The organism is Micromonospora sp. NPDC048986, from assembly GCF_040649335.1.
In the GTDB taxonomy this organism is placed as follows: domain Bacteria; phylum Actinomycetota; class Actinomycetes; order Mycobacteriales; family Micromonosporaceae; genus Micromonospora; species Micromonospora alfalfae.
Genome location: NZ_JBEZFJ010000018.1, coordinates 1 through 57,671 on the forward strand (window position 1 = coordinate 1; position 57,671 = coordinate 57,671).

Below are 57,671 nucleotides of genomic sequence, written 5' to 3' on the forward strand. Positions count from 1 at the left end.
GGGCCTCCGCGCGGTCCGGGCCTCCGCGCGGTCCGGGCCTCCGCGCGGTCCGGGCCTCCGCGCGGTCCGGGCCTCCGCGCGGTCCGGGCCTCCGCCCGGCCCCGGCCGTGGTGGGCGGTGGGGGCAGGGGACCGGGGGTCGGCTGGGGCGGGGTCAGGGCAGGCGGGTGGCGCCGGGGGAGGGGAGGACCGTCACGGTGCCGGGGGCGGTGAAACCTCGTTGCGCGTACGCGTCGGTCACGGCGGCGGCTACCGCGTCGGCACGGTCGGCCTCGATCAGCGCGAGCACGCAGCCGCCGAAGCCGCCGCCGGTCATCCGGGCGCCCAGCGCGCCGGCCGCCAACGCTGCCTCGACCGCGGTGTCGATCTCCGGAACGGTGATCTCGAAGTCGTCGCGCATCGAGACGTGGGAGGCGGTCAGCAGCGGGCCGATGTCGCGGACCCGGCCGGCGCGGAGCAGCGCCACAGTGTCCAGCACGCGCTGGTCCTCGGTCACCACGTGCCGGACCCGGCGCCGGGTCTCCTCGTCGTCGAGCCGGGCAAGTGCGGCGTCGAGTTGGTCGACGCCCACGTCCCGCAGCGCGCTGACACCGAGCGCGCTGGCCCCGGCCTCGCAGGAGCGGCGGCGGGCCGCGTACTCCCCGTCGGCGTGGCGGTGCGGCGCCCGGCTGTCGATGACCAGCACAGCCAGCCCGTCGGCGTCCAGGTCGAACGGGATGTGCTCGACCGACTCGTCGCGACAGTCCAGGAAGAGGGCGTGCCCTGCGCGGCAACGGATCGCCGCGGACTGGTCCATGATGCCGGTCGGCGCGCCCACGTAGACGTTCTCCGCCCGCTGCGCCAGCCGGGGCTGAAGTTCCGGGGCGAGCTCCAGCCCGCCGAGGTCGAGCAGGGCAGCCAGCACGGCCGACTCCAGCGCGGCCGAGGAGGAGAGCCCGGCGCCCAGCGGCACGTCGGAGGCGATCGCCAGCCGGGCGCCTGGCACCTGGTGGCCGGCCTCGCGCAGCGCCCAGACCACACCCGCTACGTACGCGCCCCAGCCGGTGACCCGACGGGGCTCGGCGACGTCGTCCGCGCCGAAGGTGATCGCCTCGCCGGACAGCTCGGACCAGGCCGTCCAGTGCTCCCCGTCCTGCCGGTCGGCCGCGACGACGGTGCGCATCGGCAGCGCGAACGGCAGCACGAAGCCTTCGTTGTAGTCGGTGTGCTCACCGATCAGGTTGACCCGGCCCGGGGCTGCCCAGCGGCCGGCAGCCTCGGTGCCGAACTGCGCGGAGAAGCCGGCCGCGGCCCGCTCGACGACATCACCGCTCGGGTTGGTCATGACTGCCCCAGGATGTGCGTGCGGTAGAACGCCCAGGCATCGCCGACCATGTCGTGCAGTGTCGGCTTCTGCGGCACCCAGCCCAACTCGTCGCGGGCCAGTGCGGACGATGCCACCAACTCTGCCGGGTCGCCCTCGCGGCGCGGCGCGACCTCGACGGGCAGCTGGTGCCCGGTGACCTCGCGGACCACGTCGACCACCTGCCGGTTGGTGAAGCCGTTGCCGTTGCCCAGGTTGTAGATCCGGTGCTGGCCGCCGGTGGCCGCGTCCAACGCCAGCAGATGCGCGCGGGCCAGGTCGGCGACGTGGATGTAGTCGCGGACGCAGGTGCCGTCCACTGTGGGGTAGTCGTCCCCGAAGAGCTGGAGCTTCTCCCGCCGGCCGGCGGCGACGTCCAGCGCTATCGGGATCAGGTGTGTCTCCGGGTCGTGCCGCTCGCCGAGCGCGATGTCGCCGTCGAGGTGCGCGCCGGCCACGTTGAAGTAGCGCAGCGACACGGCGGCCAGCCCGTGCGCGATCGCCTCGGAGGTGAGTGCCATGTCGACGGCGAGTTTGGTGGCGCCGTACGTGTTGGTGGGTGCCTTGACCGCGTTTTCGGTGATGGGCAGCTCGGTGGGGTTGCCGTAGACGGCGGCGGTGGAGGAGAAGACCATCCGGGGCACCCCGGCGGCCCGGACCGCGTCGATCAGGGCGAGCGTGCCGATGGTGTTGTTCTGCCAGTACAGCTCCGGCTTGACCATCGACTCGCCGGCGGCGATCAGGGCGGCGAAGTGCAGCACCCCGTCGAAACCAGCGTCCGCGGTGATGACCTGGGCGGCGTCGTGGATGGACGCCTCCACGTGGGTGGCATCCGGGGCGAGCGCCTCGCGGTGGCCGGTACGCAGGTCGTCCAGGATGACCACCTGGTGGCCCGCGTCGAGCAGCATCCGGGTCACCACGCTCCCGATGAAGCCGGCGCCCCCGGTGACGAGCAGTTTCACGTCGTTGCCTCCTGCCTGGCCCGCCCGGGACGTGGCCCTTCAATGATCACACTAGGGCGGTGGCCGGCGCTCTCGCCGTCGCCACCGTCAACCCCATTCCATCATAATCTCTCATGATTAAACAGAGCCGAACATCTCTCCGTGGCTCCACCTGATCCCCGGCGTGGTGGGCCCACGGTGTCTACCATCTCTGTCATGCGGGAAGCGGCCCGTACCGGGCTCCGGCGACACGCGCGGGCACATCCCCGCCGCGACAGTGGCCCGCTCGCCCGGGCTGTTGCCCGGGTGGTGGTACGCGCCGCAGATGGAGCGACCCGACTCGTCACCGATCTGCTCGGGACCGGACCGACGGCCGGCCGGGAGCACATCTCCGAGGCCGATCTGCGGGACCTGGTCGCGGCGAACACGGTGCTCGACCCGGACGAGCGGCGGATCATCGACGAGGTCCTGGTGGCCGGCGCCAGTCTGATCCGCGAGGTGATGATGCCGCGCACCGAGGTGGTCTTCCTCCCGGCGCGGCTGACCATCGTCGAAGCCGCCCGACTGGTCCGCGCCGAGACGCACACCCGTTACCCGGTCACCGACGGCACGCACGACGACGTGGTCGGCTTCGTGCACCTGCGTGACGTACTGCTGCGCCCGGACGCCGACCCGTGCGTCACCGTCGGCGAGTTGGCCCGGGAGGTGAAGCGGCTCCCGGGCAGCAAACGGGTGCTCGCCGCGCTGACCGAGATGCGCCGGGAGGGTCAGCACCTCGCGGTGGTCGTCGACGAGTACGGCGGCACCGCCGGGATCGTCACCCTGGAGGACCTCATCGAGGAGTTGATCGGCGAGATCCACGACGAGTACGACGCCACCCCGGACCCGGTGTACGCAGGCCTGCCCGCGGTGGTGGACGGCCGCCTCAACCTCGCTGACTTCGCCGAGCGGACCGGGGTGGCCCTACCCGCCGGACCGTACGAGACGGTGGGCGGGTTCGTCATGGCCGCGCTGGGCCGACTCCCGGTGACCGGCGACGAGGTGCCGGTGCCGGGTGAGCCCGCCGAGGTCGGCGTACCCGATCCGGCCGGGCTGCCGGCCGGCTGGTTGCTGCGGGTGCTCACGTTGGACGGCCGCCGGGTGGCCCGACTCGCCGTCTCCGCCGCCCGCACCGAGCAGCGCCGCGAGCAGAGCACCGAGCAGCACCGCGAGTACGACGTTGCGTCGGCCGCGGCGGGCGACCCCGAGCCGGCCCGGGAGGCGGTGGCGGGGCAGCACCGCCGGGTCACGGTCGGGCCGACGCGCCGGGTCGGCGCGGGCGAAGCGGGCGAGGTCAGCACCCCGGCGCCGGCGGGCCGGAGCCGACCCGCCGGCCCGTCATGACGGACCGGGTTGCTTGCTGACAGAATTATCGCCATGTCCGACGTTCCCGCCCGGCCCCGCGTCTTCTCCGGCATCCAGCCGACAGCCGACTCGTTCCACCTCGGCAACTATCTCGGCGCGGTGCGGCACTGGGTGGCGCTACAGGACACCCACGACGCGTTCTACTGCGTGGTGGACCTGCACGCCATCACCGCGGGCCATGATCCGGCGCTGCTGCGCCAGCGGACCCGGGTGGCGGCGGCGCAGCTCTTCGCGGTCGGGCTCGACCCGGAACGCAGCACCCTGTTCGTTCAGTCGCAGGTGCCCGAGCACCCGCAGCTGGCCTGGGTGCTCGGCTGCATCACCGGCTTCGGCGAGGCCAGCCGGATGACCCAGTTCAAGGACAAGTCGCAGAAGCAGGGTAACGAGCGGGCCAGCGTCGGGCTGTTCACCTATCCGGTCCTCCAGGCCGCCGACATCCTGCTCTACCAGGCCAACGCGGTCCCGGTCGGCGAGGACCAGCGCCAGCACCTGGAACTCTCCCGGGATCTGGCCCAGCGCTTCAACTCGCTGTTCGGCGCGACTTTCACGGTGCCCGCGCCGCACATCGTCAAGGACACTGCCAAGATCACCGACCTGCAGGACCCGACCGCGAAGATGTCGAAGTCGTCGTCCTCGCCGGCCGGCATCATCGACCTGCTCGACGATCCGGCCCGGTCCGCGAAGAAGATCCGTTCGGCGGTGACCGACACCGGTCGGGAGATCGTCTTCGACGCCGAGACCAAGCCGGGTGTGTCCAACCTGTTGACCATCTACTCGGCGCTCAGCGGTCGCAGCATCGACGAGTTGGTGGCCGCTTACGCGGGCCGCGGCTACGGCGATCTGAAGAAGGAGCTGGCCGAGGTGGTGACGGACTTCGTCCGGCCGATCCAGGAGCGTACCCGCGCCTACCTCGACGATCCGGCGCAGTTGGACAAGCTGCTCGCGGCCGGCGCGGAGAAGGCCCGCGCGGTGGCCGCGACGACCCTGCGGTCCGCGTACGAGCGGGTGGGGTTCTTCCCGCCCGTGCGCGGCGAGTAACTCCGCGGTAGAGGTGGACGGCTCGGTGGTCGGAGGGGCGGCGCGAAGCGTGGATCGCAGTGGCGGGGTGCCGCCGACCGGCGACACCATCCAGATCGGCATCGCGGTGGACATCCCCGAGCCGTGGGGCGCCCTGCTCACCCGGCGGCGGGTCGAGGCCGGTGATCCGCTGGCGGTGCCCGCGCACGTGACGTTGCTCGGGCCCACCGAGATCCGGACGGCCAACCTGCCGGCGATCGAGCGGCACCTGGCCGCCGTCGCCGCCGCGCACCTGCCGTTCACGCTGCATTTGAGGGGCACCGGCACGTTTCGTCCGGTCACCCAGGTGGTGTTCGTCGCGGTGGCCGCGGGGATCAGCGAGTGCGAGCTGCTGGCCGCGGCCATCGCCGCCGCGCCGGGCCTGCACCGCGAGCTTCGCTTCCCGTACCATCCGCACGTCACGGTGGCTCAGGAAGTGGCACCGGAGGCCCTGGACAAGGTGTACGAGGATCTGGCCGACTTCTCCGCGATGTTCGAGGTCGACGGGTTCACCCTCTTCTCGCACAGCGGGCAGGCCAGGTGGCAGCCGCGTCGGGACTTCTGCCTCGGCACCCGAAGCGCCAGCAACTGAAACGCCGGCAATCGAGCCGTCGGCACCTGAATCATCGGCGACGCGCCGGCCGGCGAGCATCGGGAGCCGGTTGCCACCACAGCGCTGGGAGATCGGCGAGGATGATCGCGTGAACGTGATCGGCCGGATCGAGGCGGGCATCGACCGCTGGGTGAGCGCCGCGCGCCACCGGTCGGGGCTCTTCGATCATGTGTGGCGGGCCGGTGTGCTGTACGGCGAGGTGCTGGCCGGCCGACTGGCCGCAGCCATCGCCTACTACGGCTTCTTCGCCGTGTTCGCCCTTGCCCTTGTCGCGTTCTCGATCTTCGGGGCGATCCTGGAGGACAACGACGAGGTCAGCGCGGCGGCGGCCGACTTCCTCAAGGAAAATCTGCCGTTCCTGGACGCCGAGCAGATCGCCAACTCCAGCGGCACTGTCGGTGTGGTCGGCCTTGTCATCCTTGTCTTCACCGGGATCGGTTGGGTCGAGGCCATCCGGTCCTCGCAACGGCTGATGTACCAGCTCAACCAGCAGCCGGGCAATCTGGTGGTGCGGCGGCTCGTCGACCTGGGCGTGATGATCGGCGTCTTCGTGCTGCTCGGCGTCTCGGTCGCGGCGGTGGACGCGTTGGAGTCGCTGCTGCGTTTCCTGCTGCGCAGCACCGGGTCGGTGGGTCTGACCACCATCAGTGCGGTGCTCAGCGTGCTGGTCAACACGGTGCTCGCCACCGCGTTGCTGCTGGCCGTGCCCCGGCTGCGGATGAGCCGGTCGCGGCTGCGCCCGGTGGTGGTGCTGGTGGCTGTCGGCATCACGTTGCTGAACACCGTCGGGCGGTACTACGTGGTGCGGACCGAGCGGAACCCGGCGTACACGGTGGTGGCCGGCGCCGTCGGTCTGCTGCTGTACCTCTACCTGCTCAACCAGTTGGTGCTGTTCGGCGCGGCGCTCCTGGCGACCAGCACCAACGGTCGAGTGGTGGATCTGGCGGAGACCCCCGCCCCACCGAAGGTTGCCGACGAGGGCATCGACCCGGGTACGCCGGGCGGTGCGGGCTGATGACGGAAGGCGCGCAGGTGCTGATCTCGGTCGACCCGGATTCGTCGGTGCCCCCGTACGAGCAGGTGCGTGTGCAACTCGCCGAGCTGATCGGCGATGGCCGGTTGCCGGTGGGCAGCCGACTGCCCACGGTGCGGCAGCTCGCCGCCGACCTGCGGTTGGCAGCGAACACCGTGGCCCGCGCCTACCGGGAGTTGGAGGCGGCCGGGCTGCTGGAGACGCGGGGGCGCAACGGCACCTTCGTCGCCCCCGGGCGGGACGACGCCGTCGACCGGTTGCAGCGGGCGGCGGCCGGCTACGCGGCGGAGGCGGCCCGGCTCGGCGTGCCGCCGGCCACCGCGCTCGCTCTGGTTCGCGCCGCCCTGGACGCGGTCCGCCCCGGCTGACCGGCCGCCGATCGACAGTCGGACGGGCGATAACTGAGAAGAACGGCGTCGGCGCTCGCGTTCGCGGACCATGATGAGCCGGTGGGCGCACTCATGACACTGGACCTGCCGGCGGACTCACCGCTCCTCGGCCTGCCGTGGATCATCACTTTCGGTCCGCTCGGTGATCTTGACGAGTGGGAGCCGGTGGTCTGCGGGCCGTACGAGCGACCGCACGCGTTGGCCCTGGCTGAGGCGGTGGTGGCCGAGGAGCAGTTGATGGCAGTGGTCGAGCCGCTGCTGCCGGCGCTGTCCGCTGACGAGATCCGCAGCGAGATCGCCGCCGCGCAGGTCGCCGCCGAGGACGAGGCCCGGCAGGTGGAGGGGGCCGACCTGTACGGGGACTTCGAGGACGTGATCGACGAGGAGTTGGACGCGGCAGCCGACGAGGCCGGCCACGGTGAGCCCGCCGAAGCGCCGGACGAGGCCGAGGTACGCGCCGGCTTCACCCGGATCGCGGCGTTGCTCACCGCGAAGTGAGACGTCAGCGAGTCGGCGCGCGGTCCAGCACGCAGAACTCGTTGCCCTCGGGGTCGGCGAGCACGGTGAACTGTTCGGCCCCGGTCTGCCCGACGTCGACCTGCCGCGCGCCGAGGCTCAGCAGCCGCCGCACCTCGGACCGGGGGTCCGTGTCCGCGACCAGGTCGAGGTGCAGCCGGTTCTTGCCCCGCTTGGCGGTGCCCGAGCCCTGCAACCAGACGGTTGGCGCGGCGGCGGACGGTTGCCCCGGCGGCCAGAGCTTGGCGCTGCCGTCGTCACCCTGCTCGACCTGATAGCCGAGCGCAGCGGACCAGAACGCGACCATCAGGTCCAGGTCCTCGACGTCGAGCGTGCACTGGGCGATCCGTACCGCCATGGGGGTCACCTCCGTCGTGATGGTGCCCCATTCGGTACCCCCGCCAGCCGCGGATTCAACCACCGGCGGCATACGGACACCGGCGCCACACGGAGCGGACTCCGCGCGGCGCCGGTGGCACCTCACCCCCCACCACAAGGGGCCGGTAGCCCAGTCGCCCGCCGGCGCGGGGCACGACGAACGACCAGGTCGAGAACGGGTTACCCGTTCAGCGGCGTTCCAACCAGACTGCCGCGTCAATTGGCAGCAGCTGACCGGTGCCCTGCTCGGTGAGCTGGTCGCTGGCGACGAGGGGCTGACCGTACCCGTCGATCAGGACCGGCGCGCCGCTGAAGTTGACCACGCAGGTCAGCACTGTCGCGCCGGCGGAGCGGGAGAAGGCCAGCACGCCCGGTTCGCTCTCCCGCCAGGTGACCCCGTCGGCGTCGAGGGCGAGCGCGGGATGGACGTGGCGGATCCGCAGCGCGGTCCGGTACAGCTCCAGTGTCGAGCCGGGCACGTCGGTCTGCGCCGTGACGGACAGCGCCTGCCAGAGCGCCGGGGCGGGTAGCCAGCTCAGCTCACTGCCGGCCGGCCCGAAGCCGTACGGGGCCAGCTCGCCGCTCCACGGGATGGGCACCCGGCAGCCGTCGCGGCTCTCGCCGGTGCGCAGGAACGCCGGATCCTGGCGCAGCTCGTCGGGGAGGTCGAGGACCTCCGGCAGGCCCAGTTCCTCACCCTGGTAGAGGTAGGCGCAGCCGGGCAGGGCGAGCATCAGCAGGCTGCCGGCCCGGGCTCGGCGCAACCCTTCGACGCCGTCGCCGTACCGGGTGACGTGCCGCTGCTTGTCGTGGTTGGACAGCACCCAGGTGGTGGGCGCTCCGACGACGGTAGCCTCTGCCAGCGCGGTGTCGATCACCTTGCGGAACGAGTCGGCCGACCAGGTGGCGTCGAGGAAGTCGAAGCTGAACGCCTGGTGCAGCTCGTCCGGGCCGATGTAGCGGGCCAGGCGCTGTGGGGTCTCGGCCCACGCCTCGGCGACAGCCATCCGACCGCCCGGGTAGCTGTCCAGGATGGGCCGCCAGGCCCGGTAGATCTCGTGCACCTCGTCCTGGTCGAAGTACGGCAGCCGGCCCTTGCCGAGCAGTTCGACCTGGCGCTGGCCGGTGGTCGCCGAGCTGAAGCCGACGTCCGGCAGCCCTTCCGCCTTGATCATGCCGTGCGCCACGTCGACGCGGAATCCGTCGACGCCCCGGTCCAGCCAGAACCGCAGCACGTCCTCGAACTCGGCGCGGACCTCCGGGTGCCGCCAGTTCAGGTCCGGCTGGGAACTGTCGAACAGGTGCAGATACCACTGTCCGTCAGGGGTGCGGGTCCAGGCGGGGCCGCCGAAGATGCTCTCCCAGTCGTTCGGGGGCAACTCGCCGTGCGTGCCCTGACCGTCGGCGAAGAGGTAGCGGGCCCGCTCCGGTGAGCCGGGGCCGGCGGCGAGCGCCGCGGTGAACCAGTGGTGCGCGCTGGAGGTGTGGTTGGGCACCAGGTCGACGATGATCCGCAGGCCGTGGGCGTGCGCGTCGGTGATCATCGCGTCGAAGTCGGCGAGGGTGCCGAACATCGGGTCGACGTTCCGGTAGTCCGCCACGTCGTACCCGCCGTCGATCATCGGCGAGGTGTAGAAGGGGGTCAGCCACAGCGCGTCCACCCCGAGGTCGCGCAGGTACGGCAGGCGCTGCCTGATGCCCTGGAGGTCGCCGGTGCCGTCGCCGTCGCTGTCGGCGAAGCTGCGGACGTACACCTGGTAGACGACCGCGGAGCGCCACCAGTCGTCGTCGGTGGCGTGCGGCGGGGTGGCGGTGCTGATCATTCGAGCAATATGCCGGCCCGTTGCTGCAAGAGTCAAGCAGATCTTGCGTAAGAAAGGCGCGCGGACGTCGGCGCGACAGCTGTGGAGCCGCGCACCACCAGCTCCGGGCGGAACAGGTACTCCGAGTTCGGGGCCCCGTGCCCGTTGATCTCGTCCACCAGCGCGCGGACGGCGGCCACCGCCATCGCGGTGACTGGTTGCCGCATCGTGGTCAGCGGCGGATCGGTGAAGGCCATCAGCGGGGAGTCGTCGTAGCCGACCACTGATAGGCCCTCGGGGACGTTGAGGCCGCGTTGGCGGGCGGCCCGGACCGCGCCGAGCGCCATCAGGTCCGAGCCGCAGACCACGCCTGTGACGCCGCGGTCCAACAGGCGGCCGGCCGCCGCCTCGCCACCCTCCACTCCGAACAGTGACAGCTCAGCGAGGGGGCCCAGGTCGGCTTCGGCGACGCCGGCCAGCCGGGTCATCGCGGAACGCCAGCCGGCCACCTTGCGCTGCACCGGCACGAACCGGTCCGGGCCGGTGATCAGGCCGATCCGTCGGTGTCCGAGGGCGACCAGGTGGGCGACCGCCAGCTCGGCCGCCTCCCGGTCGTCGCAGGAGACGAAGGGCGCGCCGATGCCGGGCACGTATCCGTTGATCATGACGACCGGCAGCGGCCGGGCGAGCAGGGCCCGGTAGCGGTCGTGGTTGGCGGCCGTGTCGGCGTGCAGACCGGAAACGAAGACGATCCCGGAGACCTGCCGGTCCAGCAGCATCTCCACGTACTCGTCCTCGGTCACGCCGCCGGCGGTCTGGGTGCAGAGCACCGGGGTGAAACCGCTCTGCGCCAGGGTGGACTCGATGACCTGGGCGAAGGCGGGGAAGATCGGGTTGTCCAGCTCCGGCACCACCAGGCCGACCAGGCCGGCGCTGCGCTTGCGCAGCCGGGCCGGACGCTCGTAGCCGAGCACGTCGAGGGCGGTGAGGACGGCCTGCCGGGTCTCCGGGGCCACGCCGGGGCGGTCGTTGAGCACCCGCGACACCGTGGCCTCGCTGACTTCGGCCTGCTGGGCGATGTCGGACAGTCGAGCGCGCATGGCGGCACTTTAGCCCACCGGCAAGTTCTTGCGGGGCGCTCTGCAAGCCCTTCCATTACTTGCAACGTCTTGCTAACGTCCCCGCAACATGCGAGAGCAGCGGCGCAGGATCAATGCGCCGGATGGCAAGAACTTCCAGAGGTTCCCACTGGCGGGCCGCCCTTCCCCCGGCGACCCGCCACGACGACAGGAGCACCGATGCGCATCCGTACCGCGGGTGTGGTCGCCCTCTTCGCCCTGGCGCTCGCCGCCTCAGGCTGCGGTGGCGACAGCGACGAGCCGGCCGCGAAGGACACCCCCAAGGCCGCCGGCGGCAAACTGGTGATCTGGGCGGACGACAAGCGGACCGCCGCCCTCAAGCCGTTCGCCGAGAAGTTCGGCCAGGAGAACGGCGTCAGCGTCGAGGTCCAGGCCGTCCCGAACGAGGACCTCCAGAACAACTTCGTGACCGTATCGAGCCAGGGCGGCGGCCCGGACGTGGTGATCGGCGCGCACGACTGGATCGGCAACCTGGTCCAGAACGGTGCCATCGACCCGGTGCAGCTGTCCGACGAGCAGAAGGCCGCCTTCAACGAGACCGCCGTCAAGGCCGTCACGTTCAACGGCCAGCTCTACGGCGTGCCCTACGCCCAGGAGAACCTGGCGCTGATCCGCAACACCGAACTGGCCCCCGAGGCACCGAAGACGATCGAGGACCTGATCGCCACCGGCAAGCAGCTCAAGGCGCAGAAGAAGGTCACCGAGACGCTCTGCCTCCAGGTCGGCCAGAAGGGCGACGCCTACCACATCTACCCGCTGTACACCTCGGCCGGCGGCTACCTCTTCGGCACCACAGCGAACGGCGACTACGACCCGAAGGACCTGGGCGTGGGCAAGCCGGAGTCGATCGCCGCGTTCAAGAAGATCGCCGCGCTCGGCGAGAAGGGCGAGGGCGTGCTGAAGCGCTCGATCGCCGACACCAACTCGACAGCCACCTTCACCGGCAAGAAGTGCGCCTTCCTGGTCTCCGGGCCATGGGCCACCGCCGACGTGAAGAAGGCCGGCATCAAGTACGACGTCTCCGCCGTTCCCGGCTTCGCCGGCGGCAAGGCGGCCGCGCCATTCGTTGGCGTCCAGTCCTTCTACGTGGCGGCCAAGGGCAAGAACAAGGCTCTCGCCCAGGAGTTCGTCGCCAACCACGTCACCACGCCGGACCTGGCTGTGGCGCTCTACCAGGCCGACCCGCGTCCGCCGGCGCTGACCGCGGCGCTGGACCAGGTCAAGAGCACCGACCCGGACCTGGCCAAGTTCATCGAGGCCGGCAAGAACGGCCAGGTGCTCCCGGCCATCCCGGCGATGGCCGCGATCTGGGACCCGTTCGGCAAGGCCGAGGCGGCCGTCATCGGCGGCGCCGACCCGACCAGCACGGTTACCGCGGCCGGCAAGACGATCGCCGGTTCGATCAAGTAATGAGCACACCGCTGTCCGGCCCGGGGTCTGCCCAGCAGGCCCCGGGCCGGGGGCCCGTCCGCACCGGGTCCCCGCGCACCTCCCGTACCGCGCGGAACCACGCGCCGATCACCGCGGCCGGCCTCGCCGCGAAGGTGATCCTGCTCGGCCTGGTGGCCGGGATCGCGATCTGGGCGGCCTTCCCGCTCGTGGCGGCCGAGAAGTGGGTCGGGCTGGCGGTGCTGGCACTGACCACCGCCGCACTGTTCTATCTGTACCTGGGCCGCCGGCACGTCCCGGCGAAGTACCTCATCCCCGGCACGCTCTTCCTGATCGCCTTCCAGGTCGTACCGGTGCTCTACACCGCGAGCACGGCCTTCACCAACTTCGGCGACGGCCACCGCGGCAGCAAGGACGACGCGATCGTCGCGATCCAGAGCTCCTCGGTCAAGCAGGTCCCGGGGTCCACCCAGTACCCGTTGTCGGTCGCCACCACTGGCGACCCGGCCACCGGCGCCCTGGTCTTCCTGATCACCAAGCCAGGAACCGGCACGGTCTCCGTCGGCGACGCCGAAGGCCTGCGTCCGCTCGATCCCGGCGCGGCCACCGTCGGCCGCGGCGGAAAGGTCACCGCGGCCGACGGCTACACCGTGCTGAACTTCGGCCAGGCCAGCGCCCGCAGCAAGGACATCACGGACCTGGTGGTGCCGACCGCCGGAGGCGCGCTGCGCTCGTCCGGCCTGTCCCGGGCGTACGAGGGCAAGGCCGTCCGGGCGTACGACGCCGCTTGCGACTGCGTCAAGGACAGCGACAGTGGCAAGACCTGGACCGCGGACGGCGAGGTCGGCGCGTTCGTCGCCGCCGACGGCGAGCGGCTGGCCCAGGGTTGGAAGGTGAACGTCGGGCTGTCCAACTTCACCCGGGTGCTCACCGACGAGCGGATCTCCGGGCCGTTCCTCGGCACGCTGATCTGGAACTTCGCCTTCGCCATCGGCTCCACCGGCGGCACGTTCATCCTCGGCATGTTGATCGCCCTGGCGCTGCACTCGCCCCGGGTGCGGGGCACCAACCTCTACCGGATGTTGCTGATCCTGCCGTACGCGATGCCGTCCTTCGCGATGCTGTTGGTCTGGCGGGACATGTTCAACACCGACTTCGGGCTGATCAACAATCTGTTCGGGCTCGACGTCGACTGGTTCGGGCAGGACTGGTCTGCCCGCGCCGCGGTGATCCTGGTGCAGCTCTGGCTCGGCTACCCGTACATGTTCCTGGTGGCCACCGGCGCGCTACAGGCCATCCCACGGGAGTTGACGGAGGCCACCTCGGTCGACGGGGCGTCGCGCTGGCAGTCGTTCCGGGCGGTCACCCTGCCGCTGCTGCTGGTCGCGCTCTCGCCGCTACTGATCTCGTCCTTCGCGTTCAACTTCAACAACTTCAACGCGATCTACCTGACCACCGAGGGCGCGCCGTTCCCGGCGGACAACCCCAGCAACGGTGCCACCGACCTGCTGATCACCTACACCTACCGGCTGGCGTTCGGTGGCCAGGCCGCACAGTTCGGCTTCGCCGCTGCCATCTCGCTGTTCATCTTCGCCATCGTCGCGGTGGTGTCGGCGGTCAGCTTCCGGCGGACCCGCCAACAGGAGGAGGTGTACGCATGACCATGCTCACCGGCACCGCCGTCACGGGCGGCGCGAACGGCCCGGCGGCGGTCAACCGTAACGCGGGCGAGCGGAGGAAGCGATGGTTCGCCGAGGTCGGCTGGCGGCACCTGGTCGGCCTGCTCGGCGTGCTGTTCAGTCTCTTTCCGCTCGTGTTCGTCGTCTCGGCGGCGCTCAATCCGCTCGGCACCCTGTCGTCGACCGAGTTGGTGCCGACCGGCGGGGTGTCGGTGGAGAACTTCGGGAATCTGTTCGCGCGCACCGAGTTCGCTGACTGGTTCCTTAACTCGCTGCTCATCGCCGGCGGGGCCGCGTTCGCCTCGGTCTTTCTCTCCGCGCTCGCGGCGTACGCCTTCTCCCGGATGCGGTTCCAGGGGCGACGGGTGGGGTTGCTGTCACTGCTGTTGATCCAGATGTTCCCGCAGTTCCTGGCGATCGTTGCGATCTTCCTGATCTTCGGCACGATCACCGACCTGTGGCCGGCCATCGGCTTCAACACCCCGTGGGGTCTGTTGCTGCTCTACCTGGGTGGCGCGCTGGGCGTGAACACCTGGCTGATGAAGGGCTTCTTCGACACCCTGCCCCGCGAGCTGGACGAGTCGGCCACCGTGGACGGCGCCTCACACGCCCAGGTCTTCTTCCGGATCATGCTGCCGTTGGTGGCGCCGATCCTCGCGGTGACCGGGCTGCTCGCCTTCATCAACACCATCAACGAGTTCCTGATGGCGAGCGTGTTCCTCACCGACACGGACGCCAAGACCCTCGCGGTCGGCATGCGGGGCATGTTGCAGGGCGGCGAGCGGAACACCAACTTCGGCATCTTCGCGGCCGGCACCCTGTTGACAGCGATCCCGACGGTGCTGGTGTTCCAGTTCCTCCAGCGGTACATCGTCTCCGGGCTGACCTCGGGAGCCGTCAAGGGTTGAGGCGAATCGGCCGGTCAGCGGCCGAGTGATCGACTGATCCCGGTTCGTCGGCGGTTCCCTCTACTACGATCCGTCGTTCATAGGGAAGTATGGCGAGCGTGGAAGCTCTCAGACTCATCCTTCTCTACGTCCATCTGATCGGGTTCGCCCTGCTGCTCGGTGGCTCGATCGCCCAGTACGCCAGCGGTCGGCTGCGGATCAACCCGGCCATGCTGTGGGGCGCGGTCATCCAGCTGCTGACCGGGCTGGGCCTCTCCGCGCCGCTGCGCGACGGCGACGAGCCGGCACCGGCGAAACTTGTGACGAAGTTGGTGATCGCGCTGCTGATCTTCGTCATGGTCTTCTTCTCCCGGAAGCGGGACGTGGTCAACCGCGGTCATTTCCTCGCGATCGTCGGTCTGACCCTGGTCAACGCGGCGGTCGCGGTCTTTTGGCGGTAACGTCCGAGGAGGAAAACGCCTCCAGAAAACGGACGTTGCGGACGCCATGGCGCTCGGTTACCAGCACGAAGAGTGACTTGCCCCACGCAAGGGTTACACCCGGGTAACAGGCGCTCAACAGTCGTGCACGATTGTCGGCCGGTGGGTGGACGCGGGCGTACGCTCCCGTCCGTAACGTGGGACAGCCGGCGGCACACCCGCAGGTCGGCTGATGGGCTGCCACCGCACAAGGCGCGGTGTGCAATGGGAAGGAGACGTCTTGCGCTCGGTGCGTGGGATGCGGATCGCCTCGATCTTCGCGGTGGGTGGGCTCGCGCTCACCGCCGCCGCTTGTGGCGAGGCGCCCAAGGATGACAACAACGCCGGCAGTGGCGCCAAGAAGTTCAGCGCCTGCATGGTGACCGACGTTGGCGGCATCGACGACAAGTCGTTCAACGCTTCGGCCTGGAAGGGCCTGCAGGAGGCCAAGGCCGCCAACGACAACATCGACATCAAGTACGTCGCGTCGAAGGCCGAGGCCGACTACGAGCCGAACCTGACGCAGTTCGTCAACCAGAAGTGCGACTTCATCCTGGCGGTCGGTGGCCTGATGGCCAACGCCACCTCGAAGATCGCCAAGGCGAACCCGAACCAGGAGTTCGGCATCGTCGACGCGAACCCGGGTGACGCCAACGTCTACCCGATGCAGTTCGACACCGCCCAGGCCGCGTTCCAGGCCGGCTACCTGGCCGCCGGGATGAGCAAGAGCGGCAAGGTCGGCACCTACGGTGCTGTGCCGATCCCGCCGGTGACCATCTTCATGGACGGCTTCGTCGACGGTGTGAAGTACTTCAACACCACCAAGGGCAAGAACGTCCAGGCGCTGGGTTGGAACAAGGAGACCCAGAAGGGCTCCTTCTCCAACGCCTTCGACAAGCAGGACGAGGGTAAGAAGGTCTCCGACGCGCTGGTCGCCCAGGGCGCGGACATCATCATGCCGGTCGCCGGCGGCTCCGGCCTCGGCACCACCGCCGCGGCCAAGGCCTCGGGTGGCAAGTACAGCACCATCTGGGTGGACGTCGACGGCTGCGAGAGCACCCCGGACTGCGCGGCGATCATCACCACCGTGGTCAAGAACATCCCGGAGGCCGTCAAGGAGGCCGTGGTCAAGGCCGCCGCCGGTGACAAGCTGCCGGCCAACCCGGGCTTCGTCGGCACCCTGGCCAACAACGGTGTCTCGATCGCTCCGTACCACGACTTCGACAGCAAGGTTCCGGCCGAGCTGAAGGCCGAGGTCGACAAGATCAAGGCGGACATCGCCGCCGGCACCATCACCGTCACCTCGAAGGCCCAGCCGACCAAGTGACAACCGGCCAGCCGCTCCGGTGAGATCATCGGGAGGGCCGGCGGGGGACAGGTACGACCGATCGGCCGCTCCGGCTCTGCGGACACCCCGCGGGGTCGGAGCGGCCGATCGCGCACCACGGCGGCCGGTCCGGTCCGGCCGGTACGACGGCAGCTAGGCTGCACCATCGCTCGCACTCCAGGAGGTTGCGCTGAGACTCGAACTGCGCGGCATCACCAAGCGGTTCGGTGATCTGGTCGCCAACGATCACATCGACCTGACGGTGGAGCCTGGAGAGATTCACGCCCTCCTCGGCGAGAACGGCGCGGGCAAGTCGACACTGATGAACGTGCTCTACGGGCTCTACCAGCCCGACGAGGGCGAGATCCTTGTCGACGGCAAGCCGCTGAAGCTGAAGGGCCCGTCCGACGCGATCGGGGCCGGGATCGGGATGGTGCACCAGCACTTCATGCTGGTGCCGGTCTTCACCGTCACCGAGAACATCATGCTCGGCGCCGAGCAGATCAGGGGCGGCATCGCCGGCTTCCTGGACCGGCGGCGGGCCCGGCGCGAGGTCACCGAGGTGTCCGAGCGCTACAACCTGCGGGTCGACCCGGACGCGGTGATCGAGGACCTGCCGGTCGGCATCCAGCAACGCGTCGAGATCGTCAAGGCGCTCACCCGCGACGTCGACCTGCTCATCCTGGACGAGCCGACAGCGGTGCTCACCCCTCAGGAGACCGAGGAGCTGCTGACGGTCATGCGGTCGCTCAAGGCGGCCGGCAAGTCGATCGTCTTCATCACCCACAAGCTTGGCGAGGTCAAGGCCATCGCCGACCGGATCACCGTGATCCGACGCGGAAAGACCGTCGGCACCGCCTCGCCGGAGGCCAGCCGGGATGAGCTGGCCGCGTTGATGGTCGGGCGCAACGTCCGGCTCACAGTGGACAAGACCCCGGCCACGCCGGGCGACCCGGTGCTGGAGGTGGCCGGGCTGGTCGTCGACGACGACCGGCAGATCCGCGCGGTCGACGGCGTCGACCTGACAGTGCGCGCGGGCGAGGTGCTCGGCGTTGCGGGCGTACAGGGCAACGGTCAGACCGAGCTGATCGAGGCGATCATGGGCCTGCGCCCGGCGCTCGCCGGCACGATCAGCCTGACCGGTGACCGGATCAACGGCTGGAAGCCCAAGAGGGTGCTCCGGGCGGGCGTCGGTTACGTACCCGAGGACCGCAGCGTGGACGGCCTGATCAAGGAGTTCAGCGTCGCGGAGAACCTGGTGCTGGACATCTACGACCGGCCGCCGTTCGGTGCCGGGCTCGCGCTGAAGCCGGACGCGATCGCCGCCTCCGCCAAGGAGCGGATCGAGCAGTTCGACGTTCGTACCTCATCTGCCGACGCGGCGGTGGGCACCCTGTCCGGCGGCAACCAGCAGAAGGTGATCGTGGCCCGGGAGCTGTCCCGGCCGCTGAAGCTGCTCATCGCCGCCCAGCCGACCCGTGGTGTCGACGTCGGGTCGATCGAGTTCATCCACAGTCAGGTCATCCGTGAACGAGACATCGGCACCGCCGTTCTGGTGGTCTCCAGTGAACTCGACGAGGTGATCGGGTTGGCCGACCGGATCGCTGTGATGTACCGCGGCCGGATCATCGGCATCGTCGACCCGGACACCCCGCGTGAGGAGATCGGCCTGCTGATGGCCGGCATCAGCCCGGACGCGGCCCACGACGCCATCGCAGCACCCGCCGCCGACGAGCCTGGAGCGGCACCCGCCGCCGACCGCCCCGGCGTGGCAGATGGGAGCCCGGCGAACGACGCAGGCTCCGCGAGCGAGGACGAGGCATGACCAACCCCAACCCGCAGTCGGGCTCCCCGGACAAGGAGCCGGCGAGCGAGGCGCAGGCCGCGCAGAACGCGCTCGGCAACACCGAACGCGCCGAGGTGGCGACCGAGCCGGACCGCTCGGCGGCGAAGCCGGGCCCGGAGTCTGAGCCGAAGCCGAGCCTGGGCCGGTTGTTCCTGGACAACCTCTGGGCGGCCAACACGTTCACTGTGACGCTGTTGTCGTTGGTGCTGGCGATCGTGGTCGGCGCGGTGCTGATGATCATCTCTGATCCCGACGTGCTCTCGACCTACTCGTACATCACCTCGCGCCCGTCCGACGCGATCAACTCCAGCTGGACGCTCGTCAGCGAGGCGTACGCGAACCTGTTCAAGGGCTCGATCTTCGACCCCGAGGCGTTCTCCGGCTGGTTGGACGGCGCGAACGGCTGGCAGGCGGTGCTCGCGCCGATCTCGGAGACGCTGACCTACGCGGCGCCGCTGGTCTTCACCGGCCTGTCGGTGGCGCTGGCCTTCCGGGGCGGCCTGTTCAACATCGGCGCGCAGGGCCAGGCCACCATCGGTGTGATCATGGCGGCGCTGGCCGGCTTCCTGCTGCCCCTGCCACCCGGCCTGCACCTGCTGGTGGCGGTGCTGGCCGGCGCGCTGGGCGGAGCGATCTGGGGCTTCATCCCCGGCATCCTCAAGGCCCGTGCCGGCGCGCACGAGGTGATCAACACGATCATGCTCAACTACGTCGCCACGTACTTCCTCACCTGGTTGATCGTGCAGAACGGCGTGCAGGACCCGAACCGCACCGACGCGATCAGCAAGGCGGTCGACACCTCCGCCCAGCTGCCCCGACTGCTCGGCGACAACCTGCGGGTGCACGCCGGCATCCTGCTCGCCGTGCTGGCCACCTGGGCGGTCGCCTGGCTGCTCAACCGTTCCACGCTCGGCTTCGAGCTGCGCGCGGTCGGCGCGAACCCGGACGCCGCCCGGACCGCAGGCATCAGCGTCACCCGGACGTACATCCTGATCATGGTCTTCGCCGGAATCCTGGCCGGCCTCGGCGGCTCGAACATGGTGCTCGGCTCCACCGCCAGCGCGTTGACCCCGCTGGTGGTCGCGCAGATCGGCTTCGACGGCATCCTGGTTGCGCTGCTCGGGCGGGTGAAGCCCTGGGGGGTGCTGCTGGCCGCGCTGTTGTTCGGCGCGCTTCAGGCCGGTGGTAACCGGATGCAGTCGTACTCCGGGATCTCGCTGGAGCTGGTGACGGTGCTCCAGGCGTTGATCGTCATCTTCATCGCCGCACCGGCCCTGGTGAAGGCGATCTTCCAGCTCCGGGCCGCGCGCGCCGCCCGGTTGCAGACGAGCCTGGCGAAGGGCTGGTAACTCATGTCCACCATGGCTGTCCCCGACATCGCTGTCGCCCCGGTCGACGAGGGCTTCTGGACCCGCAGCCGGAAGGTCGGTCTCACGCTGCTGGCGCTCGGCCTGCTGTCAGCGGTGCTCTTCGGCGCGCTCGCCACCGACCAGAAGGCCCGGTTCACGCTCAGCGACGACGCGGCCGGCGCCGCACTGGAGATCAACGGCACGATCGGGGCGATCCTGTTCGGGATCATCACGGTCGCCGCCGGCGCGGCGCTGCTCGCCGGGGTGCCGAAGCGGTGGTTCCTTCCCGTGCTCGGCGTCGGGCTGGTCGCCTTCGTGCTGTCGTTCCTCTGCTGGCAGGTCTCCGCCGCCCCGACCGGGCAGAACTTCATGCCGTTGGTCAACATCATCCGGGGCACGTTCATCCTGGCCCTGCCGCTGATCTTCGGCGCGCTCGCCGGGGTGCTCTGCGAGCGGTCCGGCGTGGTCAACGTGGCCATCGAGGGCCAACTGCTGATGGGTGCGTTCAGCGGCGCGCTGTTCGGCAGCATCTCCGGCAGCGTCTGGGTGGGCCTGGTCGCCGCGGCTATCGGTGGGGCGTTCATCTCGCTGCTGCTGGCCGTCTTCGCCATCCGCTACCTGGTCGACCAGGTCGTCATGGGCATCGTGCTGAACCTGCTGGCCGTCGGCGTCACCGGCTTCCTCTACGAGCGGCTGATGCAGACCGACGCCGCGAAGTACAACAGCGCGCCCCGCTTCAGCAACTGGGAGATCCCGCTGCTGAAGGACATCCCGGTGCTCGGGCCGGCGTTGTTCCGCGGCAACATCTTCCTCTACCTCGGGCTGCTCCTGGTCCTGGTGATCCACATCGGGCTGTTCCGCACCCGGTGGGGGCTGCGGACCCGCTCGGTCGGCGAGCACCCGATCGCCGCGGACACGCTCGGCGTCAAGGTGCTGCGGGTCCGCTACCGCAACGTGCTGCTGGCCGGTGTGGTCGCCGGCATCGGCGGCGCGTCCTACACGCTGGCGCTCTACTCGTTCACCAAGAACATGATCGGCGGTAAGGGCTTCATCGCCCTGGCCGCGCTGATCTTCGGCCGGTGGAACCCGACCGGCGCGCTGCTCGCCGCGCTCTTCTTCGGCTTCGCCGACCAGCTCGCCACCTACCTGGGGGCGATCAACAGCGTCATCCCCAGCCAGTTCCTGGCCATGCTGCCGTACCTGGCGACAATCCTGGCGGTCGCCGGGCTGGTCGGCCGGGTCCGGGCACCGGCCGCCGACGGCAAGCCGTACATCAAGGGCTGACGACCATCACCACAGACCGCTGCGCGCCGGGCCGGGGAGCGGCCCTGCCCGCCTCTGACCTGGGCTACTTCGGCAGAATGATGGCATGACCAACATTGACTGGGCGCAGTTGCGCGCCGCCGCCACCGACGCGATGAGGCACGCGTATGCGCCGTACTCGACGTTCCCGGTCGGCGCGGCCGCGCTGGTCGACGACGGCCGTGTGGTGGTCGGCTGCAACGTCGAGAACGCCGCGTACGGGGTGACGCTCTGCGCCGAGTGCGGGGTCGTGTCCAGCCTGCACGCCACCGGTGGGGGCCGGATCGTCGCGCTCTCCTGCGTCGACGCGACCGGCGAGCCGTTGATGCCGTGCGGCCGCTGCCGGCAGCTGCTCTGGGAGCACGGCGGGCCGGAGTGCCTGATCGAGAGCAAGACCCGGCCACTGCGGATGGCCGAGCTGCTGCCGCACGCCTTCGGCGTGGAGGACCTGGAAGCCGTCACCGGTGAGACACCGGTGCCGGTGGTCCCGGAGCGGCTCGCCGCCTGGCGCGGGCGCGGCACCGTCTTCGTGCACCCGGACATCTCCGCTGGTCAGCAGGTCTGGACGGCGTACTGGGAGCGGTCGGCCGGCGACGACGTCGGCGCCGAAACCGGGGTGCTGGAGGAGGCGCCGAGCTGGGACGACCCGGCCGAGGCGATCACCTGGGGCCTGGCCCGGACGCCCCGGGTGGTAGTGGTGGACGCCACCGGCACCATCTTCTGGGCTGGTGAGGGTGAGCCGCCTGCGGAGATCCCGGTGCGCTGGTCTTGAGTGGCCCCGGCCCTGACGTGGTCACGGGCCGTGGAACGGGATCTGCAACAGACGAGGGAAGATCTTCTGATGAGTTTTGCTGCTGTTGACGTTATTCGGGTGAAGCGGGACGGCGGGGTGCTGTCGGACGCGCAGATCGACTGGGTGGTCGACGCGTACACCCGGGGGGTTGTCGCCGACGAGCAGATGTCCGCCCTGGCGATGGCGATCCTGCTCAACGGCATGACCGGGCCGGAGATCGCCCGGTGGACCGCCGCGATGATCGCCAGCGGTGAGCGGTTGGACCTGTCGGCGGTGCGCCGGCCGACTGTCGACAAGCACTCGACCGGCGGCGTCGGCGACAAGATCACTCTGCCGCTCACCCCGCTGGTGGCGGCGTGTGGCGCGGCCGTGCCGCAGCTCAGCGGCCGGGGTCTCGGGCACACCGGCGGCACGCTTGACAAGTTGGAGTCCATCCCGGGCTGGCGGGCCACTGTGAGCAATGACGAGTTCATCGCCCAACTGGACGAGGTCGGTGCGGTGATCTGCGCGGCCGGCACCGGGCTCGCCCCCGCCGACCGCAAGCTGTACGCGTTGCGCGACGTGACCGGCACTGTGGAGGCGATCCCGCTGATCGCCAGCTCGATCATGAGCAAGAAGATCGCCGAGGGCACCGGGGCGCTGGTCCTCGACGTCAAGGTCGGCTCGGGCGCCTTCATGAAGTCTGTCGAGCAGGCCCGTGAGTTGGCGCGCACCATGGTCGAGCTGGGCGGTGCACACGGGGTGCGGACGGTCGCCCTGCTCACCGACATGTCCACCCCGCTCGGCCTGGCGATCGGCAACGCGGTCGAAGTGACCGAGTCGGTCGAGGTGCTGGCCGGTGGTGGACCTGCCGACGTGGTGGAGCTGACCCTCGCACTGGCCCGGGAGATGCTCGACGCCGCCGGTCTGCCGGACGCCGATCCGGCTGCCGCGCTGCGCGACGGGCGGGCCATGGACTCCTGGGGGGCGATGATCCGGGCGCAGGGCGGCGACCCGGACGCGCCGATGCCAACGGCCGCCGAGGTGGAGGTGGTCCGCGCCGAGCGGGACGGTTACGTCGCGGCCGTCGACGCGTACGCGATGGGGGTTGCGGCGTGGCGGCTCGGCGCGGGTCGGGCGCGCAAGGAGGACCCGGTCAGCGTGCCGGCCGGCGTGGTGTTGCACAAACGGCCGGGTGACGAGGTGCGGGCCGGTGACGCGCTCTACGAGCTGCGTGCCGACGACGCGACGCGGATTCCGGCCGCGCGGACCGAGGCCGCCACCGCGGTGCGGATCGCGCCGACGGCCCCGGCGGCGACGTCGTTGGTCATCGAACGCATCGGCTGACCGATCCAGCGTCGCCCTGGCGTGGTGCCGGTCACCTGGGAGCGCTATTGTCGCAGGCCAAGGGGGGACAACCGGCCTTGCGCCGGCGCGAGCAGACAGGAAGATCCGCCGTGACCGTTGCTGCCCCCGACCCACGTGAGGTGCGCGAGGCGAGCCTGGACGAGCTGTCCCGGCTCGGCCTGCCGTTACCGCCGGCCCAGTTCCCCCTCGTCTGGGAGCCGGGTGATCAGATCGACCTGCGTCCGACAGGGGAGATCGAGGCGCGGATCGCGGTGCTGCACCTGATCCTGGCCCGCTGTTTCGGGATGCCACCGCAGGCGGCGATGAGCTGGCTGCTCGGCTCGCACCTGGTCGACATGGTCACCCCACCGGAGTGGCAGTTCGTGATGGGCGGCAAGGGCGACCACCGGTCGTTCGTGCTGCACCACGACGCGCTCTTCGCGCTGGCCTGGGTGCTCGGGCTGAGCAAACAGCTCGACCCGACGCTGGCCGTCGACGAACGGCTGGTCGAGCGGCTGCCGCACATCGCCGAGGGGGAGACCTTCCCGCACTGGCGCTCCCGGATCCTCACGGCGCCGCAGCACCCGGCGGACGCGGCCGCCCTGCTCGACCTGCACTACTGCCTCGACTGGGCGTACCTGGAGACCGAGCGTGGTGGCCGGCGGGCACCAGGCCTTGTCGACGCGAACGCGATCGGGCAGCGGCGTTGGGCGTTGGAGTGGGCGGTGATCCTGCGCGGGCCGTACCACGACGAGCCGCCCGGCTGGGAAGAGGTCGACCTCTCCACCTGAGCTCAGCGAGGTCGCAGGACGTCGAGCCGGACCGCCACGGTGACCCGGACCGGTTCGGGCAGCGCGGCCAGCCGGGTGGTGAGCGCGGCCGGGTCGGTGTGCCAGGCGCTGGGGCCCATCCCGACCAGTGTGGCGACCTCCGGCCGGGTCAGTGCCAGCTCGGCCCGGTGCACTGCCGAGCTGACGAGCGTGAATTGCCCGCCCAGGCTGGCGGCCACCCGGTCGGCCTTGTCCGGGTCCACCCGCAGCAGGTCGAGGGCGTCCACCAACTCGGCGAGGTGGTCGGTGTCGGGCGTGACCACCAGCAACGCGCCGGCCGGGTCGAGCACCCGGTGGAACTCCGGGCCGTTGCGCGGGGCGAAGACGTTCAGCAGCACGTCGGTCGAGGCGTCGGCGAGCGGCAGTCGCTGCCAGGTGTCGGCGAGCGCGGCGGCGGCCCGGGGATGCGCGCGGGCCGCGCGGCGCAGCGCCGGCTTGGACACGTCCAGGGCCAGACCCACGGCGTCCGGCAGCGCGGCCAGCACCGCGCCGAGGTACCGGCCGGTGCCGGCGCCGGCATCCACCACCAGGGGGTACGCCCCGAAGTCGGGTGTCGGCGGCTCGACCCGTACCTCTGCTGTTGTGTCCTTTGCTCTGCACCCCTCGAGGCGACGGCTCGGCCGGGAGCCCGTCGCCTCGGCGGGTGCAGAGCAAAGGGTGGGCGGAGTAGGTGCTGGGTGCGGGGCGTTAGTCGCGCCGAGACGGCCGACAGCGTCCGTCGCGGCGGCGGCGAGGGCGGCCGAGATGACGTCGTAGTGCCCGGCGGCGAGGAAGTCCGCCCGGGCGGCCACCATCTCGGCGGTGTCGCCGGAGTGCGGGGCGCGGCCGGCGAGCAGGTTGACGTACCCCTGGCGGGCGATGTCGAAGCTGTGCCGGCGCGGGCAGCGCAGTGCCCTGGCGGTGCCGGCTGTCGCCTCGGCGAGTGGCTCGGCGCAGACCGGGCAGCGCAGTCGGTAGAGGATGCGGGAGTCCACGTCAGACCTCCGGGTCGTGCCGTGGCTGGGGCGCCCGCCCGCCGAGGCGGTCGACGACCCGGTGGGTGAGAGCGCCGAGGGCGTCGACCTCTGCGGGGGTGAGCAGGTCGATCAGGTGCCGGCGGACGGCGGCCACGTGACCGGGGGCGGCGGACTCGATGGCCTGCCGCCCGGCCGGGCTGAGGACGACGACCGACCCCCGGGCGTCGTCGGCGCACTCCTCGCGGGTCACCAGGCCGCGCTGCTGCATCCGGGTCAGGTGGTGGGAGAGCCGGCTGCGCGACCAGAGCATGCGGTCTGCCAACTCCCGCAGGCGCAGCCGCCCCTGCGGTGTCTCGGAGAGGTCGGACAGCACGTCGTAGTCGGCCTCGGAGAGGCCGGCGTCCTGGGTCAGCTCCCGGGCCAGCTCCAGGTCGAGCAGGAGACGCATCCGGCGGTAGCCGCGCCAGGCGCGCTCCTCCCGTTCGTCGAGCCACCGGGGTGCTTCCACAGGTCGAGTCTAGCGCTTTCGTTGACATGTCATCGACTTGCCCCTAGATTCGATGACATGTCAACCAATTCTCTCCAGCGGCGGAGCGCGCCGACCGCCGCGGCGGCGGACCGACTGTGGGAGCTTTTCGGTCAGCGGGGGCGCGGGGTGCTTGTCACAGTGCGCCGGGACGGGCGGCCCCAGCTGTCCAACCTCGACTACCTGGCCGAGCCGGGGTTGCTCCGCTGCTCCACCACCGGCAACCGGGCGAAGGTGCGCAACCTGCGCCGCGATCCCCGGGCCAGCTTCCACGTCACCACGCCGGACGGCGGCGCGTACGCGGTAGCGGAGGGGGCCGTGACGCTCAGCGAGCCGGCCATGGCCACCACCGACCAGACGGTCGACGAACTGGTCGAGGTCTACCGCCGGATTCGCGGCGACCACCCGGACTGGGCGGACTACCGGGCCGCCATGGTCGCTGACGGACGGCTCGTGATCCGCCTCGACGTGCACCGGGTGTACGGCTGGCGACCGTGACGCCCGGCCGGTCCCGTACCGGTCCGCCCAGGCCGCTGACTAGGGTCTGAGCATGGTCGCAACTATCCGGTACGAGGACATCGTCAAGGTCCCGAAGGCGCTGCTGCACGACCACCTCGACGGCGGGCTGCGGCCGGCGACGATCGTCGACCTGGCCGCCGAGGTGGGCCACGAGCTGCCCACCACCGACCCGGAGGCGCTCGGACGCTGGTTCGCTGACGCGGCGGACTCCGGTTCCCTGGAGCGCTACCTCGAAACGTTCGCGCACACCGTGGCGGTCATGCAGACCGCGCCCGCGCTGCGTCGGGTGGCCCGCGAGTGCGCCCTGGACCTGGCCGCCGACGGCGTGGTCTACGCCGAGGTGCGGTTCGCCCCGGAGCAGCACCTGGAACGGGACCTCAGCCTGGACGAGGTGGTCGAGGCGGTGCTGGCCGGGTTCGCCGAGGGCACCGCCCAGGCTGTCGAGGCGGGCCTGACCATCAGGGTGGGCACGCTACTCACCGCGATGCGGCACGCCGCCCGTTCCCAGGAGATCGCCGAGCTGGCCGTCCGGCACCGGGACGCCGGAGTGGTCGGCTTCGACATCGCGGGCGCCGAGGCGGGCTTTCCGCCCACCCGGCACCTGGACGCCTTCGAGTACCTGCAACGGGAGAACTTCCACTTCACCATCCACGCCGGCGAAGCGTTCGGCCTGCCGTCGATCTGGCAGGCGATCCAGTGGTGCGGGGCGGACCGGCTCGGCCACGGGGTGCGGATCGTCGACGACATCGCACCCGACGGCTCGCTCGGCCGGCTGGCCGCGTACGTCCGGGACAAGCGGATCCCCCTGGAACTGTGCCCCTCGTCGAACGTGCAGACCGGTGCGGTGGGCTCCATCGCGGACCACCCGATCGGCCTGCTGCGGGACCTGCGTTTCCGGGTGACGGTCAACACCGACAACCGGCTGATGAGCGGCACCTCGATGTCGCGGGAGATGTCGCTGCTGGTGGAGACGTTCGGCTACGGCTGGAAAGAGTTGCAGTGGTTCACCATCAACGCGATGAAGAGCGCCTTCATCCCGTTCGACGAGCGGCTGCGGATCATCGACGACGTGATCAAGCCGGCGTACGCGAAGTTGCTGGCCTGAGCTCAGCCATGCGGGTGGCCGGCGAGCAGACCGGCCACCCGGCGCAGTACCTCCCGGGCCCGGGCCGCCTCCGCGCCGAGGCCCATCTGCCGGCGCAGCACCGCGGGCTCGGCACGGAGCAGCGCCACCCCGCGCCGAATCAGCACCCGCGGGGCCTTGCGCTGCTCGGACAGGTCGCGGGCGAGCCGGCGCAGGAAGGTGGCCCCGCGCGGGCGGCGCAGCGCGTACGCCCCGGCGAGCAGGCCGCGGCGACGGCACTCCTCGACGATCTCGGCGGCGAAGATCCCTTCGGCCACGAAAAGTGGCGATCCGGCGACATCAAATGGCCGGGTGGCTACCCGCCGATCAGCGCCGATCGCATAAACCGGCACATCGGCTCGGCCCTCGCGGGCAAGTTGGGCAATGATTTCCACCGCAGTGAGGGCATCCCAGGAGTGCGGCGATTCCCAATCCACCTGGCCGTTTCGTCTCGGCAACGTAGGGTCATCGCCGTCTTTGTAGAAGTCGTCCAAGCACAGCACCGGCAAGCCGGTTTGCTGCGCTATGTACGACTTTCCGGACCCCGATGGGCCGGCCAGTAGGACAACGCGGTGCGGATGTTCCATTACCTTCAGTTACTCCGGCCAGACAGACTGCTATCAAATCGCATCAACATCTCATCACACCTTCGGTCGGGGACAACCTGGGCTTTCTTCTTGTCGACCGGCGTGATGGAATCTCGGGGGTCCGACCCGCCGGGTCGGTCGCTGGGCGTTGCCCGGGGCAACGCGTTCAAGCTGTAATCGCGAGGGCGGTGACGTGAGCAAACGGCCAAAGACGGCGGGCTCCTTCCTGTCGCGGCTGCGCCGGCCGGCCAGCCGGCTCCGGGACATGCCGATCTGGTCCAAGCTCGGTCTCATCATGATCGTGCCGACCATCGCCACGGTCGTGGTGGGCACCAGTGGTCTCATCGACCACGTGGAGACGCTCAACAATGCCAACCGAGCTGGCGACCTGGCGAATCTGTCGAGCTATTCAGGTGACCTGGTCGACAGCCTGCAGGACGAGCGGACCGCCGCCGTGCTGCTGCTGGGCGCGGACGGGACGCAGCCGACGGCGCAGTACCAGGAGGCCTACAACCGGGTGAACTCCCGGGTGGATCAGGATGCGATCCCCTACCGGCAGCAGCGGACCGAGATCGAGGACCTGCCGGGCAGCCTGGAGAGTCTGCTCGACGGCATCGACCAGAACCTGCAGGACCTGTCGGGCGTCCGCAGCCAGGTGTTCAACGGAAAGCTCGCGCTGACCGAGACCGTGCAGGCGTACGAGGGTCTGATCAGTGACCTGCTCGCCATCCGCGACTCGTCCACGCAGCTCGCCGGTGACAACCAACTCAGCGACCGGATGCGCGCCGCCGCGGCGGTCGCCCGGGAGAAGGAGTTCCTCGCCGTACGCCGGGTCGTGGTGCACCGCGCGTTGGGTGTGAAGGGCGGACAGCGCCTGACCCCCGCACTGCGCAGGGACTACGTCGCCAGTGACACAGGCCAGCAGCAGGCACTGCAGAGCTTCAAGGCCGTCGCCACCCCGGACGACGCGAAGTTCCACGACCAGACGGTCGCTGGCGGCGACCGTCGGCAGGCTCAGAACTACACAGGCTGGATCGACGGCAACACCACCGGCAACATGCGCGGCGCGCCGTTCGGCCCGGACCAGTGGGAAGCCGCCATGACGGCCAACGCCAAGCTGATCCGCACCGTCGAGCGGAAGCTCGACAGTGAAGTGGTCGACCAGGCCGACACCCTCCGCTCGGACGTCCAGCGCCAGGTTTTCCTGGAGACCGGCCTGCTGCTCAGCATGCTGCTGCTGGCCATCCTCTTCGCCTACCTGGTAGCCCGCTCGATGGCCCGCTCACTGCGTGAGCTGCGGCAGGGCGCGCTCTCAGTGGCCCAGTACGGCCTGCCACAGGCGGTGGCCCGTCTGCGCGACCCGCAGGTCGTCGGCCAGCTCTCCCCGGTGCAGCTGGCCAACCAGATCGCCGAACCACTGCCGGTGCGCAGCAAGGACGAGTTCGGCCAGGTGACCGAGGCGTTCAACGCCGTCCACCTGGAAGCCGTCCGCACGGCCGCCGAGCAGGCGGCACTGCGTGCCTCCGTCGCGACCATGTTCGTCAACCTGGCCCGTCGTTCCCAGATCCTGGTCGACCGCCTCATCGGGCACCTCGACCGGCTGGAGCGCGGCGAGGAGGACCCGGACCGGCTGGCCGAGCTGTTCCAGCTCGACCACCTGGCCACCCGGATGCGCCGCAACGACGAGAACCTGCTGGTGCTCGCCGGTGCCGACTCCACCCGCGTGCAGCGTGAGCCGGCCGCCCTCATCGACGTGCTGCGCGCCGCGCAGTCCGAGGTCGAGCACTACACCCGGATCGAGTTCGGTGTCATCGACCGCGACATCGAGGTCGCCGCGCACGCGGTCAACGACCTGGTGCACCTCGTCGCGGAGCTGTTCGACAACGCCACGGCGTTCTCCCCGCCCGACTCGCAGGTGATGGTCGAGGCCCGGCGCGTTGGCGACCGCTCCTCGCTGTACGTCGAGGACCGCGGTATCGGCATCAGCGCCGAGCAGTTGCACGACCTCAACGAGCGGCTCGCCACGCCGCCGCAGGTCGACGTGGCCGTGTCCCGGATGATGGGCCTCGTCGTGGTCGCCCGGCTGGCGTCCCGGCACGGTGTCCGGGTCGAGCTGCGCCCCGGCAACGATCGCGGCACTGTCGCCGACGTGACCCTGCCCACCTCGGTGCTGGTGCCCCGGGCGCTCTCCGGCCGGGTGCAGCAGCCTCCGGCGCTGCCGGCGGCCGGTGCTCCCCAGTTCGGTGGTCCGCAGTCCAATGGGCCTGCGCCGGTCTTCGGCGCGCTGCCCGCGTTGGGCAACGGCCCCCGTCCGAGCGAGTCCGGCAACCAGGTCACCCTGGGTGGTCGCCCGTTCGACCCCGCGACGCGCAACGGTGCCGGCGCGCCAGCCAACGGTGGCGCGTACCGGTCGATGCCGGCCTGGTCCGATCTGACCGGCGCGGCCGGGGCGAACGGCGTCAACGGCGGTGACGGGTTCACCCCCCGGTCGGCCAACGGCCAGGGCACCGACCCGCTGCCGCAGCGCCGGGGCGGGGACGAGACTCCGAGCACCGACCAGCAGCCGTCCATCCCGCGTCAGCTGCCGAGCAGCCCCGAGGCGCACCCGTACTCGGCGCCGCCGGTCTCCGCGCAGCCCTACTCCGGTGCGCCGGTCTCCGCCTCGCCGGCCTCCGGCCAGCCGTACTCCGGGCAGCCCTACTCGGGCGCGCCGTACGGTGGCGCGCCGGTGTCCGCGGCTCCGGCCTCCGGGCAGCCGTACGCCGGTCCGCCGGTGTCCGCGTCGCCGGTCTCGGCCTCGCCGGCGTCCGGTCAGCCGTATTCGAACCAGCCCTACTCGGCGCCGCCGGCCTCCAGCCAGTCGTTCAGCGGCTTCGCGCCCCGATCCGCCCCGCCCGCGCAGGCAGCCAACGCTCCGGCGCCGCCGGCCTGGCCGCCAGTGCCGGGTAGCGACCGGGACACGGCCACCCCGCCGGTGCCCGAGCGGCTCGCCGCCGCGCTGGACATGACGACGGAGCTGCCGCGGGTCCCGCGACCCGGCGAGCAGCCGGCCGCAGCCCAGCCTCCGGCTCCTGCGCCGACTCCGGCGGCAACGCCGGCTCCGGCGCCGCAGACTCGGCCAGCGCCGCAGACTCGGCCGACGCCGCAGCAGCCGCAGGCGCAGAACCGCCAGCGGTACGCGGATGAGACGATGGAGCTGCCGATCTTCCGGGAGCTCGAGTCGGCCTGGTTCCGTACCCGTCGTCCGGGCTCCGAGGAGACCGCGGCCGGCGCTCAGCCAGCGACGAACGGCGACTCCGCTACCCAGCAGTTCGCCACGGTCGAGGCCACCGGTCGGGCAGTCCACAAGACACCACCCGGGACGACAGGTAACACACCGATGGCAGACACTCCGACGGTCGGAGGAGCGCCGCGGGACAACGGCTCCACAGCGAACGAGGGCGCCCGCCCCAGCCTCGCCGAGAGCCTGCCGAACCGCCGGCCCCAACCGCAGAGCAACGGCTGGCAGACCGCCGCCGACGACGGCTGGCGTGCCGCCTCCGCGGCGGCCGGCGCGGCGCCGGTGAGCGAGACCACCACTACCGGTCTGCCGAAGCGCAAGCCGATGGCGCAACTGGTACCCGGTGCGGTGGAGAAGCCCACCACCTCGGTCCAGCGGCGCTCCCCGGAGGCGGTTCGTGGCCTGCTCTCCGCCTACCACCGGGGCGTGCAGCGAGGGCGTAGCACCTCGGACAACCCGACCAGCCCGGAGGCAACTCCGGGAGGGCAATCCTCGCAGTCTGGCTCAGGCCCGGTGGCCGGGAGCGGGCAGAAGGAGCAAGAAGGATGACAACTACGCAGGATCTTGGTTGGCTGCTGGCCAACTTCGCCGACCGGGTGCCCGGCGTCGCGCATGCGGTCGCCGTATCGGCGGACGGCCTACTCCTCGCGTCGTCACGGGATCTGCCGCGCGACCGGGCAGACCAGCTCGCCGCGATCTCCTCGGGTCTGGTCAGCCTGACCCAGGGGGCAGCACGCTGCTTCGAGGGAGGCGCGGTGTTGCAGACCGTCGTGGAGATGGACAATGGCTTCCTGTTCCTGATGTCCATCTCGGACGGCTCGTCCTTCGCCGTGCTGGCAGCCCGCAGCTCCGACGTGGGCCAGGTTGGCTACGAGATGGCGCTGCTGGTCGACCGGGTGGGCGACGCACTGACCCCGCAGCCGCGTGCGGCTGCGGGCATGCTGGGCTGACGTCTCGCCGATCGTGAGGTCGGCACGACTGCAACAACGACAACGACGGGTTTCACCGGTGGGAGCCGGTAACGGGTGCGAAGGAGGTGAGCGGCGAGATGGCCGATCGTGACGAACCAACCGGAGCGTTGGTCCGTCCATACGCCGTGACCCGTGGTCGCACCCGTCCCCGGCTCGACATCGCGCTGGAGGCGCTCGTCGAGACGACGGTGCGCGGCCGGGCCGCTGCCAATGGCAACGGCGGCCAGGGCCGCGAACACCAGTACATCGCCGCGCTGTGTGACGGTCGCGTGCAATCGCTCGCGGAGATCGCGGCGCGGATGCAGCTCCCGCTCGGTGTGGCCCGGGTGCTCATCGCCGACATGGCGACGGACGGCCTGGTCGCGGTCCACGAGCCGACCATTTTGGACGACTCCGACGACGCGGTGGGCACTGAACTGCTGGAGAGGGTGCTGAGTGGACTTCGCAGGCTCTGACATGTCGCACCGCCCGCCGAACCCGAGCGGCCGCGTGACGTCGGCGAAGATCGTTATCGCCGGTGGATTCGGCGTCGGTAAGACGACGCTGGTCGGCTCGGTCTCGGAGATCACGCCGCTGACCACCGAGGCCATCATGACCTCCGCTGGCGTGGGCGTCGACGACACCCGGCAGGTGCCGGGCAAGACGACGACCACGGTGGCCATGGACTTCGGCCGGATCTCGATCGACCGTGACCTGATCCTGTACCTGTTCGGTACGCCGGGTCAGACCCGTTTCTGGTTCATGTGGGACGAACTGGTGCGGGGTGCGATCGGTGCGGTCGTGCTGGTGGACACCCGCCGGCTGGCCGACTGCTTCGCGGCGATCGACTTCTTCGAGCACCGACGCCTGCCGTACCTGGTGGCGATCAACTGCTTCGACGGGATGCAGTACCACGACCCGCAGGACGTCCGGGACGCCTTGGCGATCTCGAGCGACGTGCCGGTGGTGGCCTGCGACGCCCGTAACCGGGAGTCGACGAAGCACGTGCTGATCTCGCTGGTCGAGTACGTGCTGACCATGCGCCGTACGCGCGCCGTCGCCCCGGCCTGATCCGGGACGCTGAACGCCCCGGTGGTGGCTCCGGCCGCCACCGGGCGCTGCCAGCCGCCCCGGTGAGTGTCTTCGCGTCGGCTCGTCACTCAGACGACCCGGCGCGCCGCTGAGCCGCCTCCTGACGACCTGGAAGCTGTCAGCCCCCTCCGGGGGGCACAGGCCACCCACGGTCCTCGCGAGGCGGCTTCTGCGTTCCCGGGGATCGCCCTGCTGACGCAAGAGCGCCCCCAGCCGGCCAGCTGGGGGCGCTTCTGCGTGTGAGAAGGGGTCAGGACTGGTAGCCCGCCGAGCGGTACTCGTACTCCCGGTCGTCGTCGCGGTCCCCGTGGTCGCGGCTGAAGTCCCAACCGCCGGCCGCCTCACGACCCGGCCGACCACCCACCGCGAAACCGCCGATCTCCTGGCCGCGCCGCCAGCCACGGAAGTAGCCGGTGGTGTTCTCCGCGAGGCTCGCCGCATCACGCACTATCCGCAAAGGGCGCTCCTCGCGCAGCGGCGAACCAGGCACCAGGTTGGCCTGCGGCACGCGCTTCGGCAGCCCGGCGTTCGTCTCGGCGCCCACCGCCGGGCGGGCCGCCTGCTCCGCGGCCTGCCAGCCGGTGTCGGCGGTGGTCGACCAGTCCAGGTCGGACTCCTCGGCCTGCCCGACGAACCAGGCCGACTTGGCCTGCGCGAAGATCAGCAGATCACCGTCGCCCTCGTCGGCGACCGGCGGCGGACGGTGTTCCATGGGCGGCGGCCGGTGCTCGACAGGGGGCGACGGCCGGTGCTCGGCGGCGCGCTCGGTGCGGGCGGCCGCCCGACCGTTGCGAGCGGCCTGCTCGCGGTCGACCAGGCGCAGCGGCGGCGTCTCCAGGTGCTGGTCCGCGGGAGGGTTGAGCCCCTCGCGCAGCGCCCGGTCGGCCAGCGGCGGCGGCTCCACCAGCCGCAGCATCGGCGGCTCCGGTGGCAGGTCGTCCGCCAACCACGGCGGGGTGACCCGACCGTCGGACCGACCCGGGTCGGTCGGGGCGTCGACACCGCGGCCGCCGCCGTACGAGTAGGCCACCGGGTTGTTCGGTGAACTGTCGGACGGGTCCTCCGGGTTGTTCACCAGCGGCCAGTTCGCCCGGGAGCCGGGCGGTGCGGCCTCCTGCCCCGGCCGGGGGGTCGGCACCGGAATGCTGAGATCGGTGGCGCTGAACCCGCCGGTGGGTGGCTCGTCGACCGGAGGGCGTTGCAGGTGGCTCGGCCGGGGCTCGCCGTTGGTCTTGGGGCGGGGCGGAATGACCGTCCGCTGCCGCTCGGCCCGCGCGTTGTTGATCGCGGCAGTGGTCAGCGTCGGCCGGAACGGCTCACCGGCCTCGGCCGGCGGCACCATGCCGCGCTGCGCCGGCGCGATCGGGGTGATCCCGGGCGGCGGAGGCGGCGGCGAGGAGACCGGCCGGTTGGTCGGACCGTCGATCCGGCTGGGCAGCGGCTCGCCGCGACTGGGCAGCGTGGACTGCGGCGGGCCAGCCATCGCCGCCGGAGTCATCGGCGCGGGTGCGACCGGCGGCGGCGTGACCGGCGCGGGGGCGACCGGCGGCGGCCCGAGCGGGCGGGGTGACGCCAACGGCGCGTTACCGGGGACCGGCTCGGGACGGCTGCGCCGCCCGACAGCGGGTGCCGGGTCGGCGGCTGGCGGGGTGGGTCGCACCGACCGCAACCCGGCGTTGGTGCCGGCCAGGCCGGTCAACCCGGCGTTGGTGCCGGCCAGGCCGGTCAATTCGCCGACGGACTCGCCGCGGCGCGCCGCGGCCCGGCGGCCGGGTGCCTGGGCAGGCGTGCTGACCCGCGAGCTGAGCGCGCTGACCAGCGCCTCACACCCGGCGTCGCAGGCCCGTACGGAGGCGACGGCCTGACGGACCGTCTCGGCCACAGCGGACGTGAGCGCCCGGTTGACCGATGCACGTCGGGGTGTCTCGGAGATGGCGACCCGCAGGGCGGTGACCGCCTCGTTGATCTCCTCGGCATCGGCGACCCCGTCCGCGGCGAGGTGCGCCGCGATGGCATCCGCCGCTACCGACACCTCGCGGCCCCGGGCCACGGTGCCGCCGAGCATGCCCGGCTCGGGCAGCGCGTCCAGCACGGCCAGGGAGACCGGCTCGGCCGGGTCCGGGTAGGCGCGCAGGGCCGCCGGGTAGAGCTCACGCAGAACCTCGCGCAGCGCCACGGCGGCGGAGTGCCGGCCACTGGCCAGCGCGGCGTGCGCGGAGAGCACCTGCTTGTATCCGGCGAGGTCCCGGGGCGCCGGCAGGGTGACGGCGGAGAGCGCCCCCGCCTGCAACGCGCGAGCGAGGCCGACCGCCCGTCGTTCGGCCGGAGGTGACTGCATCTCCTCAAGGGAGTCGTCGTCGGCGAACCGCTCGGCGAAGTCGTCCACCGAGTCGTCGTCGGCGATCGCCAGGGGTCGCCCCGCCGCGCTCAACAGCGAGGTGACCGTGTGGTCGTCGCTGTCGGCGGCGATGGCCGCACCGCTCGGCCCGCCCGACCGCTCCACGAGCAGCGCGACGAGCTGGGCGTAGCCAGCGGCGTCATCGCTGATCTCGCAGACATGCAGCAGACGGCCTGCGTCGTCGACCACAGCGGACGTCAGCGTCGAACCGGCGGAGGCCGGTCGGTCAGCCGGATCCGCCGAGGCCAGACCGCAGTAAACGCGCACGAGCGCCACGGCGTCGTCCTCCTCCCGGGACAGGTCTTTCCTCTGCCAGCAACTGATGCTCCCCGGTACGGGTCAGTCGCGCCAGTCCACCACCGCAGAGATCTTGCCGACAATGGTGCGCCAACCCAAACTCGCGGTCTGCGCCCCGATCTTCTTCAGCCGTCGCCGAGCCATGAACGCGCCGATCCCACCGTTGGCGGTGCCACGCAGAGCCTCGTCCAGGTCGTCGAGGCTGGAGCCGGCGGAGAGCATGTCGAGTACCGCAGGCAGCCGCAATGCGTACGAGAGGTCACGCGCGGCCTCGCCCGCCTCGATCAGCAGGGTCGAATCCCAGGTGTCGTGCCCGCCGCGCAGGTTCTCCACGACCAGGTCGAGTTCGTAGGTGTCCTCGTCGAGCGGAGCGATATCTGCCGGCTCCACCCGTTCGGACAATTCATTCCAGCTGTCCAGTTGGGACAGATCGTTGGGGGCACCGGATCGGATGAAACTGACAAGCGACTCGGGGGTCTTGAACAGCAGCAGCTTGCCTCGGTTGCTGAGGAAGACCGGCACCTCCTCGTCGTCCGCCTCGTCCGCGACGGCCTCGTCCGACTCGTTGCCGGTCTCGTCGTCGGTGTCGGTGGCGGCGCCGTCGCGGCGGCGCGTCGACTCGTCGTCCTCGTCGGCGAACTCCTGGGCCAGCTCCTCGTCGAGGATGACGACGGTCTCGTCGTCCTCCTCCTCCTCGATGGCCTGGCGGCGGGCGAGGAACGGGTCGTCCTGGTCGCGCTCGGTCACGTCGGTGGGGGTCAGCGAGCTGGCCGGCCGGTACGCCCGAAGCGTGAAGCCGGTGCCGGCGGGCAGGGCGATCTCCACTGGGTCGATGCGCAGCTCGTCCCAGAGTGAGCGGTCGATCGACGCCGACGGGCGGTCGGTCTCGGTCTCGTCTGGCTCGGCCGCGCCGGTGGTGTCGTCGAGCTCGGGCTCGTCGGCGTCGGGCCGTTGGGGCGACTGGCGGGCCACGCTGACCTCCGTGTGCTTCGGGTTGCCCACCCACCGGGGTCTCTGACCGGCGAGTGACTCTGGGCACATACCCTAGTCGGCGGCCCTGGGTGACCGATGCCCGCACCCCGGTGGCCGGTTGGCGCACGGGTCCGACCTGCTGGTCGTCGCCGCTGGCGAAGTGACGGTTCGACAAGTAGCGTAGCTACGTATGAAGGCCCAGGCGCTGCACGGCCATCTCGACGCTCTGCTGCTCGCCGTGCTCGAACAGGGCGCGCTGCACGGCTACGCGATCATCGAGGCGCTGCGCGCCCGCAGTGACGGCAGTCTGGATCTGCCCACCGGCACCATCTATCCGGCGCTCCGTCGCCTGGAACGCGCCGGTCACGTGGCGAGCACCTGGAGCACTGTCAGCGGCCGGGAACGGCGGACGTACCAGCTCACCGACTCCGGCCGGCGGGCACTCGCCGGGGAGCGCGCCGGTTGGCGCGAGTTTCAACTGACAGTCGGCAGGTTCCTCGATCCCGGCAGCCCGCCCACCCCGGCCTGAACCTCCGCCGATCAGTGGGTGGTGGCCAGCAGCCAGCCACGCGCCGCGCGGGTCAGCGAGAAGTAGGCGCCGCCCACCAACACGGCTCCGATGATCATCGGGGGCCAGTGGGCCGCCGCGTCCCAGAGGTTCAGCGACCAGGTGAAGAGGGCACTGCCGGCCACTATGCCGAGGACCAGGACGCCGGTCAGGCCGGTGCCCACCGCACGCTGGGCCAGCGCCAGGCCCGGCCGGGGCGCCCGCGCGCTCGCCCAGACCACCAGCAGACCCGCCGCCGAGAGCACCAGCGCGCTCATCCAGATCCAGTCGACCGAGTTGGAGAGCAGCAGATAACCGGCTGGGGGACGTGGGCCGCCACTCCAGCTCGACCCTCGCCAGGTCAGATCACCGGCGACGACCCCCACCCCGGCGATCGCCAGCATCCGCAGGGAGAGCCCGCGCAGAGCGCCCACCGCCAGCTCGGCCTGCCAGGACGGGAGCACCTGCGCCGGTGAGCCGAACTCGACCACCGCCCGGCGCTGCGCCTCGGTGGGTGGCACCCCGCTCTCGCGGTACGCCTCGACGGCGTCCAGCAACCCGTGCCGGGCCTCGGTCAGCAGGTCGGACTTGAGTCGTGCCGGCCCCTGCAGCCGAGCTGCCAGCTCCCGCAGGTGCTCGTCGACCATCACGTCCTCACCGCGCCCCATGGCACCACAGTGCCACGGACTCCGGCCGGCCGACGTCCGGGAGAACCCTGGTCCGCCCCCGAGGCGGGTCAGGGGGCGAGCGCCAGGTAACCCCGTTCGGCAGCGGCCTGGAGCAGCCACTGGTCCCGGTACCAGCCCGGGGTCGCTACCAACTCGGCGTGCCGACCTCGCTGGATCACCCGGCCGCCGTCCAGGACCACTATCTCGTCCAGCTCGGCCAACCCGCTGAGCCGGTGGCTGATCAGCAGCACCGAGTGCCCGGCGGGGGTGGCGGCGAGGGCGGACGCGAGCACCGCGTCCGCGGCGGCCGGGTCAAGACCTTCGGTGGGCTCGTCGAGCACCAGCACCGGCGGCGCGGCGAGCAGGGCCCGGGCGAGCGCCAGCCGCTGCCGTTGCCCGCCGGAGAGCTGCCCGCCCTCCTCGCCGACCAGCGTGTCCCAGCCGGCCGGCTGGGCGCGGACCCAGTCCAGCAGGCCGGCGGCGGCGGTGGCCGCGGTCAGCTCCTCCTCGCCCGCTCCGGCCCGTCCGAGCAGCAGGTTCTCCCGCACCGTGGCATGGAAGACGTACGCCTCGGCCAGCAGCCCGCCGACAGCGCGCGGCAGCGTTTCCTCGGCGTACGCCGAGAGGTCGTCACCGTTCAGGGTGACCCGGCCGGACGCGGGCCGGACGGTGCCGGTCAGCACGGCGGCCAGTGTGCTCTTTCCGGCGCCGCTCGGGCCGACGACAGCGATCCGGCGTCCCGCCGGCAGGTCCAGGCTGACCCCGTCCAGGGCGGGCGCCGCACCGGCCCGGTACCGCACTGTCACGTCGACGAAGCGCAGCTCGTGCGGGCCGGTCAGGTCCGTTGGACCGGTCGTCGGCGGCGCGGCCGACGGGTCGGCGTCGAGCAGGTCGGCCACCCGGGTCAGGCCGGGCCGAAGCTGCGTCCACTGCCGGGCCGCCGCGACCAACGCCAGCGTCACCTCGACGGCGGCCAGCGTGCCGACGGCCAGGACGCCAACCAGCACCCCCGACACGTCGGCGGCGAGCGCGACCAGCACCACCGCTGCGGCGGTCACGCCGGCGGCCAGCACGCCGAACGCGTCCACCGCGAACCCGGTGGCGGCCAGCCGACGTTCCAGCCGGGCCAGCCGGTGGGCGCGCTGCTCGGCGGCGCGCAGCGTGACGTCGGTCGCCCCGAACGCGGCCAGGTCGGCCGCGCCGTGGGTGAGGTCGATCGCGTCGGTGGCCAGCGCGCCCCGCAGGGGGGCCACCTCGGCCGCGCTGCGGCGGGTGACCGCGGTGGCCAACGCGGGCAGCGCCACCCCGGCGACCAGCAGCCCGACGGCGAGCGCCCCGGCGGCCGGTGGTGAGATCAGCGCCGCCACGGCGACTGCGGACACACCGACCACTGCCGCCGCCGAAGCGGGCACCAGCACCCGCAGCAGCAGGTCCTGGACGGCCTCCACGTCGGAGACCAGCCGGCTCAGCACGTCCCCCGAGCGGTGCGCCGTGCCACGGCGGGCCGCCAGGGTGGCGAAGACCCGGGCCCGGACGTCGGTGATCATGCGGAGCACCGCGTCGTGCCCGGCGAGCCGTTCGGTGTAACGGAACACGCCCCGGCTGATCGCCAGCGCCCGGACCGCGACGATCGCCACGGTGAGGCGGTCCAGTGGAGGCTGACCGGCGGCGCTCATCAGCAGCCAGGTGGCGGTGGCCATCAGGGCCAGGCCGGCGAACTCGGTGGCGGCTGCCAGCAGCCCGGCTCCGACCAGGCGGCCCAGGTACGGCCGGGCCAGTCGCAGCACGGCCCGCTCGGCGGCGGCCCGCTCGGCCACCACCGCCGGCCCGTGTTCGGCGGTCATCGGGCGGCCTTCTGAGTCGGTTCGGGCGTCAACTCGGTGACCCGACCGTCCTCGATGCGCAGGATCCGGTCGGCGTCGGCCAGCAACGCCGGTCGGTGCGCGACAAGCAGCGCCGTCCGCCCGGCGACCAGTCGACGGGTGGCGTCGAGCACCACCGCCTCGGCCGCCGTGTCGAGTCGCGCGGTGGGTTCGTCGAGCAGCACCACCGGGGCGGAGCGCAGGAACGCCCGGGCCAGTGCGACCCGCTGCCGCTGCCCACTGGACAGCCCGTGACCGCGCTCACCGAGCACTGTGTCCAGGCCGTCGGGCAGGCCGGCCACCACGTCGTCCAGGGCGGCGTCGTGCACCGCGGCGCCGAGTACGTCGGCCGGGGTGTCCGGCGCGCCGAGGCGGATGTTGTCGGCCAGCGAGGCGGCGAAGAGGTGGGCCCGCTGCGGCACCCAGGCGAGCTGCCGGCGCCAGGCGTCCGGGTCGGCGGTGGCGAGGTCGACCCCGTCCACGGTGATCCGCCCGCTGGTCGGCGCCACGAAACCCAGCAGCAGGCCGAGCAGCGTGCTCTTGCCGGCGCCGCTGGGCCCGATGATGGCTATCCGCTCACCGGGCCTGATGGTCAGTGTCACGTCGCGCAGCGCGGTGGTCCGCTCGTACGCCACTGTGACCCCCTCGAACCGGATCGTGGCCCGCGCGTCCGGGACGGAGGCGCCCTCGGCGGCCCGGGGCGCTGTGGGTGCGGCGGAGACTGTCAACGCCTCGTCCAGCGCGGCCAGCCCCTCCATGCTGGCGTGGAAGCGGCTGCCGGCGGCCCGCAACGGCAGGTACGCCTCCGGGGTCAGCAGCAGCACCAGCAGCGCGGTCTGCAGGGCCAGCCCGCCGCCGAGCAGGCGGATGCCGACCGGCACCGCCACCAGCGCCACCGAGAGGGTGGCGACCAGTTCGAGGACCAGCGCGGAGAGGAACGCGATCCGCAGCGTCTTCATTGTGGCGACCCGGTGACCGTCGGCCATCCGGCGTACCACGTCGGTCTGCGCCCGGGCGCGTCCGAACGCGCGCAGCGTGGGCAGCCCGGCGACCATGTCCAGGAAGTGCCCGCCGAGCAGCGCGAGCCGCCGCCACTGCCGCTCGGTGGCGGCCTGCGCCTGCCAGCCGAGCAACGCACCGAAGACCGGGATCAGCGGCAGGGTCAGGGCGATGATCACCGCCGAACTCCAGTCGGCGAAGACGACCCGCGCCAGCACCGCGAGGGGCACCGTCACGCTGAGCACCAGTTGCGGCAGGTACCCGGTGAAGTACGCGTCCAACGCGTCCAACCCACGCCCGGCCAGGGTGGCGATCTCACCGGCCCGCTGCCCGGCCACCCACCCGGGCCCGTGCCGGCCCACCGCGCCGAGCAGGTCGGCCCGCAGCGTGGCCTTGACCGTGGCGGCGGCCCGCGCCGAGACAGTGCCCTGCGCCCAGACCAGTGCAGAGCGGGCGGCGACAGCTACCACGAAGCCGGCCAGCGCCGGTCGATCCAGCCGACCGTCGATCGCGGTGGCCAGCAGCGACGCGAGCGCTGTGGCCTGCGCGACGATCAACCCGGCGGCCAGCACCCCCAGGAGCGCGAGCACAGCAAGATCGCCCCGGGCCGCAGGGACCCGGCGCAGCAGACGCCTGTCGAACGGACGGCGGCTCACCAGTACACCGGTGCCCTACCGTCGGTCCGTCCTCGGAAAACCCACCAGCACATCGCCTGGAAGCCTAGTAGGGCCGGAAGTAGCGGCAGCGCCACCCAGCCCAGCAGCCGCAGCGTCGGCGCGCTGGCGGCGGCGTCGGCCACCCGCATTGAGGCGTCCGGGTCGGTCGTGGACACCAGCACGTAGGGCCAGAGGGCGGCTCCGACCAGCAGCACCGGCAGCGCCAGGGCCGCGCCGGTGGCGACCAGAGCCCACCCGGGCCGCCGCCGGGCAAGCGCCGCGCGGGCCGCCAGCAGCGCCGCCACGAGCAGCACCGGCAGGAGTACGGCCACCGCCGGACGTTGCACCGCGTCGCGTACCCGGGCGGAGAGCAGGCCCACGACGGTGGCCAGGGCGACCGCGGTGAGCGCCACCGGCACCAGCCGGCGGGCGGTCCGGCCGACCACGGCGGCGGCCTCGGCGGGCAGGCGCAGCGTGAGGAAGGTCGCCCCGTGCACCGCGACCAGGGCGACCATTGCCAGCCCGGCGGCGGCCGCGAACGGGGTGGCCAGGTGCGTCACCCCGGCGACGTGCCCGTCGGCCTGGAGTGGCACCCCCTGCAACAGCGCGGCGAGCAGCACACCCCAGCCCAGCGCGGCGAGGGCGCTGCCGATCACCACGACGCGGTCCCAGCGGGCCCGGATCCGCTCGTCGTCGGGTCGGCTGCGCAGTTGCACCCCGACGGTGACCAGGATGACGCCGACCAGGGCACCGGCGACGGCCGGATAGCAGCCGGCGAGCAACTCGCCCTCCAGGAGGGGGAACGCGCCGAAGAGGATGCCCATGGCGGCCACCAGCCAGACCTCGTTGCCGAGGAAGAACGGGCCGAGCGCGGTGAGCGCCTCCCGCCGCCCCGCCGGACCGACGCCGCGGGCGAGCAGCAGCCCGACGCCGTAGTCGTAGCCGGCGAGCACGAGGTAGCTGGCGAAGAAGAGGCCGAGCGCTGCGTACCAGGCGAGGTCCACTGTCTACTCCTCAGAGGAGGGCGGGTTCGGGGTGGGCCGGCTCGCTGGACGACGCCGGTGGGCGGCCGAGCGCCGGGTCGGCCGCGCCGCGCCTGGCGTGCCGGGCGAGCAGCACCCAGTTGGTGACGGCGAGAGTGCCCAGCAGCAGGCTGAACCCGATCAGCGAGGCGAGCATCAGCGGTGCGCTGACCGGGGAGACGGCCTGCTCGGTGGGGAGCAGCCCGTACGCCACCCAGGGTTGACGGCCGACCTCCCTGGAGATCCAACCGAGGATCACCGCGATGAACGGCAGCGGCAGGGCGAGCAGGATCAGCCAGAGCGGGAAGCGCAGTCGGATGACCCAATCCCGGAAGAGCAGGGGCAGCAGGAGCCAGACGCAGCCGAGGGTGAAACCGATCAGGATCATGAAGCCCAACCCGACGCTGGCCAGCACCGGCGGGGTGTAGTCGCCGGGGCCGAACCGCGTGGTCCACTCGGTGATCAGCGCCTGGCTCTCCGGGCCGTCGCCGCCGAACTTGGTCGGCTGCACCGCGCCCACCGGGCCGAACTGGGCGAAACCGAAGCCCTGCACCATCGTGATGGCCAGCGCCGCGGTGACCAGGCCGATCCGCAGCGAGGTGCGGAAGAGCGCGAAGTCCGGGGTACGCCGGATCAGGTGCCCGGCGCTGACCGCCGCCATCAGCATCCCGCCGACCAGCAGCGCCGCCGAGACCACGTGCCCGAAGGCCATGCCGAGGCTGGGGTTGGTGAGCAGCGCGCCGAAGTCGGTGAGGTGGGCGATTCCGTCGCGGACCTCGTAGCCGACGGGATTCTGGAGCCAGGAGTTGGCCACCATGATCCAGAACGCCGAGGCGTACGCGGTGATCGCCACGCCCCACAGCAGCGCGAGGTGGACGCCCTTTCCGAGCCGGTGCCAGCCGAAGATCCACATTCCGAGGAACGTGGACTCCAGGAAGAACGCCACAAGTGTCTCGATGGCCAGGGGCGCGCCGAAGACGTTGCCGACGTAGCGCGACAGGCCGCTCCAGTTCAGCCCGAACTGGAACTCCATCACGATTCCGGTGGCGATGCCGAGCACGTAGTTGATCACGTAGAGCTGGCCCCAGTAGCGGGTCAGCCGCTCCCACTTCGGGTTGCCGGTGAGCACCCACGCGGTCTGCATGCCGACCAGCAGGGTGACCAGCCCGAGCGTGACGACCACGAACAGGAAGTGGATCGAGGTGGTGGTGGCGAACTGTAGGCGGGCGAGGAGCAGGGTGTCCATGACCAGCCCTCCATAGCGTTGGCTCCCTTGTCGTAGCCACCCTACACGTAGCATCGCTACGTGTCTGCCTACTACGCCCTGTCGTAGGAAACTTTACTACGCCACGTAGTAGTAGAGCGAGATCGCGCTCGATCCTGGCTCTCACCGCTGTCGCGTCAGGGAGTGCCCGGCCGTCAACCCGGTTCGCCTCGTCGATCAAGGAGTTGTGCTGGGTGACAAAGCCCCCGTCGACGGATCAGACGGGCACCACACCTCCATGATCGACTCGACCGGGCGCCGCCGTCCCGACATGGACCGCAGGCCACGCGGCGACGCTCGCGGTGGGCGTCCGTCAGCTCAGGAAGAGGGTGACCGGGAGAGCGACCAGGGTGGTGGCGACCGCGAGGGCGGTGGCGCCGAGCACCCGCGGCGGCCGGTCGCTGACCAGCAGCCGCTGCACCCGTACGTCGAGATCCCGGTCGCCCATGCCGAGCGCGCCGGCCGGGGTGATCCGGTGCCCGGCGGCGGCGAACCGGCGTAGCGCCCCCGCCAGCGGGGCGTCGGCGTGCAGCTCGCGGGCCTTGTCGTCGGCGCGCATCTCGACCAGCAGGGCGACCCGCTCGTGCGCGTCGCGCACCCAGCCGAACCACGGCAGCGCCCGGCACAGCGCTGTGAACGGCAGCAGCACCAGGTCGTGCCGCTCGTGGGCGTGCGCACGCTCATGGCTGAGCACCGCGGCCAGCTCGGCCCGGTCCAACAGGCTCAGGGTGCCGGCGCTGACCACCACCTGCGGCTTCACGCCCGGCAGGCAGTACGCGGCGGCGCTCGGATGATCCAACACCAGCGCGCCCGGCGCGGCCGGGTCGTTCCGGGCGACCAGGGACAGCAGGTCCCGGTGGCGACGCTGGGCGCGAACGGTGCCGTGGATGCTGCGCACCGTCGTCGTGACCAGCACCGCCCCGATGCCGAAGCCCACGCCGACGCCGGCCAGGTGGAACGTGCCCACCCCGATCGGCAGGGCGCCGTGGGCGAGGTCGTTGGCCAGGGCGAGCAGTGCGCTACCGGTCGGCCGGTCGTACGCGCTCACCCCGAGCGCCATCGGCAGGCCCATCGCCGAGAGGCCCAACGCCAGCCCGACGGCCTGCCAGCAGACGATCGCCACCCGGGGACTGCGCCACGTCCAGGTGGAGCGGGCCAACACCTGGGCGGTCAGATAGCAGGCCAGCATCGTGGCGGCGAAGTGCACGGCGTAGGCCATGGTGCGCGCCCTACCGCTCCGCTGCCTCGCCGGCGGGTCGTCTGCCCGCCGGCCCGTCCACCCGGTCGGTCAGGGCGTCGGCCCCGCCCGTGTCGCCGCCGGTGGAGCCCGGCCCGGTCAGGCCGGCCTCGCTGCCCAGCGCCGCTCGCAGCACCTCGGCCTCGGTGCCGGTCACCGAGCGGGCGAAGCGCACCAGCGCGGCGTCCCGGCTGCCACCCAGGTCGAGGGCGTCGAGCATGAGTTGAGCGATGTGCGCCTCGCGGCTGGCAGCCGGACGGTACCGCCAGGCCCGTCCCTCCCGCTCCCGTTGCACCATGCCCTTGCCGGCGAGCCGGTCCAGCACCGTCATCACAGTGGTGTACGCCAGCTCACGGCCATCGAGCGCGTCGGCCACCTCGCGCACGGTCACCCCGTCCGACGTGCCGGGGACCACGTCCCACAGCACGTCCATCACCGCACGCTCAAGATCGCCCAACCGAGTCACACCGCAATCCTACCCCCGGTAGTAGACCCCCGACCGACCCGACCAGGTCGCTGCCCCGGCCAAGATCCCCCACAACAACGATGTAGTGGCCTCCAGCCACCAGGAAGCCACTACATCAAGGAAATTGCCCGATCTTGAAGCCGGAGCGGCACGGGGAGGGGCAGCAGACTGGCAACCCAACCCAAGGCAGCGCCCGTGAGCTGACCCGACCGACGAACCCGGCCCACGTCAGGTTTTCCGGGGAGCCCCGCCCGCGGAGGGATCAAGCCTGACCGCCCAGAGCGGGCGGGGCTCCCCGGAAAACCCCAAAGGCCGAGAAAAAACGATCACACCCCCTTGGGGTGCCACACCGTCTTCGTCTCCAACAGCGCGGTCATCGGCGCCACCCCCGGATCGGCGGTCCAGTCGTGGTCGGTCGGGGCCGGCCGGAGCACCCGCTTGAGGTTCTCCGCCGCCTTGACCTCGAGGTCGGTGGCGAGCGCGGCGTCGGTGACCCCGGTCAGGTCGATCGCGTTGACGTCCATGTGCGCGGCCAACGTCGGCGCGGTCTCGGTGATCGCGCCGGTGAGGATGTTGACCACACCGCCGGGCAGGTCGGAGGTGGCCAGCACCTCGGCCAGCGTCACCGCCGCCAGCGGCTCACTCGGGGAGGCCGCCACCACCACCGTGTTGCCAGTGACGATCGCCGGGGCGATCACGCTGACCAGGCCGAGCAGCGCCGGGCGCTCCGGGGCGACCACAGCGACCACACCGGTCGGCTCGGGCGCGGAGATGTTGAAGTACGGGCCGGCGACCGGGTTGGCGCCGCCGTACACCTGGGCCAGTTTGTCGGCCCAGCCGGCGTACCAGACCCAGCGGTCGACGGCGGCGTCCACCTCGTCGCCGGGGATGCCCAGGGCGACGAACTGTTCGCGGCGGCCCTCCAGCATCTCGGCGGCCCGGTAGAGGATCTGACCCCGGTTGTACGCTGTCGCGCCGGCCCAGCCCTTGACGGCGGCGCGGGCGGCGACCACCGCGTCCTGGGCGTCCTTGCGGGAGGCCAGTGACACATTCGAGGACTGCACGAGATACGACCGTCCCGACTCGCTGCGCGGGAACTTCCCGCCGATGAAGAGCTTGTACGTCTTGCGTACCGCGACCCGCTCAGACATTGAGGTAGCCCTCCAGCCCGTGCCGGCCGCCCTCGCGACCGTAGCCCGACTCCTTGTAACCACCGAACGGCGAGGTGGGGTCGAACTTGTTGAACGTGTTGGCCCAGACCACGCCGGCGCGCAGCCGGTCGGCCATCCACAGGATCCGGGAACCCTTGTCGGTCCAGATCCCGGCCGACAGCCCGTACGGCGTGTTGTTGGCCTTCTCCACGGCCTCGGCCGGGGTGCGGAAGGTCAGCACCGACAGCACCGGGCCGAAGATCTCCTCGCGGGCGATCCGGTGTGCCTGGGTGACGCCGGTGAAGATGGTCGGCGCGAACCAGAAGCCGCGGTCGGGCAGGTCACACGGCGGTGACCAGCGCTCGGCGCCCTCGGCCGAGCCGGCGTCGGAGAGCTCGCGGATCCGCTCCAACTGGGCGGCCGAGTTGATCGCGCCGACGTCGGTGTTCTTGTCCAGCGGGTCGCCGACCCGCAGCTGGGCCATCCGTCGCTTCAGCGACTCCAGCACCCGGTCGGCCACGTTCTCCTGGACCAGCAGTCGGGAGCCGGCGCAGCAGACGTGCCCCTGGTTGAAGAAGATGCCGTTGACGATGCCCTCGACGGCCTGGTCGATGGGTGCGTCGTCGAAGACGATGTTGGCGGCCTTGCCGCCCAGCTCCAGGGTGAGCTTCTTGCTGGTGCCGGCCACCGACCGGGCGATGGCCCGGCCCACGTCGGTGGAGCCGGTGAAGGCGACCTTGTCCACGCCCTGGTGCTCGACCAGCGTACGGCCGGTGTCGCCGGCGCCGGTGAGGATGTTGACCACACCGGCCGGCAGCTCGGCCTGCTGGCAGATCTCGGCGAAGAGCAGCGCGGTCAGCGAGGTGGTCTCGGCGGGCTTCAGCACCACAGTGTTGCCCGCGGCGAGCGCCGGTGCGATCTTCCAGGCCAGCATGAGCAGCGGGAAGTTCCACGGGATGACCTGCGCGGCCACCCCGATCGGCTGCGGGTTCGGGCCGAATCCCGCATACGGAAGCTTGTCGGCCCAGCCGGCGTAGTAGAAGAAGTGCGCGGCGACCAGCGGCAGGTCGACGTCCCGGGACTCGCGGATCGGCTTGCCGTTGTCGAGGGACTCCAGGACGGCCAACTCGCGGGAGCGCTCCTGGATGAGCCGGGCGATCCGGTACAGGTACTTCGCCCGGTCCCGGCCCGGCATCGGGCCCCAGACCTTGTCGTACGCCTTGCGGGCCGCGCGTACCGCGCGTTCGACGTCCTGGGCGCCGGCCTCGGCGACCTCGGCCAGCACCTCCTCGGAGGCGGGGTTGATCGACTTGAAGCTGCCACCGTCGGTCGGGTCGACGAACTTACCGTCGATGAACAGCCCGTACGAGGGTTTGAGGTCCACCACCGAGCGGGACTCGGGGGCGGGGGCGTATTCGAACATCGGCTATCAGTCCAGGGTGAAGTAGTCGGGACCGGAGTAGACGCCGGTCGTCAGCTTGGTGCGCTGCATCAGCAGGTCGTTGAGCAGGCTGGACGCGCCGAAGCGGAACCAGTCCGGGTCGAGCCAGTCCGGGCCGACGGTCTCGTTGACCATCACCAGGTACTTGATCGCGTCCTTGGTGGTCTTGATGCCACCGGCGGGCTTCACGCCCACCTGCCGCCCGGTCGCTTCGCGGAAGTCGCGGACCGCTTCCAGCATGACCAGGCTCACCGGCATCGTCGCCGCGATCGGGACCTTGCCGGTGGAGGTCTTGATGAAGTCGCCGCCGGCCAGCATGGCCAGCCAGGAGGCTCGCCGCACGTTGTCGTAGGTGGCCAGCTCGCCGGTCTCCAGGATCACCTTGAGGTGGGCATCCCCGGAGGCCTCCTTGGTGGCCACGATCTCGTCGTAGACCTCCTTGTACCGCCCGGCCAGGAACGCACCCCGGTTGATCACCATGTCGATCTCGTCGGCGCCGGCCGCGACGGCGGCCCGGGTGTCGGCCAGCTTGATCTCCAACGGTGCCTGCCCCGACGGGAACGCTGTCGCCACGCTGGCCAGGTGCACGCCGGATCCGCGCAGCACCTCCGCCACGTAGGGGACCATCGCCGGGTAGACGCAGACCGCGCCGACGTGCGGGCAGGACGGGTCGGCCGGGTCCGGACGCAGGGCCTTCGCGGCGAGCGCGCGCACCTTGCCCGGGGTGTCCGCCCCCTCCAGGGTGGTCAGGTCGACCATCCGGATCGCCAGGTCGATCGCCTGGGCCTTGGCGGTGGTCTTGATGGAGCGGGTGCCGAGCTGTGCCGCCCGCTGCTCCGCGCCGACCTGGTCCACGCCGGGCAGGCCGTGCAGGAAGGTCCGCAGAGCGGTCTCGGATCGTCCCAGCTCGGAGAGCTCCGACCGGGCCGACGTCGTTGTCGCCGTCATGCCGAGAAGTCTACGCACGAGACCGCCGAGTGATCTTGCTCACGAGCGCCCGATGACGTGCTGACGTGAGCGGCGTCCCTGGTCCGACCGCACCCGCACCGCCGCGCGGTACGGACCGGTAGGTTGAGCGATCGTGGACGTACACGTCATTGACCACCCGCTGGCCCAGTCCAGGTTGACTGCCATGCGGGACGCGCGCACCGATTCCTCGACGTTCCGGGCGGCGCTGCACGAACTGACCACCATGCTGGTGTACGAGGCGGCGCGCACCTTCCCCGTCGAGCGGTACCCGGTGCAGACGCCGGTCACCGGCACCGAGGGCACCCGGCTGGCCAACCCGCCGCTGCTGGTCCCGGTGCTGCGCGCCGGCCTGGGCATGGCGGACGCCGCGCTGGGCCTGCTGCCCGAGTCGTCGATGGGTTTCGTGGGCCTGGCCCGCGACGAGGTGACCTACGAGCCCCGCGCGTACATGGAGTCGCTGCCACGCGATCTGGCCGGGCTGCCGGTGCTGGTGCTCGACCCGATGCTGGCCACCGGTGGCTCGCTGGAGCACTCCTGCCGGCTGCTGGCCGACCGGGGCTGCACCGACATCACTGTGCTCTGTGTGCTCGCCGCCCCGGTCGGCATCGAGCGGCTGGAGCGCTCCGGCCTGCCGTTGCGCCTGGTTACGGCCTCGATCGACGAGGGGCTCAACGACAGCATGTTCATCGTCCCCGGCCTCGGCGACGCCGGTGACCGCCAGTTCGGTGGCATGCCCCGCTTCTGAGGGGATACCCGGTCGGTGCCGGGTCCGGCGGGTCCGTGCGCGCGGTGCGCGGACCCGCTACCGTCTCCGGCCATGACTGGTGTTGCGCTCGCCGAGGAGTTGCTGCTCCTCGCCTACGACGACACGACCGGCAAGGCGACCATGCCACGGATCAGCCTGGACCTGGGCATGGCCGCCGCGGTGCTGGTCGAGCTGGCTCTGGCCGGCCGGATCGCGTACGCCGACGGGTCCCTGACGGTGATCGACCCGACGCCGACCGGCGAGCCGTTCAGCGACGATGTCCTCAGCCGGATCGCCGCCGACACCCCGCACACCCCGGCGTCCTGGGTGCAGCGTCTACGGCACGGCCTGCGCGACCGGATCCTCGCCGACCTGTGTCGGCAGGGCGTCGTCCGGGACGTCGACGAGACCGAGCTGGGCTTCATCCACGTGCACCGTTACCCGGTCGTGGACACCTCCGTCGAGGCAGAGACCCGACAGCGGCTGGCCGAGGCGTTGACCGGCGCGGCAGCCCCGGACGAGCGGACCGCCGCGCTGGCCACCCTGGTGGTGGTGCTCCGGATGGAGTCCGCGCTCGGGGTGAGCGGCGAGGCCGCCGCCGACGCCCGCCGCCGGCTGACGGAGATCGCCACCGGCGCCGGGTTCTCCGGCGAGGTGAGCACCGACGACTCGGTGGTCCGTCCGTCGGTCGGCCTGGTCGTTGCCGCCCTGGCCAGGGCGGTCGACCAGGCTCTCGGCCCGCGCCGCTGACCCCGCCCGCCGGTCAGAGCCCCAGAGCTGCGGCGATCTCGCCGCGCAGGGCGGCGACCGCCTGCGCCGCCCGGCTGCGGGCCGTCCGCACGTCGCCGTCCCCGACCGGTTCCACCACCTCGAGGTACGCCTTGAGCTTCGGCTCGGTCCCGGACGGGCGGATCACCACCCGGGCCACAGCGGTCCGCAGGATCACCACGTCCGACTCGGGCAGCAGGTCCCGGACGCTGTCCACCGGCTGCCCGAGCAGGGTGGCCGGGGTGGCCGCCCGGATCCGGGCCATCGCGTCGGCGATGACCCGCAGGTCGTCCACCCGGGCGGAGAGCTGGTCGGTGTGGTGCACGCCGAACTCGGCGGCCAACTCGTCCAACCGGTCGGTCAGCGTACGACCCTGCGTCTTCAGGCCGGCGGCCAACTCGGCCACTGTCAGCGCGGCGGTGATCCCGTCCTTGTCCCGGACGTGCTCCGGGGCGACGCAGTAGCCGAGCGCCTCCTCGTAGCCGAAGACCAGCGGCGCGCTTCCGCCGCCGGCCCGCACGATCCACTTGAAGCCGGTCAGCGTCTCGTCGTAGGGCAGGCCCCGGGCCGCGCACATCGCCCGCAGCAGTGACGACGACACGATCGTGGTGGCGTAGAGCCCGGTCACCCTGCGACGCATCAGGTGATCGGCGAGCAGGACGCCCACCTCGTCGCCCCGCAGCATCCGCCAGCCGTCGCGGTCGTCCCGGACGACCACAGCGCACCGGTCGGCGTCCGGGTCGTTGGCGATGGCGATGTCAGCGCCGGTGGAGTCGGCCAGGGCGATCAGCCGGTCCACAGCACCCGGCTCCTCCGGGTTGGGGAACGACACGGTGGGGAACGCCGGGTCCGGCTCGGCCTGGTCGGGCACCACCCCCGGGGTCGGAAAGCCCGCGCTGGCGAAGGCGGCGGTGAGCACCGCCGCGCCCACCCCGTGCAGCGGGGTGTACGCCACCGTCAGGTCCCGTGGGCCGTCCGGGTCGATCACCGCGGTGGCCCGTTCGACGTACGAGGCCACCAGGTCGTCGCCGAGCACCTGACCGGGCTCGCCCAACGGCACCTGGGCCAGCGGCCCGACCGATCGGATGGCGGCCTCGATACCGGCGTCGGCGGGGGGCACGATCTGCGCGCCGGATCCCAGCTCGCCGCCCAGCTCCGCGCCGAGGTAGACCTTGTAGCCGTTGTCCTGCGGCGGGTTGTGGCTGGCCGTGACCATCACGCCGGCGACACCGCCGAGGTGCCGCACGGCGTACGCCAGCACCGGGGTGGGCAGCGGGCGGGGCAGCAGCAGCGCCGGACGGCCAGCGCCGGTGGCCACCTGGGCGGTGCGCTCGGCAAACTGCCGGGAGCCGTGCCGGGCGTCGTACCCGATCACCAGCGGGCCGGTGCCGCCCTGGGCCGCGAGCCAGGTGACCAGGCCGGCAGCGGCCTGGGTGACCACGGCGAGGTTCATGCCGTTCGGGCCGGCTCGCAGCGGGCCGCGTAGGCCCGCCGTGCCGAAGGTCAACGGGCCGGCGAACCGGTCGGCCAGCTCCGGGGCACTCGCCGGAAGCCCGTCGAGCACCGCCGTCAGCTCGTCCCGGCTGGCCGGGTCGGGGTCGTCGGCCAGCCAACGCCGGGCTTGCTCACGAATGTCGTCGATGTCAGTGGTGTCCGCCGCCATGCCCCTTGATAGCACGGCGACGGATCACCCCTGTGCGTTCCCTCCGGCTCAGCCGTTCCCGGTGAGCTGGAACGTCCGTGCCATCTCGTCGAAGATCGGCTTGCTCTCCGCGAACTTGGCGTCGGTGGCGGTGAGGTAGAACGAGTACGCCTTGCCGTCCTGCGCCACGCCCCGCCAGACGCCGTGCCGCATCGCGTCACCCGCGCCGCAGGTGTACTCGAATTCGGCTGCCGGCTTGCTGGCCAGTTCGGCCTCGGTGGAGGAGATCTGGCTGTACGGCTTGACGCAGGAGGTGCTCCGGGTCTTGAGGCCGTTCTCGGCCGTCTCGGCCCACCGGACGGAGCTGCTGGTCCACTTCTCGGTGATGATGCGGACCTTGCGGCCGCTGTCCGCCGGGTCGATGTAGTCGGTGTACGAGCCGCCGGTGGCCTTCTTCCAGCCCTTCGGCACCATGACCTGGATCCCGCGGGCCGTGTGCTCCTGCATCTCGACAGCGGGGGCCGCCGGGGCGGACGTGGTGGGTTGCGCTGCCGGTGCGCTCGGCGGGGCGTCGTCGCCGCCGGAGAGTGCCACGGCGGTGATCAGCAGCACGACGACCAACCCGCCGGCCGCGGCGAGCTGCACCTTGCGCGGCCAGCCCTTGACGGTGGTGACGAGCTGACCACCGGTCGCCCGGACCTTGTCCAGCGCGCTGCCGCCCGAAGCGGCGGGCGTGGTGGCCCAGGGCTGGCCGGTGCCCGGCACCGACCACTGGTTGCCGCCGCCGTAGGTGCCGCCGACGCGCTGGGTGGCCTCCGGTGCGGCGCCGCCGTACCCGACCTGCTGGGTGGCATCGGCCGGGCTGCCGTAGCTGACCCGCTGGGTGGCGTCGGGGTGCCCGCCGGCGTCCACCCGCTGGGTGGCGTCCGCGTTGCCACCGTAGGTGCGCCCGGCCGCGGGTCGGCCGGGACTCGGCATCGCGCCGGTCGGCGTGTGCAGCGGGCCGGCCAGGGCGTCGGCGCTGGTCTCGTCGAGGCCCCCGGTGGTGCCGGCCGCGCGAGCTGCCTGCGGGCGCTCGCCCCGGCGCAGCGAGGCCAGCCGGTCGGTCAGGGACTCACCCGGGGCCAGCATCGCCGGGCCGCCGATCTGGCTGTCCGGCTTCGGCTCCGGCTGGGCCGGCGGGAGGACGGGGATGGGGCGCTGCTGCACCGGCACCACGGCGTACGGGTCGGTGACCGAGTGCACAGCCGTCGCCGTGCTGCCCAGCGGGCCGGCGAGCAGCTCGCGCAGCATCGCCCGGGAGGTGCGCACGTCGAGGCGGCGCGCCGGGTCCTTCTCGAGCAGACCCATCAGCACCCGGGTCAGCGGGCCGCTGCGCTGCGGTGGGGCGGGCGGGTCCTCCACCACCGCGTGCATGGTCTCGATCGGGTCGCCCTTGTCGAACGGGGGCCGCCCCTCGACAGCGGTGTAGAGCGTCACACCCAGCGAGAAGAGGTCACTGGGCGGGCCGAACTCCTGGCCCATGGCCCGCTCGGGGGAGATGAAGTGCGGCGAGCCGAGCACCATGCCGGGGGTGGTGAGCTGCACGTCGGTGGGCATCCGAGCGACCCCGAAGTCGGTCAGCACGCAGCGCCCGTCGCTGCAGATCAGCACGTTCGCGGGTTTGACGTCGCGGTGCAGCACGCCGATCGCGTGCGCTACCTCCAACGCACCGAGCAGCGCGATGCCGATCTTTGCGACGGCGCGGGGCGCGACCGGCCCGTCCTCGATCACCATGTCGGCGAGGCTGCGGGCGTCCAGCAGCTCCATCACGATCCACGGTCGGCCGGCCTCGGTGACCACGTCGTACACCTGCACCACAGCGGGGTGCTGGATGGCGGCGGCGGCGCGGGCCTCGCGCAGGGTGCGTTCGTACATCGCGTCGCGGTCGCTGGGGGCCAGCCCCGGGGGCAGGACGACCTCCTTCACCGCCACGTCACGGCGCAGCAGGGTGTCTGTGGCGCGCCACACCGTGCCCATGCCGCCGTTGCCCACCGAGGACCGCAGCGAGTACCGGCCACCGATGGTGGTGCCGGGCGCCGCTCGTCCGTTGGCGGGACTGACTGGTCCGCCGCTCCACGTCGGGATCTGAGTCACAGAAAAGCCACCGGGGGAAATCGAGGGGGGCTGGGACACAACCCCCCTATCTTGCTGGTTCCGACGCCCGATGCGAAAGCCGACGCGGCGGACGTTTATCGAAGTCAACAGAACGTGCGCTGTCGTTCACCTGGTGTCGACAGGTCGGGACGCACTGTGCGGTATCCCTCACCCGACGACGTGGCCAGGCGTCCTACCATCCGGGGATGAACCAACGGCGGTCAAGTGAGTCCGGTTTCCCGATCAACGGCGTCTACACGGAGGCCGACCTTCCGGAGGAACTGGACTCCCGGCTCGGCAGCCCGGGCGAGTTCCCGTACACCCGGGGTGTCTACCCCACCATGTACACCTCCCGCCCGTGGACCATGCGCCAGTACGCCGGCTTCGGCACCGCCACCGAGTCCAACGCGCGGTACCACCAGTTGTTGCGGGCCGGCACGATGGGCCTGTCGGTCGCGTTCGACCTGCCGACCCAGATGGGCTACGACTCCGACGAGCCGATCGCGCACGGCGAGGTCGGCAAGGTCGGTGTCGCGATCGACTCCATCGAGGACATGCGGCTGCTCTTCGCCGACATCCCACTGGACAAGGTGTCCACCTCGATGACCATCAACGCGCCCGGTTCGGTGCTGCTGCTGCTCTACCAACTCGTCGCCGAGGAGAACGGGGTGCCGGGCACGGCGCTCAACGGCACCATCCAGAACGACATCCTCAAGGAGTACATCGCCCGGGGGACGTACATCTTCCCGCCGAAGCCGTCGCTGCGTCTGGTGGCCGACACGTTCGCGTACTGCCGCAGCGAGGTGCCGAAGTGGAACACCATCTCCATCTCCGGCTACCACATGGCGGAGGCCGGCGCGACGCCAGCGCAGGAGATCGCGTTCACGCTGGCCAACGGGGTGGAGTACGTACGGGCGGCGTTGGCCGCCGGGCTCGCCGTCGACGACTTCGCGCCCCGTCTGTCGTTCTTCTTCGTGGCCCGCACCACGCTGCTGGAGGAGGTGGCGAAGTTCCGCGCCGCCCGGCGGATCTGGGCCCGGCTGATGCGGGACGACTTCGGCGCCAAGGATCCGAAGTCGATGATGCTGCGGTTCCACACCCAGACCGCGGGCGTGCAGCTCACCGCCCAGCAGCCGGAGGTGAACCTGGTTCGGGTGGCGGTGCAGGGCCTGGGTGCGGTGCTCGGCGGCACCCAGTCGTTGCACACCAACAGCTTCGACGAGGCGATCGCGCTGCCCACCGAGAAGGCGGCCCGGCTCGCGCTGCGTACCCAGCAGGTGCTGGCCTACGAGACGGACCTGACCGCCACCGTCGACCCGTTCGCCGGGTCGTACGTGGTGGAGGCGATGACCGCCGAGATCGAGGCCGCCGCCGTCGAGTTGATGGAGCGGGTGGCCGACCACGGCTCCGCGGTGGACGCGATCGAGGCCGGGTTCCAGAAGCGGGAGATCGAGCAGTCCGCGTACCGGATCGCCCAGGAGATCGACTCGGGGGAGCGGGTGGTGGTCGGGCTCAACCGGTTCACCGTGGACGAGGAGGAGCCGTACGAGCCGCTGCGGGTCGACCCGACGATCGAGGCGGCGCAGGCCGACCGGTTGGCCCGGTTGCGCTCCGAGCGGGACGCCGACGCTGTCACTCGGGCGCTCGCCGATCTTCGGGCCGCCGCCGAGGGCACGGAGAACGTGTTGTACCCGATGAAGGAGGCGCTGCGGGCCCGGGCGACGGTGGGTGAGGTCTGCGGGACGTTGCGTGAGGTATGGGGGTTGTACCGGCCGACCGACCGATTCTGAGCGTCTGGACGCCACCGCGGCCTCGGGGCGCGGTGTGTCCGGCGCTCTCAGCGGGTATCCGGTCGGTTGAGCCGGGACGCACACCCTGTGCGCCCACGGTGGATGGGTGCGTGTGAGCGTCCTTATCCGGCTCGTTGCGGTGTGTGGTCGGCTAATTGTCGGAGTGTCAGTTCATCACCCCGACTAATGCGACAATTTGGCAACGGGTCTCCGACTGGCGCCGGGATTCGTGACCGCCGCGATCGGTTACGCGTTGTAGGAGGTGAGGGGCTGATGACGGCGTTCGACCGTGATCTACCTGCTGTCCCCCACCTGGACGAGCGCCCCCAGCAGGGCATACGTGACTCTGCGCGGTCCGATCATTACCGTAACGAGGTTGCGCAGCGTCACCGTCGGAGGTCTAGGCTGTCTGCTGTCCCCGATGATCCATCCATTCCTAGTGATCGAGAATTCGACGTGACGAGTGCGTTGACGCTGCCCACAAGCGGCCAGCTGGCGTCGTCCTGGCCGGAGACGGCACCGGGATCCCAGCCCCTGCCCCGCGAGCTGGATCACCTTCTCGCGCTCCGGGTACCGGGGCTGATCGCTACGCGCCGTCACCTCCACTCGCACCCGGAGCTGTCCGGCAACGAGTTCGAGACGGCCGCGCTGATCGCCCGGGAGCTGTCGCTGGCCGGGCTGAACCCGCGCCTGCTGCCCAAGGGCAACGGCGTGATCTGCGACGTCAACGGCAGGCCGGACGGCCCGGTCGTTGCGCTGCGCGCCGACATCGACGCCCTGCCGTTGGACGATCCCAAGGACGTGCCGTACCGGTCGACGGTGGAGGGCGTCTGCCACGCCTGCGGGCACGACGTGCACACCTCGGTCCTGCTCGGCGTCGGCATGCTGCTGGCCCAGCTCGCCGACCTCGGTGAGCTGGACGGTCGGGTCCGGCTCATCTTCCAGCCGGCCGAGGAGATCCTGCCCTGCGGTTCGCTGGAGGTCATCGAGGCCGGTGGCCTGGACGACGTGGTGCAGATCTTCGCGCTGCACTGCGACCCGAACCTGCCGGTGGGTCAGGTCGGCCTGCGGGTCGGCCCGATCACCGCGGCCGCCGACAACGTGACCGTCCGACTCTCCGGCCCGGGCGGGCACACCGCCCGCCCGCACCTGACCGTCGACATGGTCGACGCCCTCGGACGGCTCATCACCGAGGTGCCGGCCCTGGTCAGTCGCCGGGTGCCGGCCAACAGCGGCCTGCTGCTGGTCTTCGGCCACGCCTCGGCCGGCACCCGCTACAACGTCATCCCGTCCGAGGCGAGCGCCTCCGGCACCCTCCGGGTGATGGACCGCGACACCTGGGAGCAGGCGCCCAAGATCGTCGCTCAGGTGGTGCGGGACGTGATCGCGCCGACCGGTGCCACCGTCGACCTGGAATACCTGCGCGGCCGGCCGCCGGTGTGCAACGACGCCCACGCCATCAAGGTGCTGACCGCCGCCACCGCCGCAGCCCTCGGCCCGGACGGGATCGCCGAGACACCGCAGAGCATGGGCGGCGAGGACTTCTCCTGGTACCTGGAGTACGTCCCCGGCGCCCTCGCCCGGCTCGGCGTGGGTCGCCCCGGCCCCAACGTCGACCTGCACCGGGCGAGCTTCGACGTGGACGAACGGTCCATCGCGGTCGGCGTCCGCGTCATGGTGCAGACCGCGTTGCGGGCACTGGCGGCGGCGCGCTGACCGGCGCGACCAGAGCCGGGGACTTGCGCCGTCGGCGCAGCACGACCAGCAGCGCCACCAGCGGTACGCCGAT

51 protein-coding genes (1 of these 51 running past the window's edge) are annotated in these 57,671 nt (G+C 71.5%); 28 read left to right on the forward strand and 23 right to left on the reverse strand.

The features are described from left to right. Nucleotides 1–153 precede the first annotated feature (153 nt). Complete coding sequence (galK, locus tag AB0B94_RS29115) at nt 154–1,323, reverse strand: galactokinase (RefSeq protein WP_357287640.1); 1,170 nt, start codon at nt 1,321–1,323, stop codon at nt 154–156. Next, nucleotides 1,320–2,303: a UDP-glucose 4-epimerase GalE gene (galE, locus tag AB0B94_RS29120; RefSeq protein ID WP_357287643.1), complete on the reverse strand. Its 984-nt coding sequence runs from the start codon at nt 2,301–2,303 to the stop codon at nt 1,320–1,322. Before galE ends, galK begins: the two co-directional genes overlap by 4 nt. Before the next feature lie 195 nt (nt 2,304–2,498). On the opposite strand from galE, the gene AB0B94_RS29125 reads away from it, so the two are divergent. From AB0B94_RS29125 to AB0B94_RS29150, 6 genes are all read left to right on the forward strand, one after another. Further along, a complete protein-coding gene (locus tag AB0B94_RS29125; protein ID WP_357287646.1) occupies nt 2,499–3,665 on the forward strand; it encodes a hemolysin family protein in 1,167 nt (388 codons plus the stop codon). Between the two features lie 33 nt (nt 3,666–3,698). Further along, on the forward strand, nt 3,699–4,724 hold the full coding sequence (trpS, locus tag AB0B94_RS29130) for a tryptophan--tRNA ligase (RefSeq protein ID WP_238680461.1): 1,026 nt from the start codon (nt 3,699–3,701) through the stop codon (nt 4,722–4,724). A gap of 25 nt (nt 4,725–4,749) precedes the next feature. Next, complete coding sequence (locus tag AB0B94_RS29135; protein ID WP_357287651.1) at nt 4,750–5,334, forward strand: 2'-5' RNA ligase family protein; 585 nt, start codon at nt 4,750–4,752, stop codon at nt 5,332–5,334. Nucleotides 5,335–5,443: 109 nt separating this feature from the next. Beyond that, on the forward strand, nt 5,444–6,370 hold the full coding sequence (locus AB0B94_RS29140; RefSeq protein ID WP_357287654.1) for a YhjD/YihY/BrkB family envelope integrity protein: 927 nt from the start codon (nt 5,444–5,446) through the stop codon (nt 6,368–6,370). Then, on the forward strand, nt 6,370–6,756 hold the full coding sequence (locus AB0B94_RS29145; protein ID WP_091394595.1) for a GntR family transcriptional regulator: 387 nt from the start codon (nt 6,370–6,372) through the stop codon (nt 6,754–6,756). Before AB0B94_RS29140 ends, AB0B94_RS29145 begins: the two co-directional genes overlap by 1 nt. 81 nt (nt 6,757–6,837) lie before the next feature. Continuing rightward, nucleotides 6,838–7,275, forward strand: coding sequence for a hypothetical protein (locus AB0B94_RS29150; RefSeq protein WP_210784766.1), 438 nt, complete (start codon nt 6,838–6,840; stop codon nt 7,273–7,275). A 4-nt stretch (nt 7,276–7,279) separates the two neighbouring features. Here AB0B94_RS29150 and AB0B94_RS29155 read toward each other — a convergent pair whose 3' ends face one another. From AB0B94_RS29155 to AB0B94_RS29165, 3 genes are all read right to left on the reverse strand, one after another. Further along, nucleotides 7,280–7,651 carry a VOC family protein gene (locus AB0B94_RS29155; protein WP_357287661.1) on the reverse strand — a complete coding sequence of 124 codons (372 nt, stop codon included), beginning with the start codon at nt 7,649–7,651 and terminating at the stop codon, nt 7,280–7,282. 208 nt (nt 7,652–7,859) lie between these two features. Then, nucleotides 7,860–9,494: a glycoside hydrolase family 13 protein gene (locus AB0B94_RS29160; protein ID WP_357287664.1), complete on the reverse strand. Its 1,635-nt coding sequence runs from the start codon at nt 9,492–9,494 to the stop codon at nt 7,860–7,862. Nucleotides 9,495–9,526: 32 nt separating this feature from the next. Beyond that, entirely contained in the window at nt 9,527–10,573 is a 1,047-nt protein-coding gene (locus tag AB0B94_RS29165) for a LacI family DNA-binding transcriptional regulator (protein WP_238671149.1), read from the reverse strand. Between the two features lie 198 nt (nt 10,574–10,771). Between AB0B94_RS29165 and AB0B94_RS29170 the strand changes: the two genes are divergently transcribed. The 11 genes from AB0B94_RS29170 (at nt 10,772) to AB0B94_RS29220 (ending at nt 23,780) form a co-directional block, all read left to right on the forward strand. After that, nucleotides 10,772–12,022 (forward strand): maltose ABC transporter substrate-binding protein, encoded by a 1,251-nt coding sequence (locus AB0B94_RS29170; protein ID WP_357287669.1) that lies wholly within the window; start codon nt 10,772–10,774, stop codon nt 12,020–12,022. Beyond that, complete coding sequence (locus AB0B94_RS29175) at nt 12,022–13,662, forward strand: ABC transporter permease subunit (protein ID WP_357287672.1); 1,641 nt, start codon at nt 12,022–12,024, stop codon at nt 13,660–13,662. Before AB0B94_RS29170 ends, AB0B94_RS29175 begins: the two co-directional genes overlap by 1 nt. After that, complete coding sequence (locus AB0B94_RS29180; protein ID WP_357287675.1) at nt 13,659–14,588, forward strand: sugar ABC transporter permease; 930 nt, start codon at nt 13,659–13,661, stop codon at nt 14,586–14,588. The genes AB0B94_RS29175 and AB0B94_RS29180 overlap by 4 nt, the downstream gene beginning before the upstream one ends. A 98-nt stretch (nt 14,589–14,686) precedes the next feature. After that, nucleotides 14,687–15,028 (forward strand): hypothetical protein, encoded by a 342-nt coding sequence (locus AB0B94_RS29185; RefSeq protein ID WP_091397247.1) that lies wholly within the window; start codon nt 14,687–14,689, stop codon nt 15,026–15,028. A 277-nt stretch (nt 15,029–15,305) separates the two neighbouring features. Further along, nucleotides 15,306–16,373, forward strand: a complete 1,068-nt coding sequence (locus tag AB0B94_RS29190) for a BMP family ABC transporter substrate-binding protein (protein ID WP_238671365.1) — start codon at nt 15,306–15,308, stop codon at nt 16,371–16,373. A 250-nt stretch (nt 16,374–16,623) separates the two neighbouring features. After that, nucleotides 16,624–18,198, forward strand: a complete 1,575-nt coding sequence (locus tag AB0B94_RS29195; protein ID WP_357287937.1) for an ABC transporter ATP-binding protein — start codon at nt 16,624–16,626, stop codon at nt 18,196–18,198. Further along, nucleotides 18,195–19,568: an ABC transporter permease gene (locus tag AB0B94_RS29200; RefSeq protein ID WP_357287680.1), complete on the forward strand. Its 1,374-nt coding sequence runs from the start codon at nt 18,195–18,197 to the stop codon at nt 19,566–19,568. Before AB0B94_RS29195 ends, AB0B94_RS29200 begins: the two co-directional genes overlap by 4 nt. A 3-nt stretch (nt 19,569–19,571) precedes the next feature. Continuing rightward, nucleotides 19,572–20,852 carry an ABC transporter permease gene (locus tag AB0B94_RS29205; protein ID WP_357287685.1) on the forward strand — a complete coding sequence of 427 codons (1,281 nt, stop codon included), beginning with the start codon at nt 19,572–19,574 and terminating at the stop codon, nt 20,850–20,852. 85 nt (nt 20,853–20,937) lie between these two features. Beyond that, a complete protein-coding gene (locus tag AB0B94_RS29210; RefSeq protein ID WP_357287688.1) occupies nt 20,938–21,642 on the forward strand; it encodes a cytidine deaminase in 705 nt (234 codons plus the stop codon). A 66-nt stretch (nt 21,643–21,708) separates the two neighbouring features. Then, a complete protein-coding gene (locus AB0B94_RS29215; protein ID WP_357287940.1) occupies nt 21,709–22,989 on the forward strand; it encodes a thymidine phosphorylase in 1,281 nt (426 codons plus the stop codon). A gap of 110 nt (nt 22,990–23,099) precedes the next feature. Then, nucleotides 23,100–23,780, forward strand: coding sequence for a DUF4272 domain-containing protein (locus AB0B94_RS29220; protein ID WP_091394559.1), 681 nt, complete (start codon nt 23,100–23,102; stop codon nt 23,778–23,780). A 2-nt stretch (nt 23,781–23,782) separates the two neighbouring features. On the opposite strand, the gene AB0B94_RS29225 is transcribed toward AB0B94_RS29220, so the two are convergent. Then, the gene (locus AB0B94_RS29225; RefSeq protein ID WP_357287693.1) at nt 23,783–24,793 is read right to left on the reverse strand and encodes a putative RNA methyltransferase; all 1,011 of its coding nucleotides are present in this window, start codon (nt 24,791–24,793) and stop codon (nt 23,783–23,785) included. Nucleotide 24,794: 1 nt separating this feature from the next. After that, entirely contained in the window at nt 24,795–25,283 is a 489-nt protein-coding gene (locus tag AB0B94_RS29230) for a MarR family transcriptional regulator (protein WP_357287696.1), read from the reverse strand. 57 nt (nt 25,284–25,340) lie between these two features. On the opposite strand from AB0B94_RS29230, the gene AB0B94_RS29235 reads away from it, so the two are divergent. Both AB0B94_RS29235 and AB0B94_RS29240 read left to right on the forward strand, forming a co-directional pair. Beyond that, a complete protein-coding gene (locus AB0B94_RS29235) occupies nt 25,341–25,799 on the forward strand; it encodes a PPOX class F420-dependent oxidoreductase (protein WP_357287699.1) in 459 nt (152 codons plus the stop codon). 52 nt (nt 25,800–25,851) lie between these two features. Continuing rightward, entirely contained in the window at nt 25,852–26,925 is a 1,074-nt protein-coding gene (locus AB0B94_RS29240; RefSeq protein WP_238671138.1) for an adenosine deaminase, read from the forward strand. Between the two features lie 2 nt (nt 26,926–26,927). Here AB0B94_RS29240 and AB0B94_RS29245 read toward each other — a convergent pair whose 3' ends face one another. After that, a complete protein-coding gene (locus AB0B94_RS29245; protein WP_238410792.1) occupies nt 26,928–27,221 on the reverse strand; it encodes a hypothetical protein in 294 nt (97 codons plus the stop codon). Between the two features lie 502 nt (nt 27,222–27,723). On the opposite strand from AB0B94_RS29245, the gene AB0B94_RS29250 reads away from it, so the two are divergent. The 4 genes from AB0B94_RS29250 (at nt 27,724) to AB0B94_RS29265 (ending at nt 32,831) form a co-directional block, all read left to right on the forward strand. Beyond that, the gene (locus AB0B94_RS29250; protein WP_357287704.1) at nt 27,724–31,359 is read left to right on the forward strand and encodes a nitrate- and nitrite sensing domain-containing protein; all 3,636 of its coding nucleotides are present in this window, start codon (nt 27,724–27,726) and stop codon (nt 31,357–31,359) included. Further along, nucleotides 31,356–31,760: a roadblock/LC7 domain-containing protein gene (locus tag AB0B94_RS29255; RefSeq protein ID WP_030329023.1), complete on the forward strand. Its 405-nt coding sequence runs from the start codon at nt 31,356–31,358 to the stop codon at nt 31,758–31,760. The genes AB0B94_RS29250 and AB0B94_RS29255 overlap by 4 nt, the downstream gene beginning before the upstream one ends. A 98-nt stretch (nt 31,761–31,858) precedes the next feature. Next, entirely contained in the window at nt 31,859–32,236 is a 378-nt protein-coding gene (locus tag AB0B94_RS29260; protein WP_030329021.1) for a DUF742 domain-containing protein, read from the forward strand. Nucleotide 32,237: 1 nt separating this feature from the next. Then, nucleotides 32,238–32,831, forward strand: coding sequence for an ATP/GTP-binding protein (locus AB0B94_RS29265; RefSeq protein WP_007455465.1), 594 nt, complete (start codon nt 32,238–32,240; stop codon nt 32,829–32,831). A 271-nt stretch (nt 32,832–33,102) separates the two neighbouring features. Here the strand turns inward: AB0B94_RS29265 and AB0B94_RS29270 are convergent, their stop codons facing one another. Both AB0B94_RS29270 and AB0B94_RS29275 read right to left on the reverse strand, forming a co-directional pair. Continuing rightward, nucleotides 33,103–35,550: a transposase gene (locus AB0B94_RS29270; protein ID WP_357287943.1), complete on the reverse strand. Its 2,448-nt coding sequence runs from the start codon at nt 35,548–35,550 to the stop codon at nt 33,103–33,105. A gap of 39 nt (nt 35,551–35,589) precedes the next feature. Further along, nucleotides 35,590–36,549: a DNA primase gene (locus AB0B94_RS29275; RefSeq protein WP_357287708.1), complete on the reverse strand. Its 960-nt coding sequence runs from the start codon at nt 36,547–36,549 to the stop codon at nt 35,590–35,592. A 160-nt stretch (nt 36,550–36,709) separates the two neighbouring features. Here AB0B94_RS29275 and AB0B94_RS29280 point away from each other — a divergent pair, with 160 nt between their 5' ends. Beyond that, nucleotides 36,710–37,048, forward strand: coding sequence for a helix-turn-helix transcriptional regulator (locus AB0B94_RS29280; RefSeq protein WP_091394524.1), 339 nt, complete (start codon nt 36,710–36,712; stop codon nt 37,046–37,048). Between the two features lie 11 nt (nt 37,049–37,059). On the opposite strand, the gene AB0B94_RS29285 is transcribed toward AB0B94_RS29280, so the two are convergent. The 10 genes from AB0B94_RS29285 to deoC form a co-directional block, all read right to left on the reverse strand. Beyond that, nucleotides 37,060–37,734, reverse strand: coding sequence for a permease prefix domain 1-containing protein (locus AB0B94_RS29285; protein ID WP_357287712.1), 675 nt, complete (start codon nt 37,732–37,734; stop codon nt 37,060–37,062). Between the two features lie 68 nt (nt 37,735–37,802). After that, on the reverse strand, nt 37,803–39,578 hold the full coding sequence (cydC, locus tag AB0B94_RS29290) for a thiol reductant ABC exporter subunit CydC (RefSeq protein WP_357287715.1): 1,776 nt from the start codon (nt 39,576–39,578) through the stop codon (nt 37,803–37,805). After that, nucleotides 39,575–41,251 (reverse strand): thiol reductant ABC exporter subunit CydD, encoded by a 1,677-nt coding sequence (gene cydD, locus AB0B94_RS29295; protein WP_357287718.1) that lies wholly within the window; start codon nt 41,249–41,251, stop codon nt 39,575–39,577. Before cydD ends, cydC begins: the two co-directional genes overlap by 4 nt. Continuing rightward, complete coding sequence (locus tag AB0B94_RS29300) at nt 41,248–42,255, reverse strand: cytochrome d ubiquinol oxidase subunit II (protein WP_357287722.1); 1,008 nt, start codon at nt 42,253–42,255, stop codon at nt 41,248–41,250. The genes cydD and AB0B94_RS29300 overlap by 4 nt, the downstream gene beginning before the upstream one ends. 10 nt (nt 42,256–42,265) lie before the next feature. Further along, nucleotides 42,266–43,519 (reverse strand): cytochrome ubiquinol oxidase subunit I, encoded by a 1,254-nt coding sequence (locus tag AB0B94_RS29305; RefSeq protein WP_357287725.1) that lies wholly within the window; start codon nt 43,517–43,519, stop codon nt 42,266–42,268. A 331-nt stretch (nt 43,520–43,850) separates the two neighbouring features. After that, nucleotides 43,851–44,756, reverse strand: a complete 906-nt coding sequence (locus AB0B94_RS29310) for a M56 family metallopeptidase (protein WP_357287728.1) — start codon at nt 44,754–44,756, stop codon at nt 43,851–43,853. Between the two features lie 10 nt (nt 44,757–44,766). Then, nucleotides 44,767–45,240 (reverse strand): BlaI/MecI/CopY family transcriptional regulator, encoded by a 474-nt coding sequence (locus AB0B94_RS29315; RefSeq protein WP_357287731.1) that lies wholly within the window; start codon nt 45,238–45,240, stop codon nt 44,767–44,769. A 326-nt stretch (nt 45,241–45,566) separates the two neighbouring features. Further along, nucleotides 45,567–46,391, reverse strand: coding sequence for an aldehyde dehydrogenase family protein (locus AB0B94_RS29320; protein WP_357287735.1), 825 nt, complete (start codon nt 46,389–46,391; stop codon nt 45,567–45,569). Then, entirely contained in the window at nt 46,384–47,814 is a 1,431-nt protein-coding gene (locus AB0B94_RS29325) for an aldehyde dehydrogenase family protein (protein WP_357287739.1), read from the reverse strand. Before AB0B94_RS29325 ends, AB0B94_RS29320 begins: the two co-directional genes overlap by 8 nt. Before the next feature lie 6 nt (nt 47,815–47,820). Continuing rightward, the gene (deoC, locus tag AB0B94_RS29330) at nt 47,821–48,780 is read right to left on the reverse strand and encodes a deoxyribose-phosphate aldolase (RefSeq protein ID WP_357287742.1); all 960 of its coding nucleotides are present in this window, start codon (nt 48,778–48,780) and stop codon (nt 47,821–47,823) included. Nucleotides 48,781–48,913: 133 nt separating this feature from the next. Between deoC and upp the strand changes: the two genes are divergently transcribed. Continuing rightward, entirely contained in the window at nt 48,914–49,546 is a 633-nt protein-coding gene (gene upp / locus AB0B94_RS29335) for a uracil phosphoribosyltransferase (RefSeq protein WP_091394488.1), read from the forward strand. A 72-nt stretch (nt 49,547–49,618) separates the two neighbouring features. Continuing rightward, on the forward strand, nt 49,619–50,296 hold the full coding sequence (locus AB0B94_RS29340) for a GPP34 family phosphoprotein (protein WP_238684464.1): 678 nt from the start codon (nt 49,619–49,621) through the stop codon (nt 50,294–50,296). Nucleotides 50,297–50,309: 13 nt separating this feature from the next. Here the strand turns inward: AB0B94_RS29340 and AB0B94_RS29345 are convergent, their stop codons facing one another. After that, the gene (locus AB0B94_RS29345; protein ID WP_357287746.1) at nt 50,310–51,977 is read right to left on the reverse strand and encodes a phospho-sugar mutase; all 1,668 of its coding nucleotides are present in this window, start codon (nt 51,975–51,977) and stop codon (nt 50,310–50,312) included. 48 nt (nt 51,978–52,025) lie between these two features. After that, complete coding sequence (locus AB0B94_RS29350; RefSeq protein WP_357287750.1) at nt 52,026–54,092, reverse strand: protein kinase; 2,067 nt, start codon at nt 54,090–54,092, stop codon at nt 52,026–52,028. 206 nt (nt 54,093–54,298) lie between these two features. Between AB0B94_RS29350 and AB0B94_RS29355 the strand changes: the two genes are divergently transcribed. Both AB0B94_RS29355 and AB0B94_RS29360 read left to right on the forward strand, forming a co-directional pair. After that, nucleotides 54,299–55,882 (forward strand): methylmalonyl-CoA mutase family protein, encoded by a 1,584-nt coding sequence (locus AB0B94_RS29355; RefSeq protein ID WP_238671122.1) that lies wholly within the window; start codon nt 54,299–54,301, stop codon nt 55,880–55,882. A 456-nt stretch (nt 55,883–56,338) separates the two neighbouring features. Beyond that, complete coding sequence (locus tag AB0B94_RS29360) at nt 56,339–57,598, forward strand: amidohydrolase (protein ID WP_357287753.1); 1,260 nt, start codon at nt 56,339–56,341, stop codon at nt 57,596–57,598. On the opposite strand, the gene AB0B94_RS29365 is transcribed toward AB0B94_RS29360, so the two are convergent. Beyond that, on the reverse strand, nt 57,555–57,671 hold the end of the coding sequence (locus AB0B94_RS29365; protein WP_357287758.1) for a DUF4349 domain-containing protein. Its footprint extends 843 nt past the window's final position; only the last 117 of its 960 coding nucleotides appear in the window; its start codon lies beyond the right edge, outside the window — the gene reads right to left on this strand; it ends in the stop codon at nt 57,555–57,557. The two genes, AB0B94_RS29360 and AB0B94_RS29365, sit on opposite strands and share 44 nt — an antisense overlap.

Excerpts from the sequence above, each read along its gene's own strand:
- galK (WP_357287640.1), bottom strand. The coding sequence starts at position 1,323 with ATGACCAACCCGAGCGGTGATGTCGTCGAGCGGGCCGCGGCCGGCTTC.
- AB0B94_RS29125 (WP_357287646.1), top strand. The coding sequence starts at position 2,499 with ATGCGGGAAGCGGCCCGTACCGGGCTCCGGCGACACGCGCGGGCACAT.
- trpS (WP_238680461.1), top strand. The coding sequence starts at position 3,699 with ATGTCCGACGTTCCCGCCCGGCCCCGCGTCTTCTCCGGCATCCAGCCG.
- AB0B94_RS29145 (WP_091394595.1), top strand. The coding sequence starts at position 6,370 with ATGACGGAAGGCGCGCAGGTGCTGATCTCGGTCGACCCGGATTCGTCG.
- AB0B94_RS29155 (WP_357287661.1), bottom strand. The coding sequence starts at position 7,651 with ATGGCGGTACGGATCGCCCAGTGCACGCTCGACGTCGAGGACCTGGAC.
- AB0B94_RS29160 (WP_357287664.1), bottom strand. The coding sequence starts at position 9,494 with ATGATCAGCACCGCCACCCCGCCGCACGCCACCGACGACGACTGGTGG.
- AB0B94_RS29165 (WP_238671149.1), bottom strand. The coding sequence starts at position 10,573 with ATGCGCGCTCGACTGTCCGACATCGCCCAGCAGGCCGAAGTCAGCGAG.
- AB0B94_RS29170 (WP_357287669.1), top strand. The coding sequence starts at position 10,772 with ATGCGCATCCGTACCGCGGGTGTGGTCGCCCTCTTCGCCCTGGCGCTC.
- AB0B94_RS29175 (WP_357287672.1), top strand. The coding sequence starts at position 12,022 with ATGAGCACACCGCTGTCCGGCCCGGGGTCTGCCCAGCAGGCCCCGGGC.
- AB0B94_RS29180 (WP_357287675.1), top strand. The coding sequence starts at position 13,659 with ATGACCATGCTCACCGGCACCGCCGTCACGGGCGGCGCGAACGGCCCG.
- AB0B94_RS29190 (WP_238671365.1), top strand. The coding sequence starts at position 15,306 with ATGCGGATCGCCTCGATCTTCGCGGTGGGTGGGCTCGCGCTCACCGCC.
- AB0B94_RS29200 (WP_357287680.1), top strand. The coding sequence starts at position 18,195 with ATGACCAACCCCAACCCGCAGTCGGGCTCCCCGGACAAGGAGCCGGCG.
- AB0B94_RS29205 (WP_357287685.1), top strand. The coding sequence starts at position 19,572 with ATGTCCACCATGGCTGTCCCCGACATCGCTGTCGCCCCGGTCGACGAG.
- AB0B94_RS29210 (WP_357287688.1), top strand. The coding sequence starts at position 20,938 with ATGACCAACATTGACTGGGCGCAGTTGCGCGCCGCCGCCACCGACGCG.
- AB0B94_RS29235 (WP_357287699.1), top strand. The coding sequence starts at position 25,341 with ATGTCAACCAATTCTCTCCAGCGGCGGAGCGCGCCGACCGCCGCGGCG.
- AB0B94_RS29240 (WP_238671138.1), top strand. The coding sequence starts at position 25,852 with ATGGTCGCAACTATCCGGTACGAGGACATCGTCAAGGTCCCGAAGGCG.
- AB0B94_RS29255 (WP_030329023.1), top strand. The coding sequence starts at position 31,356 with ATGACAACTACGCAGGATCTTGGTTGGCTGCTGGCCAACTTCGCCGAC.
- AB0B94_RS29260 (WP_030329021.1), top strand. The coding sequence starts at position 31,859 with ATGGCCGATCGTGACGAACCAACCGGAGCGTTGGTCCGTCCATACGCC.
- AB0B94_RS29265 (WP_007455465.1), top strand. The coding sequence starts at position 32,238 with ATGTCGCACCGCCCGCCGAACCCGAGCGGCCGCGTGACGTCGGCGAAG.
- AB0B94_RS29280 (WP_091394524.1), top strand. The coding sequence starts at position 36,710 with ATGAAGGCCCAGGCGCTGCACGGCCATCTCGACGCTCTGCTGCTCGCC.
- AB0B94_RS29285 (WP_357287712.1), bottom strand. The coding sequence starts at position 37,734 with ATGGGGCGCGGTGAGGACGTGATGGTCGACGAGCACCTGCGGGAGCTG.
- cydC (WP_357287715.1), bottom strand. The coding sequence starts at position 39,578 with ATGACCGCCGAACACGGGCCGGCGGTGGTGGCCGAGCGGGCCGCCGCC.
- AB0B94_RS29305 (WP_357287725.1), bottom strand. The coding sequence starts at position 43,519 with ATGGACACCCTGCTCCTCGCCCGCCTACAGTTCGCCACCACCACCTCG.
- AB0B94_RS29310 (WP_357287728.1), bottom strand. The coding sequence starts at position 44,756 with ATGGCCTACGCCGTGCACTTCGCCGCCACGATGCTGGCCTGCTATCTG.
- AB0B94_RS29320 (WP_357287735.1), bottom strand. The coding sequence starts at position 46,391 with ATGTCTGAGCGGGTCGCGGTACGCAAGACGTACAAGCTCTTCATCGGC.
- AB0B94_RS29325 (WP_357287739.1), bottom strand. The coding sequence starts at position 47,814 with ATGTTCGAATACGCCCCCGCCCCCGAGTCCCGCTCGGTGGTGGACCTC.
- deoC (WP_357287742.1), bottom strand. The coding sequence starts at position 48,780 with ATGACGGCGACAACGACGTCGGCCCGGTCGGAGCTCTCCGAGCTGGGA.
- AB0B94_RS29340 (WP_238684464.1), top strand. The coding sequence starts at position 49,619 with ATGACTGGTGTTGCGCTCGCCGAGGAGTTGCTGCTCCTCGCCTACGAC.
- AB0B94_RS29345 (WP_357287746.1), bottom strand. The coding sequence starts at position 51,977 with ATGGCGGCGGACACCACTGACATCGACGACATTCGTGAGCAAGCCCGG.
- AB0B94_RS29355 (WP_238671122.1), top strand. The coding sequence starts at position 54,299 with ATGAACCAACGGCGGTCAAGTGAGTCCGGTTTCCCGATCAACGGCGTC.